Annotated in this window: 44 protein-coding genes and 1 other RNA gene (1 of these 45 running past the window's edge); 32 read left to right on the top strand and 13 right to left on the bottom strand. The window is 59.0% G+C overall.

The annotated features are described in order from the left end of the window. The 6 genes from RCH93_RS14855 to RCH93_RS14830 all read left to right on the top strand — a co-directional run. Positions 1-541, top strand: the 3' portion of a protein-coding gene (locus RCH93_RS14855) for a universal stress protein (protein WP_306549200.1). It extends 305 nt beyond the left edge of the window; the window shows 541 of its 846 coding nt (coding positions 306-846); its start codon lies beyond the left edge, outside the window; the stop codon is at positions 539-541. Further along, the gene (locus RCH93_RS14850) at positions 538-3,255 is read left to right on the top strand and encodes a cation-transporting P-type ATPase (RefSeq protein WP_306549199.1); all 2,718 of its coding nucleotides are present in this window, start codon (positions 538-540) and stop codon (positions 3,253-3,255) included. The genes RCH93_RS14855 and RCH93_RS14850 overlap by 4 nt, the downstream gene beginning before the upstream one ends. Positions 3,256-3,355: 100 nt before the next feature. After that, positions 3,356-6,022 (top strand): GNAT family N-acetyltransferase, encoded by a 2,667-nt coding sequence (locus RCH93_RS14845; RefSeq protein WP_306549198.1) that lies wholly within the window; start codon positions 3,356-3,358, stop codon positions 6,020-6,022. Between the two features lie 130 nt (positions 6,023-6,152). Continuing rightward, positions 6,153-6,347 carry a ferredoxin gene (locus tag RCH93_RS14840; protein WP_306549197.1) on the top strand — a complete coding sequence of 65 codons (195 nt, stop codon included), beginning with the start codon at positions 6,153-6,155 and terminating at the stop codon, positions 6,345-6,347. A 147-nt stretch (positions 6,348-6,494) separates the two neighbouring features. Beyond that, positions 6,495-6,770 carry an Lrp/AsnC family transcriptional regulator gene (locus tag RCH93_RS14835; protein ID WP_306549196.1) on the top strand — a complete coding sequence of 92 codons (276 nt, stop codon included), beginning with the start codon at positions 6,495-6,497 and terminating at the stop codon, positions 6,768-6,770. Positions 6,771-6,806: 36 nt separating this feature from the next. Next, a complete protein-coding gene (locus RCH93_RS14830) occupies positions 6,807-7,325 on the top strand; it encodes a GNAT family N-acetyltransferase (protein ID WP_306549195.1) in 519 nt (172 codons plus the stop codon). A 64-nt stretch (positions 7,326-7,389) separates the two neighbouring features. Here the strand turns inward: RCH93_RS14830 and RCH93_RS14825 are convergent, their stop codons facing one another. After that, positions 7,390-10,152, bottom strand: coding sequence for an HAD-IC family P-type ATPase (locus RCH93_RS14825; protein WP_306549194.1), 2,763 nt, complete (start codon positions 10,150-10,152; stop codon positions 7,390-7,392). Between the two features lie 120 nt (positions 10,153-10,272). Continuing rightward, positions 10,273-11,100, bottom strand: a complete 828-nt coding sequence (locus RCH93_RS14820; RefSeq protein ID WP_306549193.1) for a nitroreductase family protein — start codon at positions 11,098-11,100, stop codon at positions 10,273-10,275. Between the two features lie 179 nt (positions 11,101-11,279). Between RCH93_RS14820 and RCH93_RS14815 the strand changes: the two genes are divergently transcribed. Continuing rightward, positions 11,280-12,434 carry a transglycosylase SLT domain-containing protein gene (locus RCH93_RS14815; RefSeq protein ID WP_306549192.1) on the top strand — a complete coding sequence of 385 codons (1,155 nt, stop codon included), beginning with the start codon at positions 11,280-11,282 and terminating at the stop codon, positions 12,432-12,434. A gap of 9 nt (positions 12,435-12,443) precedes the next feature. On the opposite strand, the gene RCH93_RS14810 is transcribed toward RCH93_RS14815, so the two are convergent. Then, the gene (locus RCH93_RS14810; protein WP_306549191.1) at positions 12,444-13,358 is read right to left on the bottom strand and encodes a DMT family transporter; all 915 of its coding nucleotides are present in this window, start codon (positions 13,356-13,358) and stop codon (positions 12,444-12,446) included. A gap of 107 nt (positions 13,359-13,465) precedes the next feature. Here RCH93_RS14810 and RCH93_RS14805 point away from each other — a divergent pair, with 107 nt between their 5' ends. The 10 genes from RCH93_RS14805 (at position 13,466) to recR (ending at position 22,621) form a co-directional block, all read left to right on the top strand. Next, on the top strand, positions 13,466-13,744 hold the full coding sequence (locus RCH93_RS14805; RefSeq protein WP_306549190.1) for a hypothetical protein: 279 nt from the start codon (positions 13,466-13,468) through the stop codon (positions 13,742-13,744). Continuing rightward, positions 13,716-14,915, top strand: a complete 1,200-nt coding sequence (locus RCH93_RS14800) for a response regulator (RefSeq protein ID WP_306549189.1) — start codon at positions 13,716-13,718, stop codon at positions 14,913-14,915. The genes RCH93_RS14805 and RCH93_RS14800 overlap by 29 nt, the downstream gene beginning before the upstream one ends. Before the next feature lie 9 nt (positions 14,916-14,924). Next, positions 14,925-16,079, top strand: coding sequence for an HD domain-containing phosphohydrolase (locus RCH93_RS14795; RefSeq protein ID WP_306549188.1), 1,155 nt, complete (start codon positions 14,925-14,927; stop codon positions 16,077-16,079). A gap of 395 nt (positions 16,080-16,474) precedes the next feature. Next, the gene (coaD, locus tag RCH93_RS14790; protein WP_306549187.1) at positions 16,475-17,005 is read left to right on the top strand and encodes a pantetheine-phosphate adenylyltransferase; all 531 of its coding nucleotides are present in this window, start codon (positions 16,475-16,477) and stop codon (positions 17,003-17,005) included. Positions 17,006-17,163: 158 nt separating this feature from the next. Next, complete coding sequence (locus RCH93_RS14785; RefSeq protein ID WP_306549186.1) at positions 17,164-18,372, top strand: AI-2E family transporter; 1,209 nt, start codon at positions 17,164-17,166, stop codon at positions 18,370-18,372. Positions 18,373-18,427: 55 nt separating this feature from the next. Beyond that, on the top strand, positions 18,428-19,219 hold the full coding sequence (locus RCH93_RS14780) for a TerC family protein (protein WP_306549185.1): 792 nt from the start codon (positions 18,428-18,430) through the stop codon (positions 19,217-19,219). Between the two features lie 265 nt (positions 19,220-19,484). Next, an RNA gene (gene ffs, locus RCH93_RS14775) (signal recognition particle sRNA small type) lies at positions 19,485-19,582 on the top strand. 88 nt (positions 19,583-19,670) lie between these two features. Continuing rightward, entirely contained in the window at positions 19,671-21,650 is a 1,980-nt protein-coding gene (gene dnaX, locus RCH93_RS14770) for a DNA polymerase III subunit gamma/tau (RefSeq protein WP_306549184.1), read from the top strand. 50 nt (positions 21,651-21,700) lie between these two features. Continuing rightward, on the top strand, positions 21,701-22,009 hold the full coding sequence (locus tag RCH93_RS14765) for a YbaB/EbfC family nucleoid-associated protein (protein WP_306549183.1): 309 nt from the start codon (positions 21,701-21,703) through the stop codon (positions 22,007-22,009). Beyond that, on the top strand, positions 22,010-22,621 hold the full coding sequence (recR, locus tag RCH93_RS14760) for a recombination mediator RecR (RefSeq protein ID WP_306549182.1): 612 nt from the start codon (positions 22,010-22,012) through the stop codon (positions 22,619-22,621). Between the two features lie 32 nt (positions 22,622-22,653). Here recR and RCH93_RS14755 read toward each other — a convergent pair whose 3' ends face one another. From RCH93_RS14755 to RCH93_RS14745, 3 genes are all read right to left on the bottom strand, one after another. Further along, positions 22,654-23,412 (bottom strand): hypothetical protein, encoded by a 759-nt coding sequence (locus RCH93_RS14755; protein ID WP_306549181.1) that lies wholly within the window; start codon positions 23,410-23,412, stop codon positions 22,654-22,656. A gap of 98 nt (positions 23,413-23,510) precedes the next feature. Further along, entirely contained in the window at positions 23,511-24,314 is an 804-nt protein-coding gene (locus RCH93_RS14750) for a sulfite exporter TauE/SafE family protein (protein ID WP_306549180.1), read from the bottom strand. Positions 24,315-24,357: 43 nt separating this feature from the next. Then, a complete protein-coding gene (locus tag RCH93_RS14745) occupies positions 24,358-25,077 on the bottom strand; it encodes a FadR/GntR family transcriptional regulator (protein ID WP_306549179.1) in 720 nt (239 codons plus the stop codon). A gap of 455 nt (positions 25,078-25,532) precedes the next feature. Between RCH93_RS14745 and RCH93_RS14740 the strand changes: the two genes are divergently transcribed. From RCH93_RS14740 to RCH93_RS14690, 11 genes are all read left to right on the top strand, one after another. Further along, complete coding sequence (locus RCH93_RS14740) at positions 25,533-28,142, top strand: PAS domain-containing sensor histidine kinase (RefSeq protein ID WP_306549178.1); 2,610 nt, start codon at positions 25,533-25,535, stop codon at positions 28,140-28,142. A gap of 120 nt (positions 28,143-28,262) precedes the next feature. Further along, a complete protein-coding gene (locus RCH93_RS14735; RefSeq protein WP_306549177.1) occupies positions 28,263-29,672 on the top strand; it encodes a sigma-54 dependent transcriptional regulator in 1,410 nt (469 codons plus the stop codon). 323 nt (positions 29,673-29,995) lie between these two features. Then, positions 29,996-30,388 carry a hypothetical protein gene (locus RCH93_RS14730; protein WP_306549176.1) on the top strand — a complete coding sequence of 131 codons (393 nt, stop codon included), beginning with the start codon at positions 29,996-29,998 and terminating at the stop codon, positions 30,386-30,388. 11 nt (positions 30,389-30,399) lie between these two features. After that, the gene (locus RCH93_RS14725) at positions 30,400-32,382 is read left to right on the top strand and encodes a methyl-accepting chemotaxis protein (RefSeq protein WP_306549175.1); all 1,983 of its coding nucleotides are present in this window, start codon (positions 30,400-30,402) and stop codon (positions 32,380-32,382) included. A gap of 118 nt (positions 32,383-32,500) precedes the next feature. Then, entirely contained in the window at positions 32,501-35,470 is a 2,970-nt protein-coding gene (locus tag RCH93_RS14720; protein WP_306549174.1) for a PAS domain S-box protein, read from the top strand. Between the two features lie 106 nt (positions 35,471-35,576). Next, the gene (locus RCH93_RS14715) at positions 35,577-37,730 is read left to right on the top strand and encodes a PAS domain S-box protein (protein WP_306549173.1); all 2,154 of its coding nucleotides are present in this window, start codon (positions 35,577-35,579) and stop codon (positions 37,728-37,730) included. Then, on the top strand, positions 37,727-38,179 hold the full coding sequence (locus tag RCH93_RS14710) for a response regulator (protein ID WP_306549172.1): 453 nt from the start codon (positions 37,727-37,729) through the stop codon (positions 38,177-38,179). The genes RCH93_RS14715 and RCH93_RS14710 overlap by 4 nt, the downstream gene beginning before the upstream one ends. Continuing rightward, the gene (locus RCH93_RS14705; RefSeq protein WP_306549171.1) at positions 38,164-40,506 is read left to right on the top strand and encodes a response regulator; all 2,343 of its coding nucleotides are present in this window, start codon (positions 38,164-38,166) and stop codon (positions 40,504-40,506) included. Before RCH93_RS14710 ends, RCH93_RS14705 begins: the two co-directional genes overlap by 16 nt. Before the next feature lie 99 nt (positions 40,507-40,605). After that, complete coding sequence (locus RCH93_RS14700) at positions 40,606-42,612, top strand: PAS domain-containing protein (protein ID WP_306549170.1); 2,007 nt, start codon at positions 40,606-40,608, stop codon at positions 42,610-42,612. 196 nt (positions 42,613-42,808) lie between these two features. Further along, positions 42,809-44,797: a cation:proton antiporter gene (locus tag RCH93_RS14695; protein ID WP_306549169.1), complete on the top strand. Its 1,989-nt coding sequence runs from the start codon at positions 42,809-42,811 to the stop codon at positions 44,795-44,797. 213 nt (positions 44,798-45,010) lie between these two features. Next, positions 45,011-48,655 carry a DUF3683 domain-containing protein gene (locus RCH93_RS14690; protein WP_306549168.1) on the top strand — a complete coding sequence of 1,215 codons (3,645 nt, stop codon included), beginning with the start codon at positions 45,011-45,013 and terminating at the stop codon, positions 48,653-48,655. A 106-nt stretch (positions 48,656-48,761) separates the two neighbouring features. Here the strand turns inward: RCH93_RS14690 and RCH93_RS14685 are convergent, their stop codons facing one another. After that, positions 48,762-49,460 carry a hypothetical protein gene (locus RCH93_RS14685; protein ID WP_306549167.1) on the bottom strand — a complete coding sequence of 233 codons (699 nt, stop codon included), beginning with the start codon at positions 49,458-49,460 and terminating at the stop codon, positions 48,762-48,764. Between RCH93_RS14685 and RCH93_RS14680 the strand changes: the two genes are divergently transcribed. Continuing rightward, positions 49,449-49,721, top strand: a complete 273-nt coding sequence (locus RCH93_RS14680) for a hypothetical protein (RefSeq protein WP_306549166.1) — start codon at positions 49,449-49,451, stop codon at positions 49,719-49,721. The two genes, RCH93_RS14685 and RCH93_RS14680, sit on opposite strands and share 12 nt — an antisense overlap. A gap of 137 nt (positions 49,722-49,858) precedes the next feature. Here RCH93_RS14680 and RCH93_RS14675 read toward each other — a convergent pair whose 3' ends face one another. The 3 genes from RCH93_RS14675 to RCH93_RS14665 all read right to left on the bottom strand — a co-directional run bounded on the left by RCH93_RS14675 (position 49,859) and on the right by RCH93_RS14665 (position 52,769). Further along, positions 49,859-50,146, bottom strand: coding sequence for an integration host factor subunit alpha (locus RCH93_RS14675; RefSeq protein ID WP_306549165.1), 288 nt, complete (start codon positions 50,144-50,146; stop codon positions 49,859-49,861). A 92-nt stretch (positions 50,147-50,238) separates the two neighbouring features. Beyond that, a complete protein-coding gene (gene eno / locus RCH93_RS14670; RefSeq protein ID WP_306549164.1) occupies positions 50,239-51,531 on the bottom strand; it encodes a phosphopyruvate hydratase in 1,293 nt (430 codons plus the stop codon). Between the two features lie 32 nt (positions 51,532-51,563). Then, positions 51,564-52,769: a type II secretion system F family protein gene (locus RCH93_RS14665; protein WP_373693302.1), complete on the bottom strand. Its 1,206-nt coding sequence runs from the start codon at positions 52,767-52,769 to the stop codon at positions 51,564-51,566. A gap of 194 nt (positions 52,770-52,963) precedes the next feature. Between RCH93_RS14665 and RCH93_RS14655 the strand changes: the two genes are divergently transcribed. Next, a complete protein-coding gene (locus RCH93_RS14655) occupies positions 52,964-53,209 on the top strand; it encodes a PxxKW family cysteine-rich protein (RefSeq protein ID WP_306549163.1) in 246 nt (81 codons plus the stop codon). Between the two features lie 139 nt (positions 53,210-53,348). On the opposite strand, the gene RCH93_RS14650 is transcribed toward RCH93_RS14655, so the two are convergent. The 3 genes from RCH93_RS14650 to RCH93_RS14640 are packed head-to-tail and all read right to left on the bottom strand — an operon-like array spanning position 53,349 to position 56,181. Then, complete coding sequence (locus tag RCH93_RS14650; RefSeq protein ID WP_306549162.1) at positions 53,349-54,659, bottom strand: UDP-glucose/GDP-mannose dehydrogenase family protein; 1,311 nt, start codon at positions 54,657-54,659, stop codon at positions 53,349-53,351. Then, positions 54,660-55,361, bottom strand: coding sequence for a YggS family pyridoxal phosphate-dependent enzyme (locus RCH93_RS14645; RefSeq protein WP_306549161.1), 702 nt, complete (start codon positions 55,359-55,361; stop codon positions 54,660-54,662). After that, positions 55,348-56,181: a TatD family hydrolase gene (locus tag RCH93_RS14640; RefSeq protein WP_306549160.1), complete on the bottom strand. Its 834-nt coding sequence runs from the start codon at positions 56,179-56,181 to the stop codon at positions 55,348-55,350. The genes RCH93_RS14645 and RCH93_RS14640 overlap by 14 nt, the downstream gene beginning before the upstream one ends. A gap of 322 nt (positions 56,182-56,503) precedes the next feature. On the opposite strand from RCH93_RS14640, the gene RCH93_RS14635 reads away from it, so the two are divergent. Both RCH93_RS14635 and RCH93_RS14630 read left to right on the top strand, forming a co-directional pair. Then, positions 56,504-56,878 (top strand): type II toxin-antitoxin system RelE/ParE family toxin, encoded by a 375-nt coding sequence (locus RCH93_RS14635; RefSeq protein WP_306549159.1) that lies wholly within the window; start codon positions 56,504-56,506, stop codon positions 56,876-56,878. Then, positions 56,859-57,164: a DNA-binding transcriptional regulator gene (locus tag RCH93_RS14630; protein WP_306549158.1), complete on the top strand. Its 306-nt coding sequence runs from the start codon at positions 56,859-56,861 to the stop codon at positions 57,162-57,164. Before RCH93_RS14635 ends, RCH93_RS14630 begins: the two co-directional genes overlap by 20 nt. The last annotated feature ends 507 nt before the right edge of the window (positions 57,165-57,671 follow it).

The following is a 57,671-nucleotide window of genomic DNA, read 5'->3' as shown; positions in this document are numbered from 1 at the left end:
AAAGAGTCGGGGTTTTCTCGCCGGCACCATCGCGGAGCAACTGCTTCGCTGCCAAGCATTCAACGTCATGGCCGTCCGAGTGGTCAGTCCCGGTTTGCTGGGTTGCCCACACACCCTGCTCTTCCCCTTGGCCGGCCATCCGCGCGGCTTTGCCGCCGCCCTGCCCTTCCTGCACATGCTGGCGGCCTCGGTCAAACGGCTCTATCTGCTGCGGGTGATGACGGTCAGCCCTTTCCATTTTCGCTACATTTCCGCTCTCACCGCCCAAAAAAAGATTAAGGAAGGCCAAGACTACCTCAACCGGGTGGCGACGGAAATCCGGCAGCAGACCACCGGCCCTGCTTGGCATTTCGACCGTCAGGTCGTTCTCTCTGACGACTGGGCCAAAGAAATCCTCATTCAGGCGGGCAAAATCAATGCCGGCATGATCCTGCTGGGGGCCACGGAACGCACCCTGCCTTCGCGCTTTTTCTACGGCAACCGAATCGAGCAGATCCTGCGCGCCACCTCCTGCGACGTCGGCGTATACCGCACCTTATGAACCAGCAACCCGCTCATATCGGCCAGATTCCGCCGGAACAGGTCTATGCCTCGCTGCAAGCGGGCCCTGAAGGCTTGACGCCGTCCGAGGTTGCAGAACGGCTCCTCCACATCGGCCCCAACTCGTTCGAGGTGGTCGACCGCTGGAAACTGGCCCGCACCCTGGGACGCCAGTTCACCAATTTTTTTGCCCTGCTCCTGATTATCTCCGCTGCCATCTGTTTTGTCGCCCATCGGATTAATCCCGAAGAGGGCATGGGGATGCTCGGATGGGCCCTGATCGTGGTGGCGCTGCTCAACGCCCTGTTCAGCTTTATCCAGGAATACCGGGCGGAAAAGGCTATGGAGGCCTTGAAAAAATTCATCCCCCATCTGGTCGAAGTCTGCCGGGACGGTCGGATCAGCCGCATACCGGCCGCCGAGATCGTTCCCGGCGATGTGGTGATCCTCTCCGAGGGCGACAAGATTGCCGCCGACCTGCGTATTGTCGCCGCCGATGGGTTGATGATCGACAATGCGCCGCTCACCGGCGAATCGGCCGCCATTCGGCTCACACCTCAAATGCAGGAAAAAAGTTTGGAAGAATGCGAAAACATCGGCTTTGCCGGCTGCACTGTGATCAAAGGGACCGGCCGAGGGGTGGTCTTTGCCACCGGACTGCGCACCCGTTTTGGCCGCATCGCCCAATTGTCCCAGACCATCCGCCGCACCAGCTCGCCGCTTGAACGCGAAATTTCTCGGATGATCCGCATCCTCACCACCATCGCCTGCACCATGGGCTTCTCCTTTTTTCTCTATGGGATGCTCAGCGGCAAGCCGTTGTGGATGAATCTGGTGTTCATGATGGGCATCATTGTCGCCAATGTGCCGGAAGGACTGCTGCCCACCCTGACCCTTGCCCTGGTGATGGGCAGTCTGCGCATGGCCAAGAAAAATGTGCTGGTCACCAGTCTCAATGCAGTCGAGGCCCTGGGCGCGGTGCATGTGATCTGCACCGACAAAACCGGCACCTTGACCATGAACCAACTGACCATCACCCGACTGGCCGAACCGCTCACCGGGGCGGCGATGACGCCGGAGCAGGAACACGCTCTCGCCGCTCTGGCCCTGGCCGCCTCCGACGTCCGCCAGGCAGGCGATCAACTGCTCGGCGATCCCCTGGATGTGGCGGTGGCCAACAAATGGATTGGTCTGCATCCGGGGCAACAATTGGCCGAGGCCCAGCAAGTAATGCGCTTCTTTGCCTTTGACGTCGACAAACGGCGTTCCGGCGGCATTGTGCGCATGGGAGAACAACACCTCTTCGTGGTCAAAGGCGCTTTCGAGGCCGTCCGGCCGATGGTGAGCGCGATCGGGTCCTGCGAAGACAACGAAAAAAATGCGCCTCTTGCCGACCAACTGGCGGCGAGCGAAATCGTCATGCAGCAACTGGCAAGTCAGGGACTGCGGGTGATTGCCGTTGCCTATCGGCCCTTGGCTCAGGCGGAACTCGCCGAAGTGGTCGCAACGGCGAACTCGCCAACCGATGAAGTCGCGGCCGACGCCCTGGAACACGATCTCATCCTGGCCGGATTCCTCGGCATCGAAGACCCGGTGCGGCCCGAAGTGGCCTCGGCGGTAGCCAAATGTCGAACAGCCGGAATCAAGGTGATCATCATCACCGGCGACCACCCGGCCACGACGATGGCGGTGGCGGCCAAGGCCGGGATCGTGGAACCCGGCTGCACCGCCCATCTCACCGGAGAGGCGCTCAAAACCTTGACCGTGGAGGCGCTGGTCGAACAACTGCAGCAGGGGGTCTGCGTCTTTGCCCGGACCTCGCCTGAGCAAAAGATGAAGATCGTCACGGCGTTGAAACACATGGACTTGGTAGTGGCCATGACCGGCGACGGGGTCAATGACGCCCCGGCGTTACGGGCCGCGGACATTGGCATCGCCATGGGAACAATGGGTACGGACGTGGCCCGCGAATCGGCCCAAATCATCCTGCTCGACGACAATTTCGCCTCCATCGTCGACGGGGTCGAAGAGGGGCGGACCGTGTTTGCGAACATGAAAAAATTCACCAGTTATGTCCTGGTGAGCAACGGCCCGGAAATCCTGCCATATCTGCTGTACATCGTCCTGCCGGTGCCGTTGGCGCTCAACATCATCCACATCCTTGCCATTGATCTGGGCACGGACCTGGTTCCTTCCATGGGTCTGGGCCAGGAACCCTCCGACCCCGAGGTCATGCGCAAACCGCCGCGCAACCCCTCTGAAAGTCTGCTGACCCGTGAGTTGATGGTCCGCAGCTACCTGTTTCTCGGCCTGATCGAAGGCGCGTGGTCGCTCCTGCTCTTTTTTTTAGTGCTCCACAACGGCGGCTGGCGCTACGGCAATCCCCTGCCCCCCTCCTCGCCGCTGCTCCACTCGGCCACCGGCGTCACCCTGGCCGCCATCCTGCTGATGCAGATCGGCAACCTGATTGGCCGTCGATTTGAGCAAAATTCGGGCCTTGATCTCGGCCTGGTCCGCAACCGCTTGATCCTTGCCGGAATCCTGATTCAGCTCGTTCTTTCCTGGGCCATTCTCTACTGGCCGCCGCTGGCGCGGGCGCTAGGGACTGGGCCGGTCGCGCCGGAAATCTACGGACTTGCCTGGCTGGGAATTGCACTCATTTTTGCGGTCGATTATCTCCGCAAAATGCTTGTCAAGCGAGGCAGGAAAGGGTAGGTGAGGGATACCTGCGGCCAGCGGAACAGACGCCGTCGCCGCCACGGACGTTTACGGGGGAAAAGACCATCACTCCAACCCAAAAGGGACAACACACTTCATGGAACAATTCTTTGACCCGAAAAGCATCGCAGTCATCGGCGCCAACGACAGACAGGGCTCAATCGGCGCAGCCCTGATGGACAACCTCATCCAGGGCGGTTTCGCCGGCGCCGTGGTCCCCATCAATCCCCACCACCAGACCATTCGCGGCCTCCAGGCCTACGCAACCATCACCGAGGTCGACCCCGCGCCGGAACTGGCAATCATCGCCACGCCCATTGCCACGGCCCCGGAAATCGTTCGTCAGTGCGTCCGCTCCGGCACCCAGGGGGTGATCATCATCTCCGCCGGCGGCAAGGAACTGGGCGAGGAAGGGGCCTTGATCGAGGAACAGATCGAGGGCGCGGCCGAAGGCTCGGGCATGCGCATCATCGGCCCCAACTGCATGGGCGTCATCCGCCCGGGCAAGAATCTCAACGCCACCTTTGCCGGCGGCATGCCGGCCAAAGGCAACCTGGCGGTCATTTCCCAGAGCGGCGCCATCTGCGCCTCGATTCTCGACCGGGCGGCCCTGGAAAACATGGGCTTCAGCCACTTCGTGTCCATCGGCTCGATGCTCGACGTTGATTTCGGCGATGTGATCGACTATCTGGGCAACGACGGTTCGGTCAAGGCGATCCTGGTCTACATGGAAAACCTGACCAATCCGCGCAAATTCATGAGCGCCGCCCGCTCGGTGTCGCGAATCAAACCCATCATTGTGCTCAAGGCCGGCAAAAGCCAGGCCGGGGCCCGCGCCGCCTCGACCCACATCGGCGCCATGGCCGGCGAGGATGCGGCTTACGACGCGGCCTTCAAACGCGCCGGCATTGTCCGGGTGCCGTCGCTGGCCCGGCTGTTCGACTGCGCCGAGCTGATGGCCAAGCAGCCCAGGCCGGCGGGCTCGCGACTGGCGATTCTGACCAACGGCGGCGGACCGGGCGTCATGGCCGCCGACACCCTGGCCGCTTACGGCCTGGAACCGGCCCATATTCCCGACGAAGTCATGACCCAGTTGGGCGAAATTCTGCCCCCTTACTGGAGCCGGGGCAACCCCATCGACATCCTGGGCAACGCCACGGTCGAACGGTTTGCCAAGGCCCTGGAAATCTGCCTGGCCTGCCGGGAATTCGACGGCATTTTGGTGATCATGGTGCCCCAGGACCTGACCCCGCCGGAAGAGGTGGCCGCAGCCCTGGCCAAGCTGGCCAAACGCAAACGGGTGCCGGTCTTTGCCTCCTGGATGGGCGGCAAACGGATGACCGAGGCCGTCGACATCCTCAATCAGGCGAACATCCCCACCTACGAGACCCCTGAACGGGCGGTGCGGGCCTTTCTCTACATGTATGAATACACCAAGAATCTGGAGCTGCTTTCCCAGGTTCCGCCCAAGCTGGCCACCGAGCTCTACTTCAACCGCGATCAGGTCTTTCGCACTATCTACGAATCGTTTGAGCAGGAAACCGAGATGCTCTCCGAGATCGCGAGCAAAGAAATCCTCGCCGCCTACGGCATCCCGGTCAACCAGACCGTGCTGGCGACCACAGCCGACGAAGCCGTGGCCCTGGCGGCCGAAATGGACCTGCCGCTGGCGATGAAGCTGGTCTCGCCGGACATCAGCCACAAGGCGGAAGCAGGCGGGGTTCAGCTTGACCTGCGCAACGAAGAAGACCTGCGCAACGCCTTCCACCGGATCATGAACGGGGCCAAGGCCTACAATCCGGAGGCTCGGATCACCGGCGTCTCAATCCAGCCCTTCATTGCCCATCCCGATTTTGAACTGCTGATCGGCTGCAAGACCGACGAAAACTTCGGCCCGGTGCTCTGTTTCGGCTCGGGCGGCGCCTTTGCCGAAGTGCTTGACGACAAGGCTCTGGGTCTGCCGCCGCTCAACCGGTTGCTGGCCCGGCGGATGATGGAGGAAACCCGGATTCTGCCCTTGCTCAAGGGCTATCGCAACCATCCGCCGGCAGACCTGGAAAAGCTGGAGGAACTGTTGATGCGCCTTTCCCAGCTGGTGATCGACTTTCCCGAAATCGTCGAGATGGACATCAACCCGGTGCTGGTCAAAAACGGTCAGCCCTGCGCGGTCGACGCCCGGATCAAACTGGCCCGGGTTGAGAGCGGCGCCAAGCTGCACCTGGTGATCAGTCCCTATCCGCAGCACCTGGAACGGCACGATCTCACCGACATGCAGATGCCGCTGTTCATCCGGCCGATCAAACCCGAGGACGCCCCGTTGTTTGTCGAACTGTTCAACTCGCTGACCCCGACCAGCATCTACTACCGCTTTTTCAGCGTGGTCAAAACCCTGTCGCACGAGATCCTTGCCCGCTTCACTCAGATCGATTATGACCGCGAGATTTCCTTCGTCGGTCTGGACGACCGCGAGGGCGAGGAGCGGATGCTGGGCGTGGCCAACATCCTGGGCGAGCCGGACGGCAAGCGCGGCGAATTTTCGGTGCTGATCGGCGACCCCTGGCAGGGCAAGGGCATCGGCGCCAAGCTCTTGCTGCAATGCCTTGGCATTGCTCAGGAACGCGGCATGGAGATTGTCTGGGGCACTGTGCTGGCAGAAAACAGCTACATGGTCGCCTTAGGCAAGAAACTGGGATTCACCGTCAAACAGGGCGAAGATCCTTCGGAATACAAATTGACGATTGACCTAAAAACTGCAAAGTTGTAAACGAAGGCCTGCAATGGCAAGGCCCCCCGGGCGCCCTGCCCGCTCAAGCCGTTGACGCCGTGAGGGAGCAACCGCCGACCGCGTTCAAAGTGGTCGGCGCCTCTTTTTTAACTCTGTGAGAGGACAAGTAATGTCGAAACAAGTAGTAGCAATTGACCAGGAAGAATGTTTGGGCTGCGAGGCCTGCGTGGAATTGTGCCCGGAAATCTTCGGGTTTGACATCGATGCAACCAAAGCCTATGTGATTATGGAAGAAGGCGGCGACGAGGACTGCATCGAAGAGGCCATGGGCTCCTGCCCGGCCGGTTGCATCACCTACGAATAAGCTTTTTTTAGGGAAGCAACGAAGTCGGGCGGACGCAAGCGGCGTCGGCCCGACTTTTTTTAACGCCAGCCCTTTTCCCGTTTCAACACCCCGAACCACTTCAACACGGCGGATGGAAACCCTCCATCGCAGCCCGGAGACGCAACCATGGTGACGTCAATCATCCTGATCAACGCCCAGCGGAACAAAATCAATGAGGTTGCCGAAAAGCTGCAGGAGATCGCCGGCATCTCCGAGGTCTACTCGGTCAGCGGCAAGTACGACCTAGTGGCCATCATCCGGGTCAAAACCAACGACGATCTGGCCGAGCTGGTCACGAAAAAAATGCTGGCCATCGACGGCATTGGCAAAACCGAGACCATGCTCGCCTTCCAGGCCTACTCCCGCCACGACCTGGAATCGATGTTCGCCGTGGGAATGTGAGCCGCAACTGGCTGCACCTGTTGATTTAAAGAGTTCATGAAAATCCGCCCACTCACCCCCGAATACGCCCCCAAGGCCGCCGCGTTGCTGCTGCAGGCGTTTGCTCCCAGCAAGAACGAACTACAGCTGTTTGACGCCCTGCATGCAAAAGAGCGGGAGCTGCATGAATGGGTATGCATCCACCGCGACGCGGTCGTCGCCTACGTCTGTTTCTCACCCGCCTACGACGGCAACGAGGTCTGCGGACTGCATCTGGCGCCCCTGGCGGTAAAACCGCAAATGCAAGGCCAGGGCATCGGCTCCGAGCTGCTCCGTTTTGCCCTGCGGCAGGAACCCATCAAGGAAAGCGCAATTTTTGTGCTGGGCAAGTCCGCGTTTTATCATAAATTCGGCTTTGCACCTTGCGCCGCGCCCATCTGCCCCTTTGCCAAAAACAACGCCCATTTCCTCAGCCTCCGCAGCAATCCGCCCCACTCGTACATCGTTGGCTACGCGCCTGAATTCAAATTGCTCGCCACCCCCCAAAAGCCGGGTAAAAAGAAGTCGCGCCGCTGAACGCTGCAGGCCTCCTCTGGTCTGGTCTGTCGCCAGATCAAACGGCGGCTGCAGCGCCCCCCTTTCACCGCCTGAAAAACTTGAGAGAGCGAATCCATTTTTCCAGGGAGACAATGGGGACAATGGCAAAACTTGCGGCCACGGCCAGGGCAAGATCGCTCATTGACAGGGGCGAGGTCTTGAACACCCGCTGCAGAAACGGCAGGTAGACAAACAGCGCCTGAAGGACCAGAACCACGCCGATGCCCCAAAACACCGTGGGGTTGCTGAAAAATCCAATTTTCAAGATGTTGTCCTTCAGCGAACGGCAATGAATCATGTAGAAAATCTGGAAAAAAATCACAAAGGTGACGGCCATGGTCTGGGCCTTGGCCAGGGCCTGCTCCACGGCGACGCCGGCGGCGAGTTGCTGCTGGTGTTCGATGTTGAACAGCGCGATGGTCCCGGCGGTCATCAGCACCGACACCGCGACCACCCGGAAGACGACAAAGCTGTTGAACAGCGGCGCTTCAGGACGGCGCGGCGGGCGGCGCATGATGTCCGGCTCCTTCACCTCAAAGGCCAGCGGCAGGGCCAGGGCAACGGCGGCAACCAGGTTGATCCACAACAACTGGGTCGGCAGCATGGGCAGGAGCAGCACCTTGGTCACCGGGTCAAAGGGGAAAAACATGATGCCGTAGATCAGGATCAGGGCCAGGCCTAAGTTGGTGGGCAGGAGAAAGGCCAGCGATTTGAGCAGATTGTCGTAGACCCGCCGCCCCTCCTCCACCGCTGCGCTGATGCTGGCAAAGTTGTCGTCGGCTAGGACAATGTCGGCGGATTCCTTGGCCGCGGCCGTGCCGGTAATGCCCATGGCCACGCCGATGTTGGCCTGCTTGAGCGAGGGCGCGTCGTTGACGCCGTCTCCGGTCATGGCCACCACATGATTGTCGCTCTGCAGGGCCTTGACCAGACGCAGCTTGTGCTCCGGCGCCACCCGGGCAAAGATGTGCACAGCGCGGACCGTGTCCTGGAGGGCGGCGTCTTCCATGCCGGCCAGCTCCGCCCCGGTGATCGCCTGCCCGTTGTCCGCCAGCTGCAGCTCCGCGCCAATGGCTGCGGCAGTGGCCCGGTGATCGCCAGTGATCATCTTGACCACGATCCCAGCCCGGCGGCAGGCCGCAATGGCCTCGACAGCCTCGGCCCGGGGCGGGTCGATCATGCCAATCAATCCCAGAAAATCAAAACCGTCCGCGACCGCCTCCGGGGTTAACGCGTCGGTCTCTGTCTCCCCCCGTTTGACCGCAATCGCCAGCACCCGCATGCCCTTGGCGCCCATCCGATTCATCTCGGCCGCAATCCGTTGGCGCAGATCGGCGTCGCCAGCCTGCAGGCACCGCTTGAACACCACCTCGGGCGCGCCCTTCATCACCACGAAGCGCTCCGCGCCGCCGTGCAAGGTGGCCATGTACTGGTTTTCCGAGGCAAAGGGCAGCTCATCGAGCCGAGGAAATTGGCTGGCGACCTCCTTGGCGTTTAACCCAGCCTTGGCCGCGGCCACCAGTAGGGCCGCCTCGGTCGGATCGCCGGTGATCGACCACTGACCGTTCTCCTCGATCAGGGCGGCGTCGTTGCAGAGCACGGATTGCACCAACAGATCAAGCAGATCCGCAGGCAACTGCTCCACGGCTTGCCCGTCAACGCTGAATTTGCCCACCGGGGCGTAGCCGACGCCGCCCACCCGGCAGGCGTGCTGCAAGGTCGTCAGTTCGGTGACGGTCATTTCGTTGCAGGTCAGGGTGCCGGTTTTATCGGAGCAGATCACCGTGGTGGAGCCCAGGGTTTCCACTGCCGGCAAGCGGCGGATAATCGCGTTGCGCCGCGCCATGCGCTGCACCCCGATGGCAAGCGCAATGGTGACCACCGCCGGCAAGCCCTCGGGAATGGCTCCGACCGCCAGGGCAATGGCGAAGATGAGCGTTTCCTTGAGGGCCGGCCCCAGGGGGATGGCCATGTCCAGGGCGCGCTTGACGCCGATGGCCAGGATGACCACCGACACCGAACCAATGCCGACGGTGATCCAAGTGCTGACCTCGGCCAGTTTTTTGGTGAGCGGGGTGTCAAGGTCCACGGCGCTCTCCAGCATGTCGGAGATCCGACCCAGTTCGGTGGCCATGCCCGTGCCGGCGACCACGGCGGCGGCGGTTCCCGAGGTGACCAGGGTGCCGCTATAGACCATGCAGGTCCGGTCGCCAAGCACGGCCCCAGCCTCGACCGGGGCCAGCGATTTGACCGCCGCGGTTGACTCGCCGGTCAGCGCCGCCTCTTCCACCTGGAGGTTTCTCAGGCTGACCAGCCGCATATCCGCCGGCACGCTGTCGCCGGCCGCCAGCAGCACCACGTCGCCGGGAACCAATTCCGCCGCCGGCACGGTGGCGTTGCGGCCGTCGCGCACCACCGTGGCGTTGCGCGGCGCCATGTCGGACAGTGCCTCGATCGCCCGGCCAGCCTTGAACTCCTGGATAAAGCCGATGACCGCGTTGATCGCCACCACCGACAGCACCACCAGGCCGTCGGTCATCTTGCCCAGGAGCACCGCAAGCGTGCCGGACCCCAGCAGCACCCATATCAGCGAATTGTTGATCTGCCGCCAGAGCAGACGCCAGGCGCTGTCCTTGGATTTTCGCTTGATTGCATTGGGACCGTGGATGCTCAACCGCTCCGCGGCTTGAGCCTGGCTCAGGCCGATTTCGCTGCTTGCCAGCTCGCGAAGTGCCGCCTCCGGGGTCAGGGTGTGCCAGTTTGTGGATTCGGCCTTCGGGGTCGCGACGGGTGATGGGTTGGTCATGGGTTTGCTCGCTGAATTTTAGGAAATGATGAATTTTTCCTCATTGGTATAAGCACTCGCAGCGAGTGCGCAAGAAAAAGCAACAGGGCGCAACTCGCCCGAGACCATGGAACGCTGCGATTATCCCATCCGCCAGAGGATCTCCGGGGGCTTGCGAGTCGGCAGACGGTGATAGGCAAACTTGGGATAGCCCACCATCATCGCCCCGTAGCACTGATGGCCCTCGGGCAGGCCCAGCGCCTCCAGCATCGGCGGGTAAGCGTTGGCCGCCGCGTTGAAATACCCGGCCCAACAGGTTCCCAATCCCATGGATGTGGCCGCCAGTTCAAGATAAGTCAGAGCGATGGTGCAGGTTGTGGGGGCCATGCGGTTGTCTTTTTCGGCGTGGGCGACGATCACCGCCGGCGCGCCCCGGAGGATGACGTCGCGGCCTCCGTTCCAACTCTCCAGAGTGCGATCAAGATGCAGGGCCTGGGCAACTTCCGGCATATTGCTTTGCATCCAGCGCATCCAATCGATCACGAGGCCTGCAAGTCTGCGCAGTTCGCCCCGGTCGCCCAGCACCAGCCAGCGCGCCCCCTGGGAATTGATGCCGGAAGGGGCGTAGCGGGCAACGTCTATCAGTTGGGCCAGGACGTCGCGTTCCACTGGTTTGTCCCGGTAAACCCGGACGGAGCGACGGGCGCGGAGGAAGTGCTCGCCCTGCTCGGGGGAAAGGCGCCATTCCGGCCGCACCGGCGGGCACGACTCCACGGCCATGTCGCGGTGGCTGAGGCTGTCGGTTGGGCAAACCGCGACACAGTGACCGCAACGGATGCAGGCCGCCTCGGCCCCGACCGCAGGCGTCGGCGCGGCGCCAGGGCTCCAGTCAATAATGCCGAGAGGACAGACGGCGGCGCAGAGGCCGTCGCGATTGCAGGTCTGGGAATTAACGGCGAAGAGTTCCATATTCGTTCTCCTTGGGTATTGGTTGACAGGAAGTCGTTAAAAATGGTCTTGTCAGTGGCTGTGGAGCCGGTTGCCGAAAAATGCGCCGACGCGCTCCATATCATACCCATTTTTTTTCGTTTCACCAGAGGCAGTTGGACCGCGAGGCCATGGCCTTGGCGAGCAACACACCCTGTGGCATGAAGAAACCGGTCGAACAGCAATCCCCAACCGTTGCACCAGCTCCGCCGCCTGAAAAGGCGCCGCCAACGGCCAAATCAGCGGAAAAATCTGCGACAAAATCAGCAGCCAAACCAACGGTGCAACGCAAGCCCCGCTCGCCGGCAAAAAAAGGGGCCGGGCGCAAGCGACGCAGCAAAAAACCACAGATCTCCACTCGCCGGCAAATGGTCTTCACCAGCCTGGAAATCTGCTGTCTGAGCCTCAGCGCCATGACCGCCATCGTTGTCCTGCTTGGCCATGCGGCCGGCAGGTTTTCCGGGGCCCGCTTTTTTCCCCACCTGCTCCCATTTACCCTGGGCGTGTCGGGCTTGATCGTTGCCGCAGCCCTGTTGTTGCTCGGCTGGCTGCGGGCGCGGCGCTGGCTGGGGCAAAAAGCGCCGTTCCTCCCGGCGGCCCTGGCACTGGTTCTGGCCCTGGTCATCGGCGGATTTGCTCTCAAGGGCAATTTTTATTTTGCGTTCAGCCAATTCCGCATCCTGGTGGGCGGCAAGGAGGAGGCCGCCCGGGTGACCTTGACCCATCAGGTTTTTGCCGCCTACCGCCGCCAGGACGCCGCCCAACTGCAGCAACTGATCGACCGGGCCAAGCCCTATGACCAGGACATCGACGCAGCGGCAGCGGCCTTTGACCTGGACCCGGACCTGCTCCACGGGGTCGCCGCCGCTGAATCCTCGTTTCTGCCCCGGGACAGCAAGGACGGCGGCCAGGGTCTGTTTCAGATCACCCAGATCCCGGAGCCAGCCATGCGGCAGGCGGGCGAGCGGCTGGGCGTCGACAGGCCGGTGATCGTCAATCACCGCCACAACGGTTTTGTTGCCGCCGCCACCCTCAAGCACTATCTCAAGCAGATGAACAACGATCTCTTCCTGGGCCTGCTCGCCTACAACATCGGCCCAAAAAACGGCGGCCTGCGGTTCATCATGCAGCAGTACGGGGCCACGGATTTCATCACCATCCAGCCGTACCTGCAGCAACTGCCGCGCGACTATCCCATCCGGGTGTTGTCCCAGGCCTTGGCCTTCCGCCTACATCGACTGGAGGGGAAACTGCCGGCTTACGAGGAGGGGCTGAACGCGGTGCGCATCCAGCACATCGGCGTCCCTGGTTTGTAGTTCCGGCAATCAACGCATCCGCGAGAGCAGCGCAACCGCTGCGACCACTGCGCCGGCCCCGAGCAACTGCGCCGGCGCCAGGGTTTCATTGAGAAAGACAAAGGCCAGCAGCAGGGTGACCACTGGCTCCAGGGTGGAGAGGGTGGCCGCGTCGGCGGCGCCCAGGCGTTGCATGCCGGCAAAGAAACCGATGATCGGAATCACCGTGGCCACAAGGGCAATGCCGACCACCGCCAGCCAGCCCGAGACCTGGGTTGGCCACTGGGGCCCCGCAGCCAGCGCGGCGCAGGCGTAGACTGCGGCTGCCGCGAGCATCACCACCGTGCTGGCCGCTATGGCGCCGACCCGGGGAATGACGCCCTCGCCAACCAGGATATATCCGGTGTAGATCACCGCCGAACCGACCCCGAAGCCCAGACCTGCGGCGCTGCCGCCCAGATCGCCGGCAACCGTCAACAGGATCCCTAGCAGAGACAAGCCTGCCAAAGCCGCCTTGGACCAGGTCAGTCGCTGGCGGCCAAGAGCCGCCGAGGCCAGGGTCACCAGGGCGGGATAGAGGTAGAGCAAAAGCGCGGTGAGCCCGGCCGTGGCGTGGCGCAGGGCCGAAAAATAACAAAACGATTGCCCCACATAGCCAAGCGCCCCCAGGGCGATCAAAATGGCCAGATCGCGGCCGCGCGGCCAGGGCAGCTTGAGCGCCGCCATCAGGGCCGTCATCAACGCCCCGGCGAGCAGAAAACGGAGAAAGAGCACGGTCACGGTCGAGGCCCCGCTCTGGTAGGCTGTTTTGCCAAGGATGCCCAAGGCGCCAAAGCCAACCGCCGAGGCAATCACGCACAGCGTCCCCAGGATGCGAGGCGACCAGCCCTTGCCCCGTGTTTCCTCCGCCGCTGTTGTCGCCCCTACCCTGCCATTATCGTTCATTCGTTCATTCGCCCGTTTCTTCTCTGTTTTCAAAAGGGACACCCAACACCCAATCCGTCCGCCGCACAACCTGCCCCAACCGGCCATCTGATCGCGGTCGGCATCCCGTGGATTTCCTTGATTTTCCAATCTGGGGGCGTAAAATGAGCCTACCATACAAGGCATACGAGGCTCTGTGCGCTTTCTCTACAAACGAAGCGGCAGCGCCTGCAATGTTTTTCAGCCTTCTTTTCAGCCTTATCGAACCATTCCATGGCGGAACGCCGCCCTTGGCCCAGGCCGCGACTTTGCGCGGCAGGCAAACAACCTTTGCCGCACCCGCCGTCTTTGCACCGAACACCACCCAGGAGTTGCGCCGTGACCAAGAAATCCATCCTGTTTGTTGACGACGAACCCAACATCCTCTCCGGTTTAAAACGGATGTTCCGGGCCCTGCGCCATGAAAAAGATTTCCATTTTGTCGAGAGCGGCCGCGAAGCTCTGGACTTCATGGCCGAGAACAAGGTCGACGTCATTGTTTCCGACATGCGCATGCCGGGCATGGACGGCGCCTCGCTGCTGACCATGGTCCAGCAGCAGTTTCCCCACGCCATCCGCATCATGCTCACCGGCCAGGCGGACGAGGAGTCCATTCTCCGCACCGTGGGAGTGGTGCACCAGTTCATCGCCAAACCTTCGGATCCCAAAACCCTGCGCGAAGTGCTTGATCGGGCCTGCGCGCTCCAGGATGTGATGCAAAACGAGCAGCTCAAATCGTTGGTCTCCAGCATCGGCAAACTGCCGAGCCTGCCGGAGGTCTACTCCAGATTGCAGCGCAAACTTAAAGAACCGGAATGCTCGCTGGCCGACATTGCCGAGATCATTGAGCAGGATCTGGCCATGAGCGCCAAGGTGCTGCAACTGGTCAACTCATCCTTTTTCGGTTTCTTCAAAAGCATCGACAGCCCGGCACGGGCGGTCAACCTCCTTGGCCTGGACACGGTCAAGGCCCTGGTGCTGAGCGTAGGCATCTTTTCCGAGCTCAAGCCGGTGGCCGCCAAATATTTCTCGGCCCAGCAACTCTGGGAACACAGCGTGGGGGTGGCCGCCTACGCCAAAAAAATTGTCCAGGCGGAAACCGACAACAAAGCGATCCTGGACCACACCTTTCTCGCCGGATTCCTCCACGACATCGGCAAGCTGGTGCTGTTCTCCAGCATGCCGGAGCAGTACATCGAGGCCACCGAACTGGCCCAGGCCAAGGACCTTACCCTGTATCAAGCGGAATGCCAGGTGCTGGGCGCCTCGCACGCCGACGTTGGGGGCTATCTTCTCGGGTTGTGGGGTTTGTCCGGGCAAGCGGTTGAAACCGCCGCCTTTCATCACCGTCTCGACCATTATCCCAACCCCTCGTTCTGTCCCACGTTGGCGGTGCATGCCGCCGACGTCATCTATTACACCCTCAAACCCAACCAACGTTTCGGCGCCCACATGGTCAACATGAATTACCTGGAACGGGCCGGATTACATCAACGGTTCGATCACTGGCTGGAACTCTGCAGCCAGATGGACCTGTAGGCCCTGGCCATGACCGAAAAAATTCTTTTTGTCGACGACGAACCCAATGTGCTGCAGTCCATTCAGCGCCAGTTGCGCAAGCGTTTTGAGCTGACCACCGCCGAGGGCGGTGAAGAGGCCCTGCGCATCCTCAAGGAGCAGGGCCCGTTTGCGGTGATCGTCTCCGACATGCGGATGCCGGGGATGAACGGGGTCGAACTGTTGAGCAAGGCCAAGGATCTCCATCCGGACACGGTCCGCCTGATGCTGACCGGCAACGCCGATCAGGAGACCGCCATGGAGGCGGTCAACACCGGCCACATCTTTCGCTTTCTCACCAAACCCTGCCCCCAGGCGACGTTCATCACTTCTCTGGCTTTGGCGCTGCGCCAATATCGCCTGATTGTCGCTGAACGGGAACTTTTGCAAAAAACGCTCAAGGGCAGCATCAATGTCCTGGCGGAGCTGCTCGGCGTCGCCAATCCGCTGGCTTTCAGCTCTGGCCTGCGCATAAAAGCCTACGTGGTCAGCATTGCCGAGACCCTGCAACTCCCCAATCTCTGGCAGTACGAAATTGCCGCGCTCATGTCGCAGATCGGCTGCGTCACCCTGCCCGGCGACGTGCTCAGCAAGGTGTTCTCGGGCCAGGAATTGGACGACGAGGAGGCGGAAATGTTTTGCAGCCATCCCTTGGCCGGGGCGTCGCTGCTGGAAAAAATACCCCGGCTGGAAAACGTCGCCAAAATGATCGAACTGCAACAGAAGCGGTTTGACGAATATGACGAGGAGCTCAATGGCTTGTACTTCGAGGAAGTGCTTATCGGGGCGCAGACCCTCAAGGCGGCGATTGATTTTGACCAGCAGTTGTTCCGGGGCATGGGCAAAGGCGAGGCGCTCGGCTGGATGCGCAAGCAGAAGCATTGTTACAACCCCAAGGTGTTGGCGGCGTTAGACAACGTCGAGTTGACCGATCAGGGCCAGATCCTCAGCCTCAACATCAGCCAGATCAGTGAAGGCATGGTGGCGGCCGAGGACATCATCGCCAAGAATCAGGTGCTGATCATCCCCAAGGGACAAGCCATCACCCGCACCCTGCTGCAAGGGTTGAAAAATTTTTCCACCCAGGTGGGGGTGATCGAACCGATTATGGTGCAGATCGGGCAGGTCGGCGCGGCAACCTCGTAACGCGTGCAGGCGTTTCCCGCCGCTTTTCCCCTGCAGGCCCGGTCTTTTTTCATTTCTGACGGGGAAATTTGCGCCAGAGGCAGGCACAAAAGTCGTATCCTCCTGATCTGCTCACTCTTTTCTAATATTTCCTCACCGGAATATAATATTGACGGGGAACAGGCCTATTTGCTATAGCTTACCAGCATTCGACAGGCCGTTTTCCTTCCCGCCGACTGTCCCGCAGCGTTTCCCGGTTGCCTGAAAAACCGGACCGCGTTTGAGCGGACCAATCGAAAAGGAGCGAACCAACGACCCATCGCATCGGCCGAGAGAGAATCGGCTGCTGATCGCCTGTGACGCGACTTCAGCCCGGCGGACACCGTTCATCCACCACGTATGCTGCAGGATTTTCTATGAGAGGAATCTACGCTGGAAGTTACGATCCGCCGACCAACGGCCACCTGTGGATGATCGAGCAGGGCACCCGCCTGTTCACCAAATTTTATGTGGCGGTCGGCCAGAATTCGCAGAAGGATTACACCTTCACCATGGACGAGCGGATGCAGATGCTTGAAGAGATGTGCGCCCGCTATCGCAACGTGGAAGTGGTCCATTTCGAGAACAAATTCCTGGTCAAATACGCCGAATCCATTGGCGTGGACTATATTCTGCGCGGCATCCGCAACGAAAAAGACTACACCTACGAGCGCGGCATGCGCTACGTCAACAGCAACATGAACGACACCATCCAGACCCTGTTTGTGATGTCGCCCCGGCATCTGGTGGAGGTCAGTTCCAGCTTGGTCAAAGGATTGGTCGGCTCGGACGACTGGGAACAGGTGGTCCGCGAGTATGTGCCGGACACGGTCTACTATAAAATGATCAGCAAGTTTGCGCGCATCAACCTCAAGCACACCCGTCGAAGAATTCTTGAACGAATCTGAGTTTCCGTTGCTCCCAACGAGGGTTGAAGCGAAAGCCTGATTGCCTCTCGCCGAAGTTTTCTGCGCCGCCGCACCTTGACCGTTCTTGTTTGTCGTTTTTCTTTTCTCCTGGCCCTGCCTCTCGTCGCCTCTCAAGCCGTTTGCGCATCTGATTGTTTATGAACCACAACGACGCCCTCTTTCGTTCCCTGCCCCAACCCTGGGACAGACTCTTGCCCCACGTCGCCACGCTTATGGTCTGGGGCGTCCTATTTGCCGTCATCTATCTGCTGCGGTCGTTTTTCCTGCTGCTTTTTCTCACCTTTGTTTTCTCCTACATCCAGGCGCGAAGCGTCAACAGGCTGGAAACAATTATCAAGAACAGGGTTGTGCGGGTGGCGCTGGTGGCCCTGTTTTTGCTCGGCGTCCTGACCGCAACCGGCGTTTTCCTGGTTCCCAAGGTGAAAACCCAAACCGAGGTTTTTGTCAGTCAGTTCGGCGCCTATCTTGGCCGGGTCGACCAGGAGCTGTTTAAACTGGAAAAAGAATATCCCCTGCTCGGAGAAATTTTGCCGGAAATTCTGTCCAATGATCCCGGCGCAGCCGACGCAGCCGAGAAAAAGGGCCTCAAAAATTCCCCTTCCGCGTCCCTGCTGCAACAGTTTTTGGGTCTGGGCGAAGCGGCCAGCGGCCTGCAGAACGTCAACCAGATGCTCGACACCCTGGGCAACATCGGCGGCAAGATTGCCTCGGCAGCCTCGGCCTTTCTTCTTTCGCTGCTGTTTTCCTTTCTGATCGTGCTAGATCTGACCAAGTTGGGGGCAAGCGTCCGGGAACTGGAATCGACCAAGCTCTGGTTTATTTACCACAGCGTGGCCGACGATATCCGCGAATTTTCCCAGGTGCTGGGCAAGGCGCTGGAAGCCCAGTTGATCATCGCCATCATCAACTCGTTTCTCACCGCCCTTGGCATCAGCCTGCTTGGGCTCGGGCAGCATGTGGCCTTTCTCTCGGTGATCGTTTTTTTCTGCAGCTTTTTCCCGGTGATCGGCGTGTTCATCAGTTCCATCCCCATCTGCCTGATCGCCCTGCAAAGCGACGGTTTGCAGACCATGTTCCTGGGCATCCTGCTGATCGCCATCATCCACCTGATCGAGGGCTACATCCTCAATCCGAGGATTTACGGTTCGTACATGCGGATCAATTCGGTTATCATCCTCATCATTCTCACCATCGGCGGCAAACTGTTCAGCTTTTGGGGTTTGATTCTCGGCGTGCCGGTCTGCACCTATATTTTTGGTCACGCCATCCGCTTCAAAAAGCAGGAGCGGCAAGGCGCGCTTGAAGAACTGTCGACAGAAGAGGCAAAAACGACTGCCGACGAGTGACGGCAACAGTCGCGCCAGAGTGTTCAACAAGAAAGAATAAGGAAAAGAAAAGATTATGGAATGGTTGTGGGATATCAGCATCTGGAGTTCCTTGCTGACGCTGACTGTGCTGGAAGTTGTGCTGGGCATCGACAATATCGTTTTTCTCACCCTGCTGGTGGGCAAGGTGCCCGAGCATCAACGCAATTTCGCCCGCCAATTCGGCCTGCTGGCGGCGATGGGCACCCGCATTTTGCTGCTGATGTCGGTGGCCTGGCTGGCTCGGCTGGTGGCGCCGCTGTTTGAGGTGATGGGACATTCGGTTTCCGGTCGCGATCTGGTGCTGTTGCTCGGCGGTTTGTTTCTCATCTACAAGGCGGTCATGGAAATCCACGGCAGCCTCGAAGGCGGCGAAGAGATTCACGGCCCCAAACACATGGCCTCGCAACTGCCCTTGGTCATTGCCCAGATCGCGATCATCGACATCGTTTTCTCCTTGGATTCGGTGATCACCGCCGTTGGTCTGGCCGACCACCTCTGGGTTATGATTGCCGCCATTGTCATTGCCATTGGGGTGATGATGATCGCAGCCAAACCGATTGGCGAATTTGTCGAGGAACATCCAACCGTCAAGATGCTGGCCCTGTCGTTTCTCGTCCTGGTGGGCGTGGCCCTGGTGGCCGAGGGGACCGGCCACGAGATGCCCAAGGGCTACCTGTATTTTGCCATGGCCTTTTCCTTTCTGGTCGAGATGCTCAATCTCCGTTTGCGGCGCAAGGTCGCGCCGGTGCATTTGCACCAGATCTACGACGAAATAAACCAGGAGCGACAAGGGCGGCAAGAAACAGGCAGCGACAGCGTGCAATAACCAGCAGCAATTGTTTATCCTTTTGCATTGCCCCGAAAATTTTGGGGCCAGCGATGCACCGAGCTAAAGGGGTCGTGAGCAGCAAGGCTCACGACCTTTTGCAGGAAGAGGCCGAAATATTCTTGACGCCGCACGCTCTGAAGGGTATAAACCGCGAACTGAATTGAGGATGCTCCGTCGCCTGCCGTTGACGGACGGTTCACACATGCAACGCCGAGAACATTGGCAACCGCCTCATTCACAGCCACATGATCATCAGTGTGATAGCCGGGTCCTGTGCAATAAAGAATCACCAACCCCGTCAGGTCCGGAAGGAAGCAGCGGCAGTGACACTCTTTATGTGCACAGGGGTGCCTGGCTATCCTTTTTTTCAGGGGTGAATTCGCTGGTCCCCGCCCGGAACAGTCGATGCATCTTCCATTGTTCTGATCATTGACCGCCGGTACCCGCCTTGTCCTACCTCGTTCTTGCCAGAAAATCCCGCCCCCAGACCTTTGCCGAAGTTGTCGGTCAAAAACCGGTTGTTCGCACCCTGCAAAACGCCCTGACGCAAAACCGCGTTGCCCACGCCCTGATCTTCAGCGGCGTGCGCGGCACCGGCAAGACCACTCTGGCGCGGATCATGGCCAAGGCCCTGAACTGCGAGCAAGGTCCGGCTGCCGAGCCTTGCAACGTCTGCCGCTCCTGCCGGGACATTGCCGAAGGCGCCAGCATCGATCTCCAGGAAGTGGACGGCGCCTCCAATCGCGGCATCCAGGAAATCCGCGAGCTGAAAGAAAAAATCCGGTTCATGCCCACCAGCTCGCGTTACAAAATCATCATCATCGACGAAGTGCATATGCTCACCACCGAGGCCTTCAACGCCCTGTTGAAGACCCTCGAAGAGCCGCCCGACCATGTGTACTTCATGTTTGCCACCACCGAACTGCACAAGGTGCCGGTGACCATTCTCTCCCGCTGCCAGCGCTACGAACTCAAACGTCTTGGCCATCGCGAACTGGCCGACCATTTCGTCCGCTTGGCGGCGTTGGACGGCGTCCAGATGGAGCCTGCGGCTGTGGAAATGATTGTCCGCGAAGCCGGCGGCAGCGTGCGCGACGGCCTCAGTCTCCTGGACCAGATTTTCTCCTACTGCGGCCAGGAGGTGCGGGCTGTTGACGTGGTCGAAATCCTGGGGCTGGTCAGCCATCAGCTGGTCGCCCAACTGGCCGCGGCGGTGCTCAACGGCGATTTGGCCACGGTTTACGCCCTGCTTGACCAGATGTATCTGCACGGTGCCGACGTCAAACGCTTCAGCAACGATCTGCTCAGCTGGTTTCGCGCCCTGGTGGTGTGCAAGGTCAGCCCCAACCCCGGTCAGCATCTTGAACGCACCGAAGACGAGTTGGCCGTCCTGCAACAGACGGCAGCCGCACATTCCCTGGAAACCCTGTCGGCTCTCTTCAACCTGCTCCTCGAAGGGCTGGAAAAGGCCTCGTTTTCCCAACAACCCCGGTTTGCGCTGGAGCTGGCCTTTATCCGCGCCGTCCAATTCCGCGACGTGGCGCCGGTCTCCGAGCTGATCGCCCGCTTTGACCAGCTGCTCGCCGGCACGCCCATCGACGCCCTGCCGGTGACGCCGACCAACAATCCCCAGCCCTGCCGGTTGGAAACGGCGCCGCAGCCCGTAGTACAACAAACGCCGCCGAATCCTACGCCTCAGCCGCAACCGGCCACGCCCGTTACTGCGCAGGCGATCACCCAGGCCCCCCAACCCGATCCTCCCAAACCAGCGCCGTCACCGCAACAGCCGGAACCGAATCCTGACGAACAACCGACGGCAACCTCTGCGCCCGAAGCCGAAAGGCCCATTGCTCCGGCAGCGCCAGCAGAACCGCCCCAAGCGCCCCACCCCGCAAATTTGCCGGCCAACGCCGCTCCGCCGTCGCCCCAAACCGAGCCGACGGCAACGCCTTTGCCGCCTGCCCCGGCTCCGCCTGAAAACAAAAAAAGAATCCGCCAGCATTGGGACGGCTTTCTCAAGTATGTGCGCGAGCGGCAGCCCTGGGTTGCCGCAGCCCTGCAGATGGCGGCTTCGGTGGAACGCAAGGGCGATGAACTGATCATCCATTTCGACGACAGCGCCGACTGCACCCTGCTCAAACAGCGCAACAACGTCACCGCCTTGACCGAATTTATCCTCGATTTTTTTCAGGAAAATCTCAGCATCCAGTTCGCGGTTCCCGGCTCCAACGCCTGCGCCGTTGATCCGGCCAACGGTCTGGCCCCGCAGCATGAACGTCGGGCATTGGGCAACGACCCCCTGGTGTTGACCGCGCTGGACGTCTTCACCGGTCAGGTCGGCGACATCCGCATCGGCCCGCGCTACCGCACGACCAGCAAACCCGCAACGAGCGCAACCGACGACGCGCCGCCCCTGGCCGAGGAATAAGGCCGCACCCGCACCCCCTCTGACGAACACACACCCTTGAGGCAGTCTTTATGAACATGAGCGATTTGATGAAGCAGGCGCAACAGTTCCAGGAAAAACTGGCAACTGTGCAAAATGATCTGGGCGGACAACAGGTGGTGGGATCAGCCGGGGCTGGAATGGTCACCGCCACCTTGAACGGCAAGGGCGAACTGCTCAGCCTGGTGATTGAACAAGCCATGGTGCAGCCAGACAACACCCAGATGCTGCAAGACCTGATTGTAGCCGCAGTCAACGACGGGCTGGCCAAGGCCAAGGCGTTGGGCAAATCGGAAATGGCCCGTCTGACCGGCGGCCTCAACATTCCCGGCTTGCTGTAAATGCAAGTCATCCCGCCGGCCCTGGAACGGTTGATTTCCGACCTGACCCGCCTGCCGGGCATTGGGCGCAAAACCGCCACCCGTCTGGCCCTGTACATGCTGCGGCGTCCGGCCGCCGAGGCCAAAGCCCTGGCCGCCGACCTGAGCGTGCTGCATGAAACCATTCACCTCTGCCGCCAGTGCTTTACCTTTTCCGAAACCGACCCCTGCCTCATCTGCGGCAATCCAGGCCGAGATCCGCGGCTGGTCTGCGTGGTGGAGGAACCGGGCGACCAGCTTGCGATCGAAAAAACCGGGGCCTTTCGCGGCACCTACCACATCCTCCACGGGGTGATAGCACCCATGGACGGCATTGGTCCCGACGAGTTGAAAATTCGCGAACTGCGGCAACGGGTCGCCTCGGGCGGCGTCGACGAGGTGCTGATCGCCACCAGTTCGACGGTGCCGGGCGAGGCCACCGCCTCCTACCTGGCTGAGATGCTCAAAGGCGCCGACATCCGGCTCAGCCGTCTGGCCTGCGGCATCCCCATGGGCATGGACATCAAGTACGCTGACGAGCACACCCTGGCTCGGGCCATCGAATCACGGCAATCGGTGCTTGACCGCTCCTGAAAAAACCTAAGCGCTCGGGTTTCGCCGGCGCCTCACTGCTCGCCGCTTTGCTCAATCAGGATGCGATCCTGCCGGCATTGGTTGCGGTCGGTTGCCGCCTTTCCCGGCAGATCGGGGCCAAGCAGTGCGGCAAGTCCGTCGCCTGTCTTGAATTCCCGGGGCAACCGGACCCGGATCTCGTAGAGATAGTTTCCTTTGCACAGCAACAGAAAACTGTTTGCAGCCCGATTGTCGCCCACTTCCCTGTTCACCTTTGCATACAACTCGCGCTTGGAAATAGCCCCGCCGATGTGGGCCGCAATGTAGCGGCCCGCTGCCGCGTTGTTGACCATGGCCACGGCGTCGACCGCCTTGCGGAAGTAGGCGTCGTCGTCCATCCCGGTCTGGCAGGTCCCGTGTTTCTGCCATTCATATTCGCCAAAGCTGGTTTCGTCATAAAAATTGGGCATCCACGGTTGAACGTACGCAAGCGTGTCCGGGCGCAAATCCAGGGGACGCCCGCCGCATTGGCCGTACCCGGCGCCGCAGCTTTTTTTGTCGGGCCAAAGCCCGTGCAAGGTGAGATGGTCCACGGTGAGCCGCCCATCGGCCATCCGCTCGCATTCCGGTTTGCGGCCGTTGTAGGCAGTGCGCTCGCAAAAACCCGGTTGCCAGGTAATGGCCAGCACATAGCCGTCGTGCTGATCCGGCGTCCGGCAAACCGATGGAGCGCGGAGAGCGCCGCGATTCGCTTCGCCGCCATGGGCGACGACGGCTGTCAGGAGCAACAACACCAGCACAAGACGTTTCATGCATCCTCCGCAGAATGGATAAAAACGAGGAGAGCCTTGAGGACGGCGGCGTCCTCAAGGCTCTCCTCAAGGCGTCTCAAAGGCCGAGCAGACAGGGGCTACTGCAGCAGGCTCCAGGCCATTTTGGTGGCCACCACATAAAGGAACAGGGCAAAGATGCGCTTGAGCTTGTCCACCGGCAAGGCGTGAGCCAACTTGGCCCCCAAGGGAGCGGTAAAGACGCTGGAGCAGACAATGCCAACCAGGGCGGGCAGATAGACATAGCCCAGGCTATAGGCTGGAAGGCCGACTCCGTGGAGATTGTTGACGATATAGCCGACCGCGCCGGCAACGGCAATGGGAAACCCGATGGCCGCCGAGGTGCCGATGGCACGATGCGCCGCCACATTGCACCACAGCATGAAGGGCACGGACAGCGAGCCGCCGCCGATGCCGACCAGGGCCGACGCCACCCCAATGGTCGAGCCAACGCCGAACATGCCCGCGTTTCCGGGGAGTTCACGCGAGGCCTTGGGCTTTTTGTTGAGCAACATCTGGGTGGCCACGGAATAGAGGAACACGCAGAAAAACCCTTTCAAAAAACCTGTGGAAAGGCGCGCGGCAACAAAGGTGCCGAGAAAGGTGCCGAGCAGGATGCCGGGCACGATCCGCTTGACGATCCCCCAATCAACCGCGCCCCGTTTATGATGCGACATGAAGCTGGAGATCGAGGTGAAGATGATGCTGGCCAGCGAGGTGCCCAGGGCCAGATGCATGATCAGATCCGGCACAATCCCCTGCCTGACGAAGCAGAAGATCAGCATCGGCACAATCACCAACCCGCCGCCGACGCCCAAAAGACCGGCTAAGACCCCGGCAATCAATCCCACAGCCAGATACATCAACGCAATTTCTACAGTCATAACGTCCTCCGGTTCGGCTCGTTCGCCGCAATGCTTAAAAAATTTACTGCCCTTGTTGATCGCTGAAGATATGGGTTTCAACCTCAGCGAGATGATGCTCCATAGCCGCCTTGGCCGCCGCCGGGTCGCCGGCCTCCAGGGCGTCGATAATGCGCAGATGGCCTTCCACCGAGGCGAAACGCCGCTCGCTGCTCTGCAGCCAGGCGGATCGGCTCTTGTTCATGGTCGACTGGACGGCAGTCATCACCGGGCCAACCACCCGGTTGCCGGCGCACTCTGCCAGCAGTTGGTGAAATTCGGCGTCCAGACGGTCGTCCTCCCGCCCGGCCAGCAAGGCGCGCTGCTGATCGCAGACCAGAATTTTGAGCCGATCGAGCGTTCCAGGCGGCATTCGTTGCGCCGCCAGAGCCGCAATCCACGGTTCCAGCATCTGGCGGAATTCGATCACGTCGCGGACCCAACCCTCCTGCTCGCTGATGGCCGCCAGCACAGCCTCGCCGGGAAAGGGGGCGTCCAGGGCAGTCAACAGATAGGTGCCGTCGCCCTGCCTGCTCTCAATCACGCCGCGCTCGGCCAGGGCCTGAAAGGCTTGGCGCAAACTGCCGCGCGACACCCCCCAGGTTTCGGCCAGCTTGCGTTCCGGCGGCAGACGATCGCCTGGGGCCAGTTCGCCGGCGGCGATCATGGCGCGAACGCGTTCGATGATCGCCGTGTAGGCGTATTTCTTTGCTTCTCGGTCTTCTCTGGACTCAGTTGGGGCCATGCCTTCAATTACTCCTCATATTGGTTCAACCAATATTACGACGCTAGCCAACAGTCAATCAATATCATGACAATTATCAAAATATCCTGAATAAATTGGTCAACCATTAGCGCAGACATCCCTGTGTGCCAAGAACGCCGCAGTCGATCTCTCCCCCCGCAACGCCTTGCCCGCCCGCTGTCGCCATCGGAGCGTGCCCGATCTCAGACGTTTGGTTTTTCGCGCCGCCGATGATCGACGCTATCAGGCCACAACCAGCGGCCGCAAACCGGGTTGTCGGCCAAGGCGAGGCTATGCCGTTGCCAAGAAGAGCCCCCAAAAACGGATTCCAGGCGGTCCCCATCCAAACAGCACGCAATTCACTAGCTGTTTTCTCTGTAACCTGTTAAGAAACCATTTTTTTATTGACCGCCTCTTCTTCTGTTCCCCGTCCGCCTGCACTACGCCATCGCCCTATGCCCCGCTCTCTCGCTCTGCTGGTTGCTTTCCTCGCCGGCGCTCTGGCCCTGTGCCTGTTCAACACCGTGCAGACGCTCCTCTTTCACTGGCCCTACACACCGGCGCAGCATCTCATTCCCTTTTTCATAGGCGGCGTTGGCGGTCTGCTGATTGGCGACCGAAGCCTCCGGATCAGGGCGCTGCACGACTCGTTGCGCCAAGCCGACATGCGGCTGCAACAGTCCCTCCAGGAGAGCGAGGAGCGGTATCGCGTCCTGTTCCACCACAACCAAGCCGTCCAACTGCTGGTTGATCCGGAGAATGGCGCCATCGTTAAGGCCAACGAGGCGGCGCGAACGTTTTACGGACACGACGAGGCCGCCTGGCGCGGCATGACCATCATGTCCCTGAACATCGCTGCCAAGGAAAGCATCATGCGCGACATGCAGCGCGCGCTTGCCTACGAACAACTCTGCTTTCAATTTCAGCACCTGCTGCATTCCGGCGAAATCCGCCCGGTGGCCGTGTACACCGTGCCAGTGCCGTTTCAGGGGCAAACCTTGCTCCACTCGGTGATCATCGACGTTGCCGAGCAGAACCGCGCCCAAACCCACCTCCGAAAAAAAACCCTGGAACAGCGACTGCTGCTCGATTCTATACCGGTTGGCGTCTGGTACCTCAAAGACCCAGAAACCTACGGTTCAGTCAACAAGGCTTTTGCCTGCTTCTTCGGCCGTTCGCCCTCGGAAGTGGCCCACCAGCGCCTGGAAACAGTGCTCAGCCCGGACCTCCTGCCCTTGGCCTTGGCCAGCAATCGCCAGGTGTTCACCGAAAAAAAACCTCTGCGCTATGAACAGCGGCTTTTGTTTGGCAACAGCGAGCCCCGTTACATGGCCATCACCAAAACACCCAAATGCGATACGGACGGCGCCGTGGAATTCGTTGTCTGTACCGCCACCGACATCACCGACATGCAGCAGGCGCGGGAACTGCTGCGCATCGAACGGGATCTCCATGTGGCGCTGACCACCGCCCCTTCGCAGCAGGACGCCCTGCGCCTGTGCCTGGCAAAGGCCATTGAGGTTTCGCAAACCGATTGCGGAGGTCTCTACCTGGCGGACCGCACCGACGGCAGCATCACCATGGCTGCGCACCAGGGACTGTCGGAGACCTTTGTTCGCATTGTTGCGCGCTACGACGCCGACTCGCCTCAGGCCCGCCTGGCGCGGCGCAATCAACCGTTCTACTCCTGTTGTGAGGAACTGGGACGGCTGGTGGACAATGCCGAGCTCTGCAACGAGGGATTGCGGGCCATGGCCGTCGTCCCCATCGCCTCGCAAGACCGGGTGATCGCCTGCTTGAACGTGGCCTCGCGGCAAACCGACCAGATCGCGCCTTACAGCCGAATCGCCCTGGAGCAAATCGTTGCCCGCCTCGGCTCCTTCCTGGCCCAGAAGGAGCAGGAATCGCTGATTCGCCAGCATGAGCAAAATCTCGACGCCCTGTTCAACACAATCGAAGATCTGGTGTTCATCCTCGACACCAACGGCGCCGTCGTCCATCTCAACGCCGCGGCGGCCAGACGTCTGGGCTATCGGCCCGAAGAGCTGATCGGCCGCAACATCCTGATGGTGCATCCGGCGGACAAACAGGAGGAGGTTGCGGCCGTTGTCGCCGCCGTCCTGGCCGGAGAACGCAATGCCTGTCCATTGCCGCTGGTCGGAAAAACCGGCGAGAAGATCCCTGTGGAAACGTACCTGACCTTGGGCGAGTGGAGCGGACAACAAGTGATCTTTGGCCTGAGCCGCGACGTCGGCTACCGGCTCCAACTGGAACGCCAGGAGCGTTTGCTGCTGAAGAACGCGGGGTTGGAGCGGATGGCAGGAGCAATGGCCCACCACTTCAACAATCTGCTGACCATCGTGGTCGGCAATCTTGAACTGACCCAGGAAGAAGGCGTTTCTCAATCGAAGGTCAGCAGCCTGCTGGCCAACGCCCTGGTAGGCAGCAAACGCGCCATTGGCCTGGGGCAGGCCCTGCTGATCTACACCGGTCAGTTTGCCGAAGCGAGCAGCCCCCTCCATCTTGCCGAGTTGTGCCGCGACTGTCTGACCGCGGCAACCCACGACTTGCCAAGTCATATTGCCCTGGAAATCGACTGTCCCCTGCCCGGCCCGCTAGTTTCCGCCAATGCGCATCAACTCGAGCAGGTGCTGACTGCCCTGATCACCAACGCGGTGGAAATTATCGGTCCCGAACCCGGCCGGATTGTGGTGCGCGTCGCCTCCATTGCCGGCGAAGCCATTGCCGCGCCCCACCTGTTCCCGGCAGGGTGGACGCCTGACCGCCGGCGGTATGGCAGTTTGGAGGTGACCGACACCGGGTGCGGCATCGACGAAAAACAGATGGTCAACATCTTCGATCCCTTTTACTCGGAAAAATTTGTCGGCCGGGGGCTGGGTTTGCCCCTGGCGCTGAGCCTTGTCAAAAAGCTCGACGGCGCCATTGCGGTGCTCAGCCGGCCGAGTCAGGGGTCAACCTTTCAGGTGCTGTTGCCGGAGATTGGGCCTCGAGATGGATCTTTTGACGACGCCATTGCCGCCGGCCGCGCAAACACCGCAGAATGAACTGGTGCAACGGAGGCGAAATAGAGTATTCTTTTATAACAGTTTCAATGTGTTTGCTCACTGTACGGCCTATTGACAGACCGCAGCAGTTCCGGCAAACGCCTCAACACGTGTTTGCAGATGGCCGATATTCTGATTATTGACGACGATTTCATGCTGACCGAGATGCTGGCCAGCCATCTCCAACAGGCCAACCACGTCGTCGCCATTGCCGCAACGCTTGCCGACGGCGTGGCGCACGCGCGTTGCAGCCCCTTTGACGTCGTCTTTCTTGACGTGCAACTGCCCGACGGCAACGGCCTGGACGCCTTTCCCGCCCTGGCAGACGCCCCTTCCCAACCGCAAATCATCATCATGACGGGCTCCGGCGACCCGGACGGCGCCAAAAAGGCGATCCAATCCGGCGCCTGGAGTTACCTGGAAAAGCCGCACGTGCTGCGCAATCTGCTGCTGCCCCTGACCCGCGCTCTGCAATACCGTGAGGAAAAAAAGCGGATCGACCGCATCCCGACCGCCCTCAAACGCGACGCGATCATCGGCAAAAGCTCATGCCTGGGCGCTTGCCTGGATCAGGTGGCCAGTGCGGCGGCCAGCGATGCCAACGTCTTGATTACCGGCGAAACCGGCGTCGGCAAGGAGATTTTTGCCCGGGCCATTCATGACAATTCCAACCGGAGCGAGCAGGCCTTTGTGGTGGTTGATTGCGCCTCTTTGCCGGAAACCCTGATCGAAAGCACCCTGTTTGGCCACGTCAAAGGGGCCTTCACCGGCGCTGACCGCGCCTCTGCCGGGTTGATCAAGATGGCCCACAACGGCACCCTGTTTCTTGACGAGGTGGGCGAATTGCCCGAGCGGATGCAAAAAACCTTTCTCCGCGTCCTGCAGGAACACTGGTTTCGCCCGGTCGGGGCCGCCAAGGAAGAATACAGCAATTTCCGCGTCATAGCGGCCACCAACCGCGACCTTGACCAGGATGCGGCCTCGGGCGCTTTTCGTACCGACCTGCTCTACCGCCTCCGCTCTCTTTCCCTCCACCTGCCGCGCCTACGGGACAGGAAGGAAGACATTCGCCCCCTGAGTCGCCACTTCCTTGCCCGCCTCTGTGATCGGGCTAAAATTGGCTCCAAAGGCGTTGCCGACGAATTTTTCGAACACCTGCATGCCTACGATTGGCCGGGCAACGTTCGCGAACTGCAGCAAACCCTGGAACAGGTCTTTGCAAACGCCGTTCACCACCACACCCTCTTTGCCTATCACCTGCCTGACCACATCCGGGTGCGCAAGACCCTGGAGAACATGCAAAACGACGCTGCCCCCTCTGGAGATGCTCATTCCCGGACCTCTGGAGCGTCCCTCCCGACCTGGAAGGATTTCAGATCGGCAAAAGAGCGCGAATACCTGCGGCAACTCCTGCACTCGACCCAAGGCAGCGTCAAAGAGGCCTGCCTGGTCTCCGGCCTTTCCCGCGCCCGCCTGTACCAACTGATGAGCCTCCACGACATCGGTTCCACAATGGAGCCGCTTCAATAAGCGCCTTCTCCTTTCCCGCTCACAGGCCGTTTGCATTGTGCAAGCCACGCCTGCCGGCAAATCAACGCGCTACCGCATCCGCCTTGCCTCGCCTCGTTGTCTGAATAATTAGACAACCGTCTGTCCAAGAAACTGGACAACTCGCCTGAGCAGACTGTCAGCAACTCCTCCGCTTAGTGGCAGCACCTGCCTTTTTCACGGCAACCTCCTCAAATACAACAAAATTTATTTATGACAGAGATCGTGCAGCTCTGGCAACAATTCTGCATAGCCTTGGGAGGCGGCATGCTTTGCCAACGTGCAACCCGCACTCGGAGGAAAGGATGAAAAATATTTTTTTGTATGCGGCCAGAGAGTCGGAATCTTTCCGTCGGGTGGAAGATTATATGCGGCAATTGCCCCTGAACAGCACCTTGATCACGTTGCCTCCCGGCTCCCGATTTGACTCGCCGCTGTGTCTGCACCTTCGCAGCAACGACGTCATCATTCTCTTTGCGCTCGACGACGCCGACATCAGCGATTTGCTCGACCTGCGCGAAGAATATGAAAATTTCCGGATTCTCTTGATCATGGACAACGAAATTAACATCACCAACAATAAATATCCACATCTTTCCCCGCGATTTGTGGCATATTTAGACAGCAACATCGACGACGCGACTGAATTTCTCGCCAACATATACAGAAAAGAGCAACTCAACAATAACCTCCAGTGACGGAAACAGCCATGAACACGCTCAAATTATCGGTAAAAATCGGTAGCGGTTTCGGATTCATTCTCGCCTTACTGCTCATTGTGTCGTTCTTTTCCTGGAATGGACTGAAGACGGCGGCCAGCGGCGTCAATGAATACGACCGGCGGGCCGCCAACTCCAATCATGTGTTCCATCTGCAAGAGATGATGCTTGAAGTGCGGATGCAGGTTAAAGATTTCATGATCACCCACAGCGACAAGGATCAGCAGGAATACAAAGAATTCATGGGCAAGCTGCAGGCCGCCCTGAACGAAGCCAAAACGCGGATTAAAAATCCTGAACGCGCGGCTAAGATCGCCGAGATCGACCACAACGCCGACGCCTATCAAACCGCCTTTGAACAGCTTATCAACGACATCAAGGAGAGCGACCGCATTATCAACGATGTCCTGCGGGGTCTGGGCCCGGTGATGCAAAACGACATGAACGTCGTCATGACCTCGGCCAAAAACGACCAGGACTTTGACGCCACCACTAAGGCTGCCCTGGCGACCCAGCACATGCTGCTGGCCAGGCTCTACGCGCAGCGCTTCTTGGCCACCGCCACCGAAAAAGACGCGGCCCTGGTGGTGGAGGAAAACGCCAAAATGCAGGAACTCCTCGGGCAAGTGGCCGGCGGAGCCCATGCGGAGCGCAGGGCCAAAGCGCAGAAAATTCTGACCGACGCCAAAACCTACATCGACGCGTTCAACCAGATGGCCAAGGCGACCATGGGCCGCAACACGGTCTACAACGGGACATTGACCAAACTCGGCGATGAAATTGCCAACCTGGTTTCCGCAATTCTCACCACCTACGTCAAGGATCAGACCGATCTCGGAGCCTCGCTCATCGCGACAGGCCAGACCGCCATCCGCACTATGCTGCTGCTCTCCACGGTCGCCCTGTTGCTCGGCGTTGCCTTTGCCGTTTTTCTCACCCGGGCAATCACCGGACCGGTGCGCAAAACCGCCGCCTTTGCCGAAACCATGGCGGGCGGCGACTTCACCAGTAAATTGGACGTCAACCAGGGCGACGAGATCGGCCTGATGGCCCGCTCGCTCAACCAGATGGTTGGTCAGTTGGGCTCGATGATCAAGGAAATCATCATCGGCGTCAACAGCCTCTCGATGTCGTCCACCGATCTGGCGGCTGTCTCCCGGCAATTGTCGTCGGCCGCCAAAGACACCGCCGACAAATCGGGCTCGGTTGCCGCAGCCACCGAAGAGATGAGCACCAACTTCCATTCGGTGTCGGCGGCCATGGAGCAGTCCACCAGCAACGTCAACATGATCGCCTCCTCCACCGAAGAGATGACCGCCACGGTCAACGAAATTGCCGAAAGCGCGGAAAAAGCCCGGAACATCACCGACGCGGCCGTGAAACAATCGCAGGCCACCTCGGCCAAGATGGCCGATCTGGGCGAATCAGCCAAAAAAATCGGTAGGGTGACTGAAACCATCACTGAAATATCCGAACAGACCAACCTTCTGGCCCTCAACGCCACCATCGAGGCGGCCCGCGCCGGCGAGGCGGGCAAGGGGTTTGCGGTGGTGGCCAACGAGATCAAGGAACTGGCCCGTCAAACCGCCGAGGCCACGGTGGACATCAAGAATCAAATCAGCGACATGCAAACCACCACCGGCGGCGCCATTGAGGACATCGCCAAGATTTCCGAGGTCATCGTCGACATCAACAGCGTCATCAACGCCATTGCCACCGCCGTGGAAGAGCAGTCGGCGGCCACCAGCGAAATCGCCGGCAACATCGCCCAGGCTTCCCAGGGCATTGCCGAAGTCAACGAAAACGTGGCGCAAAGCTCGGTTGTGGTGGCCGACATCACCCGCGACGTCACCGAGATCAGCCAGCAATCGACCCAGGTGGGCGATGGCTCCGCTCAGGTGCAGAGCAGCGCCCAGAGTCTTTCCGAGTTGGCCCAGCAACTGGAAACGCTGGTCAAAAAATTCAAAGTTTGAACTATTGTTGTTCCCCCTTCTTCAAGGGTTGTCGGCGCCAATCCGCCGCCTGGGCACTGGCCCGGGCGGCGGATTTTACTGTCCGAAAACCGCTGAAGCATTGTATGGTTAATAGATCATGAACCCCTCTCCGACCTGCCCCGCATCAATTGCCCCCAAACAGCCTGTCAGTAAGCTCTGGCCGCTGCTGGCCCTGCTTTGCCTGGTCGGCGCCGGCCTTGTTGCCGCCGGCTACGGGTTGTACCGCCAGCAGGAGCGAAGCATCCAGGCGGAGCACGCCGCCAATCTTGAAGCAATCGCCCAACTGAAAACCAACCAACTGCTCGCCTGGCGTCAGGAGCGGCTGGCCGACGCGCGGATGAACGCGTCGGGCATGGTCCGTTTCCTTGCCCTGCAATGGCTGCAAACCGGCCATGCCGGGACGCTTGAAGACCTCAGGCAACGGCTGCAATTTTTTCGTGAGAACGAAGGCTACTTCAACATGATCATGGCCGACGGCGAGGGTCGCATTCGCCTCTCGCTGCTGCCGCGCGTCACCCAACTCGAGAGTGAGGAACAGATCCTCCTGCGGCAGGTTGTCGCCTCGAAACAGGCGGTATTGGGCGATTTCTTTTATTGCAACAACTGCAACCGGATCCACGTCAATGTGGCGGCGCCGGTGTTTGACGGCGACAAGGTGGCCCTGGTGCTCCTGCTGGTGGCCGACCCGCAGCGCGACCTGTACCCGATGATCCAATCCTGGCCGATTGCTCACGGCAACGCGGAATCGCTTTTGGTGGGACGGGACGGCGAGAGTGCGCTTCTGCTCAACCAACCCCGGCACGGCGCCATTTCCGGACTGTCGTTTCGCCACCCGCTCACCCGAACCTCCTCGCCTGCAGTTCAGGCCGTTCTCGGCGCAACCGGCGTTGTTCGCGGGGCGGATTACCGCAATGTCGAAACACTGGCCTATTTGAATCGCGTCCCGGAAACCGACTGGTTCATGATCACCAAACTCGATTTCGCGGAAATCGCCGCCGAAGCCCGCTACCGCGTCGGGGGAATCATGCTGCTGGTGGTCCTGGCGACCACTGTCGCCGGTTTTTTGGTGCAGCTTGCCAGCCTTTCCCGACAAAAATCCTTGAATGCAGCCCTGCTCCAGGAAGAACAGCAACATCGGCAAACCCGCGAAGAGATCCGCGCCACCCTCTACGGCATCGGCGAGGGCGTCATTGCCACCGACGCCGCCGGCCTGATCACCCGCATGAACCCGGTGGCCGAATCGCTGACCGGCTGGCTGGAAACCGAGGCCCTGGGCAAACCGCTGGGCGCCGTGTTCCGGGTGATCAACGAAGACACCGGAGAGCCTGTGGAATCGCCGGTTGAACGGGTTTTGCACCACGGGGTGATCGTGCAAATGAGCAATCACATCCTGCTGATTGCCAAGGACGACACCCGCAGGCCGATTGCCGACAGCGGCGCGCCGATTCGCAACGAGGCGGGAGTCATTGCCGGCGTGGTCCTGGTGTTCCGCGACCAGAGCAAACGCAGGGTCATGGAGAAATTGCGGGCGGAAAGCGCCAAACGGTACACCGATCTGGTGGAAAGCATCAGCGATTTCATCTGGGAGACCGGCGCGGATCACCGCTTTACCTACGCCAGCCCGCGATCCCTGGACATGCTGGGTTACGCCCCGGACGACTGCGTCGGCCTGTCCTGGGTGGAACTGCTGGCCGAGAACAACCCTGCCGAGGCCGTGCAGGCCTGCACCGACATGATCGCCGGTCTGCGGCCTTACAGCCAACTGTGTTTGAGCTTTGTCAGGAAGGACGGCGTGGAGGTGATCCTCGAATCCAGCGCTGTACCGGTGTTTGATCCAGCCGGTCGGTTTCGCGGCTACCGGGGCGTCAGTCGGGACATCACCGAACGCAGGCGCACCGAAGACGCCAAGAGGCGACTGGAGGGCCAACTGCTGCAATCGCAAAAGATGGAGGTGGTGGGACGTTTGGCCGGCGGCGTGGCGCACGATTTCAACAACATGCTGACCGTGATCAGCAGTTATGTGGAGATGACCTTAAACGAGCTGGAGGAACAGCATCCGCTCTACAAACGGCTGTACGAGGTGCACAAGGCGGCCCGACACTCGGCTGACCTGACCCGGCAACTGCTGGCCTTTGCCCGCAAACAGGTGATCGCGCCCCGGATTCTTGATCTCAACGAGACCATCTCCGGATCGCTGAAGATGCTGCACCGTCTGATCGGCGAGAACATCGACCTGCAATGGAATCCTGGCCCCAATCTCTGGCAGGTGCGGATGGACGCCACCCAGATCGGCCAGGTGCTCGCCAATCTCGCGGTCAACGCCCGCGACGCCATTGACGGGCCCGGCCGCCTGATCATTCACACCGCCAATGTGACGGTCGACCCGGCGGATTGCGCCGACTGTCCTGATCTCTCCCCCGGCGACTATGTGCAACTGTCGATTGCCGACAACGGCTGCGGCATGGATCGGCAGACCCAGGAAAAGATTTTCGAACCTTTTTTCACCACCAAGGAAGAAGGCCGGGGCACTGGCCTGGGATTGGCCACGGTGTACGGCATCGTCAAACAGAACAACGGGGCGATTGCCGTTGCCAGCGAACCTTTGCGGGGCACGACCTTCCGCATCTCCCTGCCCAGGGTCACAACCGCCTCCCAGGCGCTGCCGACCGCCAAGGGCAACCGGATGCACTGCGGCGCGGAAACCATTCTTCTGGTGGAAGACGAAACCGTCATCCTCGAAATGGGAGCCTTTATCCTGGAGCAACATGGCTACACCGTGCTGGTCGCCCAAAATCCGCTCCAGGCCCTGGAGCTTGTCCACCGTCGGCAGGAGACGATTGACCTGTTGCTCACCGACGTGATCATGCCGGATATGAACGGCCGCGAGCTGTCCCGCCGCGTGCTGGAACTGCTTCCAGCAATCAAGGTGTTGTTCATGTCCGGGTACACCGCAGACATTCTCGCCCACCACGGCGGCGGCATGGACGCGAGCCTGCACTTTCTCGAAAAACCCTTTTCCGCCAGTCAGTTGGTCCAGAAGGTGCGATCCGTGATCGATCAGGGCTGAGTTAGGGGCGCGCCAAGGTCGCCATTGCAATCTTTCAACGCTTTTCTCGCACAGGCGTGGTATGATTTCAAAATAACCATTCGTTCCTATCGCTTACGGGGGTTTCATGAACCTTTCGGCCCGAAATCGGTTTATTGCGCATGCCACGGTCGGGTACATCGTGTTCGGTTCCGCATGGATTTTTTTCTCCGACCGTCTGCTTCTGGCCTTCACTGACGTCGCCGCGCTAACCCGGCTGTCGACCGCCAAGGGCATCGCCTTTATTCTCCTCACCGCCCTGCTGCTGCTCCTGGCCCTGTGCCTCATCCCCGACCGGACCGATCGACAATCGGCCGAAACTTCCGCCCTCATCCGGTCAAGCGAGCGATTGCCCCGCTGGGTCGCCTATTGTTTCGCCCTGCTGGTGACCGTCTCCATGCTGCTGGTCCGGTTGGCGATCTCTGTCTCCTTCGGGGAGCGACCATTGCTTATCCTGTTCATGCTACCCATTATCCTCAGCTCGGTGCTGGGGGGATTAGGCCCCGGCCTGCTGGCCACCGCCGTCGCCGCGCTCGGGATTGATTATTTCGGCATCCCGCCGTTGTACAGCCTGGGCATGCAAGAGCCGTACGACCTGTTCCAATGGTGGATGCTGATCGGCTCCGGCATCCTCGCCAGTTATCTCAACGAACACCTGCATCGCGCCCGCCGGCAGGCCGAAGAGCGCAGAAAACTGCAGGAAATCGCCCAAGAGGAACTCCGCCGAAGCGAGGAACGGTTCCAGTTGGCCATGCGCGGGGCCAACGACGGCGTGTGGGACTGGGATTTGAGCACCGACGAGGTCTATCTTTCGCCGCAGTGGATCAACATGCTCGGATACCAACCAAACGAGTTGCGGCATCATTTCGACACCTGGAAAACGTTGACCCATCCCGACGACCGGGAACGAACCCTTGGCCTGGTGGAGGCACTGCTGGCGGGAAAAACCGATCGGCTGGAAACCGAATTTCGCCTCCGGCATCAAAACGGCGAGTATCTCAACATCCTCTCGCGGGCCTTTCCGGTCAAGGACGATTCAGGCCGGATTGTCCGTCTGGTCGGCACCCATGTCGACGTCAGCGCCCGTCGTCGCGCCGAGCGGGAACTGCGCGAGAGCGAGGCGCGGCTCAAATTGTTCATCGAACACGCCCCGGCCTCGCTGGCCATGTTTGACGATCAAATGCGCTACCTTGCCGTCAGCCGACGCTGGCTGGACGACTACGCGCTTAGCGGCCGCGACCTTGTTGGCTGCAGCCATTACCAGATGTTTCCCGAGATTGGGGAAGAGTTGAAGGCGGTGCATCGACGGGCTCTGGCGGGCGAAGTGATCCGCAAGGAGGCCGACCGCTTCAAACGGGCGGACGGCTCGGTGCAATGGCTGCGTTGGGAGGTTCGCCCCTGGTTTGCCGCCGACGGCGTGGTTGGCGGCATTGTAATTTTTTCCGAGGACATCACCCGGCACAAACTGGCGGAACTGGAAATCCACCGTCTCAATGCCCATCTGGAACGACGGGTGGCCGAGCGCACCGCCGAACTGTCGGCGGCAAACAGCGAGCTGGAAAGTTTCACCTATGCCGTTTCCCACGATCTGCGCGGCCCCTTGCGGGCGATGAGCGGTTTTTCCCAGGCCTTGATTGAAGATTACGGCAACCAACTGGAGGGCGAGGCCAGGGTGTATCTGGAGCAGATCATCCTCGGCGGCCGTAGGATGGCCGAGCTGATCGACGGGTTATTGACCCTGTCGCGCAGCACCCGCAAACAACTGCAACGCAATCCGGTTGACCTGTCGGCCATTGCGCGCCGGCTGTTTGCCGAACTTGCCCAGCAGGCGCCGGACAGGCAGGTTCGCCTGGAGGTGGAACCAGGGTTGATTGTCCAGGGCGACGCCGCCATGCTGGAGCTGGTGATGCGCAATCTCCTCGACAACGCCTGGAAATATACGTCAAAACGCGAGGCGGCCGCCATTCGGGTTTTCTCCCGAACAACGGAAACCCACCATTTCATCTGTGTCGAGGACAACGGCGCCGGGTTTGACATGGCGCACGCGGCGCAACTCTTCCAACCCTTCCAGCGACTCCACCGCCAGGAGGAGTTTCCCGGCATCGGCATTGGGCTCGCCACGGTGCAACGCATCATCCACCGGCACGGCGGGATATTGGAAGCCAAGGGCTGCAAGGACCAAGGCGCAACACTCTGTTTCAGCCTGCCGCACTGCAGCGAAGAACAAGGAGAGAAAACGTGAACAGCACCGCCATTTTGCTCGTCGAGGACAATCCCCAGGATGAAATGCTGATCCTGCGGGCGCTGAAAAAGGCCCATGTCGCCAACCGCGTCGATGTGGCGCGCGATGGCCAGCAAGCCATTGATTATCTGTTCAATCAAGGCGAATTTCACACCCCGACCGGTCGCGCCCTGCCGACGGTTATCCTCCTGGACATCAGCCTGCCCAGGCTTTCCGGCCTGGAGGTGCTGGAAAGGATACGCGCCGATCCGCGCACCAAACTGACGCCGGTGGTCATCCTCACCTCCTCCGACGAGGAGCAAGACCGCCTGAGCAGCTATGAATCCGGCGCCAACAGCTTTGTCCGCAAGCCCTTGGATTTCTCCGAATTTGCCGAGACCGTCGCCCGCCTCGGCATTTACTGGGTCGCCATCAACCAGATTCCGGTTACCGCATGCCAAGCCCATTAAAAATCCTGCTGATTGAGGATGAGCAGGCCGATTTTTTGCTGATTGATCGCCAGATCCGCCGCAGCGCTTTGCAGGCCGAACTCCGCTGGGTCAGGGATTCCGCAGAATTGACCGCCGCCCTGCGCGAAGACGGCTGGGATCTGATTCTCTCCGATTACCGGGTGGCGGGGCTTGATTTCACCGTAACCTTGGAATCGCTCAAGGCAAGCAAACCAGGGGTTCCGATCATCCTGGTGTCCGGCAGCATTGGCGAGGAAACCGCCGTTGAACTGCTCAAGAGCGGGCTGAGCGACTTTGTGCTCAAGGATCGCCTCTTTCGCCTTATTCCCGCCATCGAACGCAGCCTCGCCGAACAGGCCGAAAAGCAGCGCAGGATAAAGGCTGAAAAGAATTTGGCCGCAAGCGAGCAGCTGATGCGCGCCGTGCTGGACGGAACCTCCGACTCCGTCTTTGTCAAAGATCGCGAGGGCCGCTATCTTCTCTGCAATCAGGCGGCAGCCGATTTTATCGGGCAAACGGTCAACGAGGTCATCGGCCAGGACGACAGCGCTTTCTTTTCTCCCGAGACGGCGGCAATGCTGCAGGCAGACAATCGCACCATCATCGAATCGGGACGGTTGCTGACCCAAGAGGAACAGTTGATCGCGCGCGCGGGGAAACAGCAGATCTTTTCGGTGACCAAAGGTCCGATTTTTGATCAACAGGGCAACATCAACGGACTCTTCGGCATCGCCCGCGACGTTACCGAACGCAAACAAACCCAGGTGCTGCTCAAAGAACAGGAGGAACGCTACCGCAGTCTGTCCCAGGAATACCGCGCCTTGCTCGACAACGTCCCGGACGGCATTGTCCACCTCTCGCCGCAGCTTGAAGTCCGCTGGGTGAATGCAGCGGCGCAGCAAATGTTCCACGGGAAAAGCGGCGCGGAATTGCGGAACAAAGTCTGCCACCTGGCCTTCTGGAATCGGGAAGAAAAATGCGATTCCTGCCCTGTGGCGCGCAGCCTCGTCAGCCGTCAGAATGAAATTGCGTGTTTGTCGTCGCTGGAAATGGGCCGGGAGTTTGAAATACGCGCGGTTCCGGTCGTCGGCCAATCAGGGGAACTGGACGGGGTTATTGAAATCATTCGAGACGTTACCACCAATCGCCAGCTGGAGGAACAGTATCGCCAGGCCCAGAAAATGGAGACCATAGGCACCTTGGCCGGCGGCATTGCCCACGATTTCAATAACATCTTGTCTGCCATCCTCGGCTATGGAGAGATGGCCCTTGAACATCTGACCATGGATCATCCGGCGCGCAAAAGCGTCCGCACCATCATCGAGGCCGGACTGCGGGCCTCCCATCTGACCAAAGACCTCCTGTTGTTCAGCCGCAAGCAGGGCAGCAAGAAAAAACCGGTCGACGTCAACGCCGTCATTGTCAGGATCGAAAAACTGATCCGCCGGATCATCGGCGAAGACATTCAATGCGACACCCAGCTGGTCAAACAACCGCTGATGGTCTTTGCCGACGGCCACCAACTGGAACAGGTGTTGATGAATTTCGCCACCAACGCCCGCGACGCCATGCCCGTCGGCGGACGCCTCTTAATTGCCGCCGAGTGCGTGCAGCTGGATCAGGCATTTGTTGCCGCCCATGGCCTCGGCGCCCCGGGCCCGTATGCGCGGATCACGGTGACCGACACCGGCAAGGGGATGGAGCAAAAAATCCTGGACAAAATCTTTGAGCCTTTTTTCACCACCAAAGAAGTGGGCAAGGGAACGGGACTGGGACTGGCGGTCGTCTACGGCATCATCAGGGAGCACCAGGGTCACATCGAGGCCGCGAGCGAGCCAGGCAAGGGAACCACGTTCAGGTTCTTTTTGCCGTTGATCGCGGAGCAGGAGCCCTCCGCATCCATCCCTCCGGCGCAGCTGAAGCCACCCGGCGGCCGGGAGACGATCCTCCTTGCCGAGGACGAACCAGCGGTGCGCGAGCTGTTCGCCTCCATCCTGGAACAAAACGGCTACACGGTCATCGAAGCGGTCAACGGCGAGGACGGGGTGCGAAAATTCGAGGATCATTGGGGTACAATCGACCTGCTCCTCTTTGACCTGGTGATGCCGAAAATGAACGGCAAGCTTGCCATGGAGGCGATTCGCAAACTGCAACCCGACATCAAAGGGGTCTTTGTCAGCGGGTATGCGCCGGAAAACATCCGCCACAAAGAGCTGACCGACCTACGAACAACGGTGCTGTACAAACCGGTTGCCATTGCCGAACTTCTCCAGGCTGTGCGCCAGGCGTTGGATGCGCCCTCAGCCCTGCCCTCATCTCTGCCGTGAAGCTGTGTTTGCGTTCAGCGCTGTCTTCCCCGCAACCGATTGTGAAAAGGAGCAATCGTATCGCCAAGGCCGGCAAAAGCGTTCCCGAGGAAAAATGAGATGGATGCCATTCTTATCGTTGACGACGAACCGTATATTCGCAGCTTGCTCACTGCACTCCTGGAAAAGGCCGGCCACTTCTGTCAGGCCGCCGAGAACGTGGCCCAGGCCAAGCGGTTGCTGACCGAAACGCCCTTTGACCTCCTGATCACCGATATCGACATGCCCGGAGAGACAGGCCTTGACCTAATCCGGCACACAAAAACGCGTTATCCAGAGGTGGCTGTGGTCATCGCCAGTGTTTTAGACGATCCCGAGCAGGTCAAAGAAATTATCGATCTGGGGATTTACGGCTATATCCTCAAGCCATTCACCGCCAATCTGGCGCTGATCACGGTGGAAAACGCCCTGCGGCGCCAGCGGCTTGAACTGCAGGAACAGTACGCCAACCGTTTGCTGGAGCGCGAGGTTGCGGCCCGCACCCGATTGCTTGACGAACAGCTCTATTTTCTCCAGACCCTGCTCGACGCCATCCCCGTGCCCATCTATTACAAAGACACCCAATGCGTGTACCTGGGATGCAACCGGGCCTTTGAAGAAACCTTCCATCGCCGGCGGGATTCGGTCATCGGCAAAACGACCTTTGATGTGCACCAACCACGACTGGCCGCCGAACTGCACGCAATGGATCTGGAACTCCTCCAAAACCGCGGCGCTCAGGTGGACGAGCGGGTGAGCGCACACGCCGACGGTTCCCTGAAATACTCGCTTCTCCACAAGGCCACCTTCAACGACAGCACCGGGGAGCTGGCCGGTTTGGTGGGCATCGGCCTGGACATCACCGAACTGAAACAGACAGAGCATTCGCTTCGCCGCTCCGAGGAAAAACTGCGGTCCATCATGGACAATCTGCACATCGGGGTGATGATGATCAGCCCTGGCATGGAAATCCTGCAGGTCAACAAACAGATGCGCACATGGTTTCCCAAGACAATGGCCGACACCGAGGGCGGCAATCTGCTTGATTTCTTCGATCAGCAGGGACGGGAGCAGGCCTTTGCCGAGTTCTCGGCCGCAGCGGTCTTCGAGTGCGGCACACCCCAGGAAGCAACCGCCAAATTCAACACTGCCGACAGCGAGCGGATCTTTCGCGTCGTGATCAGCCCGATCTTTGCAGACGGCGGCGCAATAACCGCTGCGGTTGGCCTGCTGGAAGACGTGACCGCAAAATTGCTTATGGAACAGGAACTCCATCAGACGCAAAAGCTCGAAGCCATTGGCCAACTGGCAGCCGGCATTGCCCATGAAATCAACACTCCGGTGCAGTACGTCGGCGACAACCTCCGTTTTCTTAGCGACAGTTTCAAGGACATAACAGCAATCTGCACCTGCGCCGAACAGCTTGCCCAGGCCTTGAAACATAACCAAGCGGCCATGGACTTGGCCTCGCCCCTGGAGGAAACGATCCAACGGGCCGATCTTCCCTTTTTCCTCGACGAAATCCCGAAGACCATCGAACAAAGCATGGACGGCATCAACCGGGTTGGCGCCATTGTCCGGGCCATGCGCGAGTTTTCTCATCCCGGCTCCGAAGAAAAGGTCTTGGTCGACATCAACCACGCCCTGGAAAACACCCTGACCGTCAGCCGCAACGAGTGGAAATACATCGCCGAAACGGAAACCGACCTTGCGCCTGACCTGCCGATGCTGCTCTGCCTGCCCGGCGAAATTAACCAGGTGTTGCTCAACATCATTGTCAACGCGACCCACGCCATTGCCGACGTGACTGACGGCGGCCGCAAAGGCAAGGGCGTCATCCGCCTGTCGACCCGGATCGACGGCGAATGGATGGAGATTCGCATCGCCGACACCGGCGGCGGCATCCCCGCGGCTATTCAACATCGCATTTTCGAACCGTTCTTCACCACCAAAAAGATCGGCAAGGGCACCGGCCAGGGGTTGGCCCTGGCCCGCAACGTGGTGGTCGACAAGCACCAGGGCAAACTGCGTTTTGAGACTGAGCCTGGAGTCGGCACAACCTTTATTGTTCAACTGCCCCTGCGCTGACTTTCGCCGCCCGCTCTCCTTTCCGTTGCCGCCAGGTTGCTGGCAATCGATCCCTCATCGGAACGTCTGCCGGGAAGGCGGGACGCACAACGAAATCCACTGGCCATTTTCCCTGCTGTTGGTATAGTTGCCCCTTTGCACAAATCCCTTTCTCCCTCAAGTGCAGTCGGCCGCGCGCCGGCCATAACGGATCACCATGGGCATCGCCACCGACATCATCCTCCTTGTCCTGACCTCCTTTTTCTGCGGCCTCTTGATGCAGCGGCTGCGGCAACCGCTGATTCTCGGCTACATCCTGGCCGGCGTCATCCTCGGCCCCCACACCGGCGGCCTGACCATCTCCGACGCCCACGACATCGAACTCCTGGCCGAAATCGGGGTGGGTTTGTTGCTCTTTGCCCTGGGGTTGGAGTTTTCCCATAAAGACCTCAAACCGGTCAAATGGATTGCCCTGATCGGCACGCCGCTGCAGATCGGTTTGACCCTGGCCCTGGGCATGGGCATTGGCCAGATGCTGGGCTGGGACCTCAAAACCTCGATCTGGTTCGGGGCCCTGATCTCGCTGTCGTCGACCATGGTGATCCTCAAAACCCTGATGAACCAGGGCTGGCTGGGGACGCTGTCGAGCAAGGTGATGATCGGCATGCTCATTGTCCAGGATCTGGCGGTGGTGCCGATGCTGATCATCCTGCCGCTGATGAACGATCCGGCCGCCGGCATGGCCCATCTCGGCCAAGCGGCGGTGAAGGCCGCCCTGTTCCTGCTCTGCATGTTCGTCCTGGGCATTAAGCTGCTGCCCTGGCTGATGCGCCGCATCGCCAAGATCGGTTCGCGCGAGCTCTTTCTCCTGGCGATCATCGCCATTGGTCTGGGCATTGGCTACGCCACCTATCTCATTGGCTTGTCGTTTGCCTTTGGCGCCTTCATCGCCGGCATGGTGCTTAACGAGTCCGACTACGGCCACCAGGCCTTAAGCGACATCATCCCGCTGCGCGACGTCTTTGGCCTGCTCTTTTTCGCCTCGGTGGGCATGCTGCTTGACCCTGGTTTCATGGTCGATCATTTCGGCTCCATCCTGCTGCTGGTGCTGCTGGTCAGCCTGGGCAAGAGCCTGATCTTTGCCGGCGTCTCCTGGCTGTTTCGCTACGGCAACGTCGTTCCCGTCGCCGTGGGGTTGGGGTTGTTCCAGATCGGCGAATTTTCCTTTGTCCTGGCCCGGATCGGCGTGTCCAGCGGATCGATCAGCCACGATTTTTACAACCTGGTGCTGACCACGGCAGTGCTGACCATGGTGCTGACGCCGATTATCTCAGCCCAGACCGCCCGCCTGTACGCCCTGAAAAAGCGGTGGTTCCAGAAGGAATTGTTGGAATCAATCAACTTTCCGGACAAGGGATTCAGCCGCCATGTGGTGATTGCCGGCGGCGGCCGGGTGGGGATGCAGATTGCGGCCGCCCTCCACCGTCTGGCCCGACCCTTTGTGGTGATTGAACTCGATCAGCGACGGATCGAACAGGCCAAGGAGGCCGGGCACGCGGTGGTCTACGGCGACGCCAGCCACGAAATCGTGCTGGAGGCGGCATCGATGGGCGACGCCGCCCTGCTGGTGGTCACCATTCCCGGCATTGTCGAAGCGCAAACCATCATCGCCCATGCCCAGCGGCTCAACAACCGCATCGAGGTGGTGGCCCGACTGTCGGACCCGGATTTTTTTGCAATCTTCAGCGAACTGAACGTCACCGATCTGGTCTACCCGGAACTGGAAGCCGGCCTGGAAATGACCCGGCAGGCGCTGTTGGCCCTGCACATCCCGGTGACCGAAATTCAGCGGCAGACCGAGACCCTGCGGCAGGAATATTTCGTCAGCGGCATGAGCCAGAGCAAACCCTATCAAACCCTGTCCCAGTTCCGTTCCGCCGAACAGCAGTTCGATCTCCAGTGGCTGACCATTGCCGCCGGCAGCCCGCTGGTCGCCCGCTCCATCGGTGAATCCGAGATCCGCAAAAAAACTGGGGTCTCGGTGGTGGGCGTGCTCCGCGACAACCAGCTGGAGCCCAATCCCGGCCCCCAGTTCCGCTTCCAGGACCAGGATCTGGTGGCAATCATCGGCTCCAACGAGGCCCGCGCCGCCTTTCAAACCAAGTTTTTCACCGCCGAACGACTGATCGGGGAAATGGCGGCCTGATCCGGGACCGGCGAGAAATATTTGCATCGCTTATCCCGTTGTGGTACGAAATCAGCTTTACTTTTTCTATCCTCCAGCCGTGAGCGGCCGTTTTTCCATAAGAGCGCCTATCATCCCCCAGCAACACGTTAAGAGCCGTAACCTCCCCGCCGCCGCCGGCCTTGCCGGTGGCTCCCAGGTTATTTCCCAGCAGTTTGAACGCACGGACAGCAGATGAAGACAACCAACTATCGAGAAATTCCATATAATTTCACCTCCGCCGACGACCGGCTGATCATCAACCACCTGTTTGGCACCGCTGTCTGGGACGACCTGGAAGAGCTGCGCAGTCAACGGGTTACGGGCCGTTCCGCCCGCCTGGTCATGCGCTGCATGGGCGATTTGTTCATCCTCCGCCGCAACCCTTTTCTCTACCAGGAACTGATTGATTCGCCCCGCCGCCGCCTCTCCTTCTTCAAGACCATGAAAAAGGACCTAGACATCATTGAAGGAACGGCCCAAAAGGTGAAGGTGGATTCGGCGCGCAGCAACAAGGTGGTCAACCTGGTGCGCCTCTGCCTGGAGCGGGTGCATGAACTGCAGAAGGAAATCGGCGGCGCGGCGGCCGCCAGGGCGCGAATCCGCAAACGGCTGGGCGCGATCATCGGGGCCGACAATGTCTGTTTTGATCCCTTTTCCCTAATCAGCCACGCCACCGACGCCACCGACTGGCGGCTTTATCTGCCCGTGGCCGTGGTCCGCCCCGCAACCGAGGAGCAGGTTCCGGCCTTGCTGGCGGCCATTGAGGAGCTGGGGTTGCGGGTGATTCCGCGCGGCGGCGGCACCGGCCTCACCGGCGGCGCCGTTCCGGTCGATTCCGGCTGCGTGATCATCAACACCGAAAAGCTCAACCGCATCCACGGCGTCGTCACCCAAGAATTCCGCGACGACAGCGGCAAAAGCGAACAGATGGCGGTGCTGCGGCTTGAGGCCGGGGTCATCACCCACGACGCCATGCAGTACGCCGACAAACAGGGGCTGGTTTTTGCCACCGACCCGACCAGCGGCTGGGCGTCGACCATCGGCGGCAACATTTCGGAAAACGCCGGCGGCAAGACCGCCGTGCTCTGGGGCACGGCCATCGACAATCTGCTGGCCTACACCATTGCCATGCCCGGCGCGGGCATGCTGACCGTGCGCCGAATCAATCATCCGATGCGCAAGATCCTGCCCGACGATCAGGTCGTCTACGACGTTTTCGACGGCCAAGGCGCCGTGGTGCGGCGGGTGGAACTGCGCGGCGACCAAATCCGCAAAAAAGGGTTGTGGAAGGACATCACCAACAAAGCCCTAGGCGGTCTGCCCGGCGTGCAGAAAGAAGGCACCGACGGAATCATCACCTCGGCCGAGTTCATTCTCTACCGGGCTTATGAAAAAAAGCTGACCTTCTGTCTCGAATTTTTTGGGGCCGACATGGACGAGGCCAGCCGGGTGATTGTCGAAATCTCCGAACAGTTCGTCAATCAGGGCGAAGAGGCCCTGATGGCCCTGGAGCATTTCGATGAGGAGTACATCCGGGCGATCAACTACAAGTTCAAGGCCGCACGGAGCGAACCGCCCAAAGCGGTGCTGCTGATCGACATGGTCGGCCACACCACCGAGCAAATCCTGCGCGGCAAGGAACGACTGCTGCGCCTGCTCGACCGCCACGTCAACACCGAGATCTTTGTCGCCAGCGACGCCGACGAGGCCAGCCGCTTCTGGCGCGACCGCAAGCGGCTGGGGGCCATTGCCGCCCGCACCAACGCCTTCAAGCTCAACGAGGACATCGTGCTGCCGCTGCCGGCCCTGGCCGAGTTTGCCCGGTTTGTCGACAACACCAACATCGACGAGGACGTCTACAACCAGCAGAGCGTGGTCCAGGAAATTTTGACCTACCTTGAGACCGCCGAACCGATCGAAGACCCGGACTGGCTCGAGGCCAAAATTCCCAAGGCCAACGAACTGTGCGCCGCCGCCCTGGGCGGCCTGGGCCAACGCGTGGTCGAGAACGTGCGCGGCGAAACCTACCTCAAAAGCCTGGAATCCGACCTGCTGGAGTTGTTTCGCGGTTTTGCCCGCATCAGCGCCAATGTGCGAAAGATTTTCACCGAGGCGCGCAAGCGGCGGATCATCATCGCCACCCACATGCACGCCGGCGACGGCAACGTCCACGTCAACATCCCGGTTTTTTCCAACGACCGGGCCATGATGCAGCGGGCGGCCGAGACCGCCGACGAGGTCATGGCCAAGGCCGTGGCCCTGGGCGGCGTGGTCAGCGGCGAACACGGCATTGGCATCACCAAGATGAAGTTTCTGGACCCGCAGCTGATCGACGAACTGAACCTGTACCGCCGACAGATCGATCCCCAAGGGGTGATGAATCCGGGCAAGCTGGTTGATCCGGACATCATTGACAAGGTCTTCACCCCCTCGTTCAATCTGCTAGAACTGGAGGCCCGGATTCTCCAGCACGGCTCGCTGGAGACGCTTGCCTCCAAGATCTCCAAATGCATCCGCTGCGGCAAGTGCAAGGCCGACTGCTGCGTGTTCTATCCGGGCAGCAGCCTGTTTTTCCACCCGCGCAACAAGAACCTGGCCATTGGCTCGTTGATCGAGGCCCTGCTCTACGACATGCAGCGCTCCCATTTCCCGCGCTTCAATCAACTGAAAAATCTGGAGGAAATCGCCGACCACTGCACCCTCTGCGGCAAATGTCTCAAGCCGTGTCCGGTGGACATCGACACCGCCCAGGTCTCAATCCTAGAACGCGAGATCCTCAGCGAGCGCGGCTACAAGCACTCGCCCCTGCCTACTCGGATGTCGCTGCACTATCTTAAAACCCGCAACCGGCTCTACAATACGTTGTTTCGCAAGACCGTGGTGGAATGGGGCGCCGGCCTCCAGCGGCTGGCCTCTGACCTGCTGAGCCAGGCCCCCGAAGCGCTGACCACAAAAAAATGGCGACTGGTGAGCATGCTCAAGTCGCCGATGATGCCACCGTCAAAGCAGTCGCTGCGCGACGCCCTGCCTTCGTGTTCGCTCAACGAGGCCCTGCTGCTCAACCCCAAGGAGCCGTGCGTAAAGACGGTCTTCTATTTCCCGGGCTGCGGTTCGGAGCGGCTGTACGCCAACATCGCCGAGGCCGCCATCTATGCCCTGCTGAAAACCGGAGTGCGGGTGGTGCTGCCGCCGCCGAATCTCTGTTGCGGCTTTCCCGCCAAGGCCAACGCCAAAACCCGGATGCACAGCGACGTCACCCTGCGGGACACCATCATCCTCAGTCAGATCCGGGAGATGCTTGGCTATATCGCCTTTGACGGCCTGATCGTTAGTTGCGGCACCTGCCGCGAGGCCTTGCACGAGTTGGGGGCAGAGGAAATCTTTGGCTGCGCACTAGCCGACGTGTCCTACTTTGTGCTGGAACAGGCCCCGGAGCGCTTTGTCCAGGATAAGGAGCGACGTTTTCTCTACCACGCTCCCTGCCACGACTCGCTCCAGGGCGAGGGCAATCTGATGGTGCGGCAGATCGGCGGCCAAGTGACCTCGATTGGCGGCTGCTGTTCCGAGGCCGGCACCCTGGCCCTGTCGCGACCCGATATTGCCGGGGCGATGCTCCAACGCAAACGCGACAATCTGCTGGCCAAAGCCGTCGCCGAACAAGGCCCCCATACCATTGTCACCAATTGCCCCTCCTGCATCTCCGGACTGGGCCGCAACCGCAACCTGGGCATTGCGCCGCAGCATCTGGCAGTGCTGCTGGCGGAATCCCTGGGAGGCGCCGACTGGCGACTGGAACTCAGCGGCCTGCTCCAGTCTGCAGAGGTGGTCACGTTCTGACCCGTCGGTTCAGCCGCCGCGAGGCCTCAACGCAACAACGCCCTCATCTTGCAGGTTATCCAGACCTGCAGGATGGGGGCGTTGTTGTTTGTGGATTTTGTATTTTTTATCGTACCAGGGCTTGAATTGTCTGCCACTGCGCCCGCAGTTGCTCGCTTGTAGAAAAATACAGACGCACCGTCACACTGTCGTCCTCAAAGGACGGGCTGTGCTCCAGACTCACCTGCTCCGGCGGCTGCAACTCCTGCACAAGCCTGTGAAAATCCTTTTCCGCCTCGGTGTTTCTCGGGGCAACCTGTTCCTGCAGGGTTTGCAAAAGATGCTGCAGTTGTTGCGGTCGGTTGTGCTGATCAGTCTGTCCTCCCACCCAATCCTGGACGATGTCCCGCACCGGCTTGTTGTGACGCAGGGCCAATTCCACGGTCATCTCGACCAATTTCTGCTGCTTGGAGCCGCCGGGACGATAGGTGTTGATCACCTCAACCAGGCACCTTTGATCGTCAGGGGTGAGCAGGGCCAGGTGTTTGCCGGCTTTGGCAGAGAGTATGCCCTGATGCAGGGCCAGCAGCGCAGAAGGGTCCAGTTGCAGCAACGCGAGGAGTTCCTGCAGTTTATAGCGTTGCGGTTTGTGGCCCATGGCCGCCAGCAAACGCAGCGCCTCGTCTTCAGCTAGGGTCTGTTGCGCCTGCTGTAAAAGATGCGCCTGCAACACTGGGCTGGATGGGAGCGTGGACAGGCTGTGCCGAATCTGCAGCGCATATAGGCTGAAAGCCGCCGTGTCCAGGGGCAGAATTTGACACTGCACCGTCTTTATGCCCAGGGACCGAAGGGCGGGCAGATAAGGGTATCCGGCAAGGAGCTGGAAACGCGTCGCGCTGCTTTGCCATACCGGCAGAGGTTGCGGGAGTCCCCATGTCTGCAAATTATCAATGCATGCGTCCTGGCCGACACCGTTATCGTGCAAAAAACGGACAAGATCGTCGGGCAGGTCAAGGCTTGTGACGTCAAGACGTTGGAACCGATACTCAAGCGTGGGAAGAGAATAAATGGGCATGATGGCGACTGAGTCGGAACGACGAGATATGGTTGAGGCAAAAAAGAAGCAGCAGAGACAACCGGCGATCTTTTGTCCGGCAGGCTACGAAAAATAAAAAAGGGCGCCAACCGTTGGTGGCGCCCTTTTCATGCAGTGAATACAGCAGATTAGTCGGAATTGATGCGCGTGCGCAAAATGCCCGAGGGTTTAAAAGTAACCACCCGTCTCGCGTCAAGGGTCAATTCGTTTCCCGTTTGCGGATTGCGCCCGCGCCGGGATTTTTTATCCTTGATGTTGAATTTGCCAAATCCGCTGAGCAGCAAATCTTCCCCGGTCACCAGCGAAGATTTGGACAGCGATAAAAAGGTTTCAACGGAATCGGTTGATTGCGATTTTGTCAGATTGGGATGGGTCTTGTAGACCTGCTGCACCAAATCAGCTTTCGTCAAAGTCATTTTTTACCTCCATGACGGACCACAATGAAGAGAATCAATTTGTAGAAGGTTTCCTTTATGATAGGAAGTAAGACAGCAGGTTGTCAACCGGTTCATGCAAGAAAAGGAAAAGCCGAAACTCCGGCGAACTGAGCGGCGCCGCCCAATTCTTCCTCAATGCGCAGCAACTGATTGTATTTTGCCACCCGATCGCTGCGCGACGGGGCCCCGGTCTTGATCTGGCCGCTGTTGAGGGCCACTGCGAGATCGGCAATGGTGGAGTCTTCAGTTTCTCCGGAACGGTGAGAAATAACAGCCGTATAGGAAGCCCTGTGGGCCATGTCCACCGCATCGATGGTCTCGGTGACCGATCCTATTTGATTGAGTTTGATCAGGATCGAGTTGGCGATTTTCTGCGCGATGCCCTTTTTCAGGATGCTGGTGTTGGTCACGAAAATATCGTCGCCGACCAGTTGAATTCTTTTGCCCAAGGCGTCGGTCAGTTGCCGCCAACCATCCCAGTCGGATTCATCCAGACCGTCTTCAATGGTAATCAGGGGGTATTTGTTGACCCACTCGGTGTAAAAGGCGATCATTTGCTCGGCGGTTTTCTTTGGATTTTTTTCCGCGCCTAAAATGTACATCTTTTCGTCGGCGGAATAAAATTCACTGGCGGCTGCGTCAATGCCAATGAAAATATCCTTTCCCGGAGTGTAACCGGCCTGCACAATGCCTTCGAGAATAGCCTCCATGGCCTCTTCATTGGAGCGCAGATTGGGCGCAAAGCCGCCCTCGTCGCCGCCTGCGGTTTGCAGCCCGCGTTTTTTTAGCACACCTTTGAGGGCGTGAAAGGTTTCCGCCCCCATGCGCAGCGCCTCGGCAAAAGACGCGGCCCCGGCAGGAAGGATCATGAATTCCTGGATATCGACGTTGTTGTCGGCATGCGCCCCGCCGTTGAGGATGTTCATCATCGGCACCGGCAGGACCTTGGCGTTGACCCCGCCGAGGTAATTGTAGAGCGGCAGTTCCAATTCGATGGCCGTTGCCTTGGCCACTGCCATGGACACGCCGAGGATGGCGTTGGCCCCGAATTTTTCCTTGTTGGCGGTGCCGTCAAGCTCCAACATAACACCGTCGATCACCACCTGCTGCGAAGATTCGAAACCGAGAATGGCGGGGGCAATCCGCTCATTGACATTCTCCACAGCCTGAAGCACGCCTTTGCCGCCATACCGTTTGTTGGTCGTATCACGCAATTCAAGCGCTTCCCGCGTTCCAGTGGAAGCCCCGGAGGGGACCGCCGCCCGGCCCATGGCCCCGGTTTCAAGATGCACTTCCACCTCAACGGTTGGGTTGCCCCGTGAATCAAGTATTTCTCTGGCAATGACGCCTGTAATTTCGCTCATACGAATCTATCTCCTGGAACTAATTGAAGAGTTTAAATTTTTCCGGCCATTTGAAAAATGGGCAGGTACATTGCTACTACAAGTCCGCCAATCATGCCACCAAGAAAAACCATCATAAAGGGTTCGATCATCGCGGTCAGGTTTTCGACGGCCTGATCGACCTCTTCGTCGTAAAAATCAGCAATTTTTTCAAGCATGGTGTCGAGCGCGCCAACCGATTCGCCGACATTGATCATCTGCACAACCATGTTGGGGAAAACCCCCGACTCCTCAAGCGGCTCTGCAATCGGCCGGCCTTCGGCGATGCTTGCCGAAACCCGGAGCACAGCCCGTTCAACGACTTTGTTTCCCGATGTGCGCGCAACAACCTGCAAGGCGTCCAGAATAGGCACGCCACTTTGCAGCATGGTGCTCAGCGTGCGGGTAAATTTCGAAACTGCGACTTTTCGAGTGAGTTGGCCGACAACCGGGGCCTTCAACACAAAAGCGTCGATCTTAAATCGTCCCTTTTCCGTACTGTAGATTTTTTTAATCCCGTAAAAGACAAGGATACCAAAGATTATCAGATAAATGATATTGCCTTTCACAAAATCACTCATGTTGACGACAAGTTGCGTAATCGCCGGCAAGGCTGAATCCAAACTGGCAAACATCTCGACAAAAACAGGAATGACAAAGACCAGGATAACAATCAAAATGAGGATGGAAATCGCCAAACAAATAACGGGATAGGTCATCGCGCCCTTGATTTTTTTCTGCAGCGCCATGGATTTTTCTTTAAACCCGGCCAGTCGCGAAAGAATAGTGTCGAGAATACCGCCTAACTCGCCGGCCTCAATCATGTTGCTGTACAAACTGTCAAACACCTTGGGATGCTTGCGCATCGAATCGGCCAAGGTGGTTCCTGTTTCCACGTCACTTTGAATGGTTGTCAGCACCTTCTTAAACGTTGCGTTGCTCTGCTGCTTGCCAAGAATCTGCAGGCATTGCACCAGCGGCAGGCCGGCGTCAATCATGGTGGAGAGCTGACGCGTAAAGATAACAAGATCCTTGCCCGTAACCGATGGCTTGAAAAAATCTATGTTTTCAAAGAGATCCTTGGGCTTTTCCTTGACCGTGGGATTGTCGATCCGTAATCGCCTGAGTTGAGCGCGAGCACCGGCTTCGTCGATAGCCTCGACCTCCCCTTTGCGCTTTTCACCAAAACTGTTTTTTCCTTTCCAGACATAGATCGGCATACGAGAGTCTCCAGACTGTCTTCAACGATTTTATACTCGACAATTGTGAGTAGGTGTTGACAGACCGTGCAATTGTCTTTATAAAAGTTACTTTTTAGGTGAGGGTGACACGCCTCTTCGTGTCACCTTTATAATTGTATGGAAGATTTTTTTCTGATTCAAGAAAAAGTTTATATTTTTTCAGGAGTTGGCATATGCAGACAAGTAATGCGGCAAAATTCAGCGAAGGTTCGTTCCTCCCGGTTATCGAAAAATGCGAAGGATGCGAACGAATTGTTGAAGCGAATGACAGTAAATTTTGTGACACCTACGCGAATCCTGGGGCAAAATGGCGATTGGGCATTTGCAACTTTGCAACCCACGCGAAACCGGAAGTCAACATTGTTAAAATCCGGGTCAACCCGTTGAAGGCCGCCAAGCGGGCATCCCGGCGCAAATAACAGCATAGTCTTTTCTCTGCAAGCCTGTTGTCGGCGAGCCGACAACTCCGCAGAGCGCCTATCGCCCTCTCCTGCGATCACCTTTCGGCAACAACAGCAACTCCCCTTTGGTCCTGCCAAAGGGGAGTTGCTGTTTCCTCTATTTTCGTCCCACGCCAACATAGCGGAATCCGGCGCTCTTCATGGCCTCTGGCTCGTAGACATTGCGCAGATCGATAAAAACCGGGACGTTCATACGGCTTTTGAGTCTCTGCAAGTCAAGGGCTCGGTACTGATTCCATTCCGTCATCAGGACGACGCAATCCGCCCCTGCTGCAGCGTCATAGGGATTTTCCGCATACTCGATTGCAGCCGGAAGATACGCCTTCGCCTCTTCCATGCCCTTGGGATCATGGGCGCGCACACGGGCGCCTTTTTCCAACAGGGCCGGCAAGATGGTTGCCGAGGGCGCGTCGCGCATGTCGTCGGTCTCTGGTTTAAAGGTTAGCCCCAGCACCGCAATGGTCTTGCCGGCCTCGGAGCCGCCAAGCATTTCTCTGATTTTTTTTACCATCCGCGCCTTCTGCGCCGCATTGACCTCAACCGCGGCCTCGACAATACGCACATTCTCGCCGTGCTCCTGAACAATCCGCATCAGCGCCAAGGTGTCTTTGGGAAAACAGGAGCCGCCATACCCGGGTCCAGGGTGGAGAAATTTGCCGCCAATGCGCCCGTCCATGCCGATTGCTTTGGCGAGTTCAACGACATTGGCGTTCACTGCTTCACAGACTGTTGCGATTTCATTGATAAAACTGATTTTAACCGCCAGGAAGGCGTTGGCGGCGTACTTCGTGAGTTCGGCGGTTTCAATGGTGGTGCTGACAATGGGAGTGTCGCGAAGATACAGCGGTTTGTAAATTTCCTTGAGTAATTTGCCTGCTCTCTCCGATTCGACGCCGATCACCACCCGGTCGGGACGCATGAAATCGCTGATGGCGGCCCCTTCCCGCAAAAATTCCGGATTGGAGGCGACGTCAAATTCAGCCTGGGGATTGGCCTCTCGAATCACCCGCTCCACCTGCCGTGCCGTGCCCACCGGCACCGTGCTCTTGTCGACCACCACGGTGTATCCGCGCAGGTGAACGGCCAAGTCTCGGGCGGCCTCGTAGATGTAGGTAAGATCAGCGTAGCCGTCGCCGCGCCGCGAACTGGGGGTGCCCACGGCAATAAACACCGCCTCCGCCTCCGGCACGGCCTGAGCCAAGTCGGAGGTGAAGCGGAGTCGCCCCTCCAGAACATTTTTTTTCACCAGAACATCAAGTCCAGGCTCGTAAATGGGGACAACCCCGTTGTTCAGTTGCTCGATTTTCTCGTCCAGTTTGTCCACGCAGGTAACGAAATGGCCGAATTCGGCAAAACAGGTTCCGGTCACCAGGCCAACATACCCGGCGCCGATCATGGTAATATTCATTTAATTGACTCCTTCATAATTTCTGTTGCCAAACAACGCTGTCCCCACCCGAACAAGCGTTGCGCCTTCCTCGATGGCCACCGGATAATCGGCGGACATGCCCATGGAAAGTTCGATGCGTTCATTATCGGCAAAAAGTCCCTGCGCGGCAAGCTGTTTGGCAAGCTCGCGCAACTCGCGGAAATAGGGCCGGCTGTGTTCAGGATCAGCACAAAAGGGCGGCATGGTCATCAGGCCGCGAATCTGGAGGGTGGTTTCCTGGGCGATGGCGCGCACAAGTCTCTCAGCGTCCTCGGGCAGCACCCCGGATTTCTGCTCTTCCCGGCCGGTGTTCACCTGAACGAGAACCGAGAGGTTCTTGTTCAGCAGCAGCGCATGGTGGTCAAGGGCCTTGGCGATTTTCAAACGATCCACCGTTTCCACCATGTCAAAGAGTTCCACCGCCTGCTTGGCCTTGTTGCTCTGCAGATGGCCGATGAAATGCCAGTGAATTGTTGAGGGGAAATGGGGAATTTTTTCCGCCGCCTCTTGTAGATAATTCTCGCCGTACACAAAATGCCCGCAATCGACGGCCTCCTGGATAGTCGCAAGATCTACCAATTTACTCACCGCCACCAATGTGATCTCAAGGGGATCTCTTCCGGAATTGCGCGCCGATTGCGTTATGGTCTCAAGAATATGGTTGAGATTATCGCGGATCATGGAGAACCTCCGGCAGGTGAAAAAGACGGACGGCATTGGCGGTTGTTGCCCGAGCCACCTCTTCAAGAGACGTCTGTTTCAAATCAGCGACCAGTTGCGCGGTGTAGAGCATCAGCTTGGGTTCGTTTCTTTTTCCCCGGTACGGCGCCGGCGCCAGAAACGGGCCGTCGGTTTCCAGCAGCAGGCAATCGAGATCAACGGTGCGAATAACCTCGCGAAGCATATCCGCATTGGCAAAGGTGGCCACGCCTGGAATCGACAAATACAACCCGCTGTCGACCATCTCCCGCGCCAGTTCCTGATCGCCGGAAAAGCAGTGCATCACCCCGCGCGCCGGGAACGGACCAACGGATCGAAGCAGGTCGCGGACGTCCTCGTGCGCCTCCCGATCATGAATCACCACCGGCAGCTTGAGTTGCTTGGCGAGGTGGAGTTGGTCGGCAAAGGCCTTGAGTTGAACGTCGCGGGGCGCGTACTGCTTGGCGTAATCCAGCCCGATCTCACCGTATCCGACCACGAAAGGATGCTGAGACAACTCGGCTAAGGCGTCGAGGGCCGCCGGAGTGGCCTGGAGGGCGTCGTGGGGATGAATGCCGACGGTGGCGTACACATTGGGATAGTGGTTGGCCAAGGCCACCGCGCGCTGGGAACTGGGCACGTCGATGCCAATGGTTATAATGCGGGTGACGCCATGTTGCGCCGCCGACGCGATGACCGCGTCGAGATCCGGCTGGTACGCTTCCATGTCGAGATGGCAGTGAGTGTCGACACATTCGGCATGATTGCGCAGCAGCGGGAGTGGTGGGATAGTACGTTTCATGAAAAAAGAGCAGATAACCTGTTTATCGGAAATTGTATTGCCATGCGTCGCCGATTACCGGATCGGAACGCCCTCGTCTGGATGCGCCCAGACATTTACCCCGCATCATAGTGAATGTTTATTGACATTAAAACAATAATGTTGAGTTTTTATAATAAAATCGAATTGAAACGGAGATGAAAACCCTACTTTTTCGTTTCCAGATTGTTTCCAAATTGGGGATATGTTCAACAAAAAATTGATGCTTATTTTCCCTGTCACTCGCCACCAGCCCCATTGCCAACTATAGCACCCTGTGCTATAGTTACACATGATTCGATTAATGACCAAAGAGTTTGCCAAATGGGCAGACAAGCACGGCTTGACGATCACCGACCTTGCCGACGCGCTCGATGAAGTGGCCGGCGGAAGCTTTGAGGCTGATCTCGGGGGCCATGTTTTAAAAAAACGAGTCCCTTTTCCCGGCCAAGGGAAGCGTGGCAGCGGTCGAACCATTATTTGTTTCAAAAAAGATGATCGGGCAATATTCGTTCATGGGTTCGCCAAGAATGAAAAAGCGAACGTGAGCAAGCAAGAGCTGATAGCGTTCCGGCGCGTTGCGGAAATACTGCTCAACCTGTCGCCGGATCAAATAGCCCGTTCTATCAGCACGGGGACCTTTATCGAGGTGAACACCGATGAGAAAGACAACGGCTAAATCGTTGACCAGCGTGGTTGATGATTTGTATCAGGATGGCGCAATCGATGAAATCACCATGCGGGAAATTCATTCCCTTTGTTTGCCGGATATCAAAGAATATTCAGCAGACAATATTGTGGCGTTGCGCAAAAAGACTCATTTGAGTCAAGCGGCCTTTGCGGCCGTGGTGAACGTCTCCCCTTCTACCGTTCAGAAGTGGGAAAGAGGCGTCAAGAAACCAACCGGCGCCAGCAAACGCCTTTTCGATATTATCGAAAGAAAAGGCTTGGAGGGGATTTTTTAATCTGGAGCGTGCTTACCCTCCAGCGGGATGCTTCGTCGGTTTTGCCGACATGTTCACTGTCACGATTTGACCGCCGGCGTCAATCCGTTCGACATGATTTTGTACTCACTACCCTGCCCCTAGAATTCCCTCCGAAATTTTACCTTTGATCCACTTTTGAAGCCAGACATGCGAACTATGGACCACAAAAAAATATTTGGTTACCTGCATTCTCTATTGGGAAACCAAGATACACAAACATTCGAAAATCGTACATTCAATGCAGTAATGATTTTTATCAGTATTGCTGGCGCAGCTCTTTTATCTTACGATATATTCCTAGGTAACATTGTATCACAATTTATAGATATATCGTGTATCATTTATTCAACTTGCTGTTACATTTATTCTATAAAATTTAATAATCACCGAAAATTAATAACAATATCGTTTATTTTTCTATACCTTTCAATATCTATTGGCTGGTTCTTTAACAATGGGATACATGGAAGCATACCATATTTTTAT

It is taken from the genome of Desulfobulbus sp. (genome assembly GCF_030824455.1).
Taxonomy (GTDB): Bacteria; Desulfobacterota; Desulfobulbia; order Desulfobulbales; family Desulfobulbaceae; genus Desulfobulbus.
The sequence above is the reverse complement of the archived record's forward strand: the minus strand, read 5'-3'. Positions and strand labels throughout refer to the sequence as shown.

Coding starts and splice junctions, on each gene's coding strand:
- RCH93_RS14850 (WP_306549199.1), top strand. CDS start 538: ATGAACCAGCAACCCGCTCATATCGGCCAGATTCCGCCGGAACAGGTC.
- RCH93_RS14845 (WP_306549198.1), top strand. CDS start 3,356: ATGGAACAATTCTTTGACCCGAAAAGCATCGCAGTCATCGGCGCCAAC.
- RCH93_RS14840 (WP_306549197.1), top strand. CDS start 6,153: ATGTCGAAACAAGTAGTAGCAATTGACCAGGAAGAATGTTTGGGCTGC.
- RCH93_RS14835 (WP_306549196.1), top strand. CDS start 6,495: ATGGTGACGTCAATCATCCTGATCAACGCCCAGCGGAACAAAATCAAT.
- RCH93_RS14830 (WP_306549195.1), top strand. CDS start 6,807: ATGAAAATCCGCCCACTCACCCCCGAATACGCCCCCAAGGCCGCCGCG.
- RCH93_RS14825 (WP_306549194.1), bottom strand. CDS start 10,152: ATGACCAACCCATCACCCGTCGCGACCCCGAAGGCCGAATCCACAAAC.
- RCH93_RS14820 (WP_306549193.1), bottom strand. CDS start 11,100: ATGGAACTCTTCGCCGTTAATTCCCAGACCTGCAATCGCGACGGCCTC.
- RCH93_RS14815 (WP_306549192.1), top strand. CDS start 11,280: ATGAAGAAACCGGTCGAACAGCAATCCCCAACCGTTGCACCAGCTCCG.
- RCH93_RS14810 (WP_306549191.1), bottom strand. CDS start 13,358: ATGAACGATAATGGCAGGGTAGGGGCGACAACAGCGGCGGAGGAAACA.
- RCH93_RS14795 (WP_306549188.1), top strand. CDS start 14,925: ATGACCGAAAAAATTCTTTTTGTCGACGACGAACCCAATGTGCTGCAG.
- coaD (WP_306549187.1), top strand. CDS start 16,475: ATGAGAGGAATCTACGCTGGAAGTTACGATCCGCCGACCAACGGCCAC.
- RCH93_RS14785 (WP_306549186.1), top strand. CDS start 17,164: ATGAACCACAACGACGCCCTCTTTCGTTCCCTGCCCCAACCCTGGGAC.
- RCH93_RS14780 (WP_306549185.1), top strand. CDS start 18,428: ATGGAATGGTTGTGGGATATCAGCATCTGGAGTTCCTTGCTGACGCTG.
- RCH93_RS14765 (WP_306549183.1), top strand. CDS start 21,701: ATGAACATGAGCGATTTGATGAAGCAGGCGCAACAGTTCCAGGAAAAA.
- recR (WP_306549182.1), top strand. CDS start 22,010: ATGCAAGTCATCCCGCCGGCCCTGGAACGGTTGATTTCCGACCTGACC.
- RCH93_RS14755 (WP_306549181.1), bottom strand. CDS start 23,412: ATGAAACGTCTTGTGCTGGTGTTGTTGCTCCTGACAGCCGTCGTCGCC.
- RCH93_RS14750 (WP_306549180.1), bottom strand. CDS start 24,314: ATGACTGTAGAAATTGCGTTGATGTATCTGGCTGTGGGATTGATTGCC.
- RCH93_RS14745 (WP_306549179.1), bottom strand. CDS start 25,077: ATGGCCCCAACTGAGTCCAGAGAAGACCGAGAAGCAAAGAAATACGCC.
- RCH93_RS14740 (WP_306549178.1), top strand. CDS start 25,533: ATGCCCCGCTCTCTCGCTCTGCTGGTTGCTTTCCTCGCCGGCGCTCTG.
- RCH93_RS14735 (WP_306549177.1), top strand. CDS start 28,263: ATGGCCGATATTCTGATTATTGACGACGATTTCATGCTGACCGAGATG.
- RCH93_RS14730 (WP_306549176.1), top strand. CDS start 29,996: ATGAAAAATATTTTTTTGTATGCGGCCAGAGAGTCGGAATCTTTCCGT.
- RCH93_RS14725 (WP_306549175.1), top strand. CDS start 30,400: ATGAACACGCTCAAATTATCGGTAAAAATCGGTAGCGGTTTCGGATTC.
- RCH93_RS14720 (WP_306549174.1), top strand. CDS start 32,501: ATGAACCCCTCTCCGACCTGCCCCGCATCAATTGCCCCCAAACAGCCT.
- RCH93_RS14715 (WP_306549173.1), top strand. CDS start 35,577: ATGAACCTTTCGGCCCGAAATCGGTTTATTGCGCATGCCACGGTCGGG.
- RCH93_RS14705 (WP_306549171.1), top strand. CDS start 38,164: ATGCCAAGCCCATTAAAAATCCTGCTGATTGAGGATGAGCAGGCCGAT.
- RCH93_RS14700 (WP_306549170.1), top strand. CDS start 40,606: ATGGATGCCATTCTTATCGTTGACGACGAACCGTATATTCGCAGCTTG.
- RCH93_RS14695 (WP_306549169.1), top strand. CDS start 42,809: ATGGGCATCGCCACCGACATCATCCTCCTTGTCCTGACCTCCTTTTTC.
- RCH93_RS14690 (WP_306549168.1), top strand. CDS start 45,011: ATGAAGACAACCAACTATCGAGAAATTCCATATAATTTCACCTCCGCC.
- RCH93_RS14675 (WP_306549165.1), bottom strand. CDS start 50,146: ATGACTTTGACGAAAGCTGATTTGGTGCAGCAGGTCTACAAGACCCAT.
- eno (WP_306549164.1), bottom strand. CDS start 51,531: ATGAGCGAAATTACAGGCGTCATTGCCAGAGAAATACTTGATTCACGG.
- RCH93_RS14665 (WP_373693302.1), bottom strand. CDS start 52,769: ATGCCGATCTATGTCTGGAAAGGAAAAAACAGTTTTGGTGAAAAGCGC.
- RCH93_RS14655 (WP_306549163.1), top strand. CDS start 52,964: ATGCAGACAAGTAATGCGGCAAAATTCAGCGAAGGTTCGTTCCTCCCG.
- RCH93_RS14650 (WP_306549162.1), bottom strand. CDS start 54,659: ATGAATATTACCATGATCGGCGCCGGGTATGTTGGCCTGGTGACCGGA.
- RCH93_RS14645 (WP_306549161.1), bottom strand. CDS start 55,361: ATGATCCGCGATAATCTCAACCATATTCTTGAGACCATAACGCAATCG.
- RCH93_RS14640 (WP_306549160.1), bottom strand. CDS start 56,181: ATGAAACGTACTATCCCACCACTCCCGCTGCTGCGCAATCATGCCGAA.
- RCH93_RS14635 (WP_306549159.1), top strand. CDS start 56,504: ATGACCAAAGAGTTTGCCAAATGGGCAGACAAGCACGGCTTGACGATC.
- RCH93_RS14630 (WP_306549158.1), top strand. CDS start 56,859: ATGAGAAAGACAACGGCTAAATCGTTGACCAGCGTGGTTGATGATTTG.